At 60.7% G+C, this 49508-nt stretch carries 50 protein-coding genes (1 of these 50 only partly in view); 12 read left to right on the top strand and 38 right to left on the bottom strand.

What is annotated here, in order from left to right; all coding sequences use genetic code 11:
* Positions 1-645, bottom strand: partial view of a hypothetical protein gene (locus J7394_RS16620; protein WP_209254602.1) — the 5' portion only. It extends 369 nt beyond the left edge of the window; the window shows 645 of its 1014 coding nt (coding positions 1-645); its start codon is at positions 643-645; the stop codon falls past the left edge of the window.
* Positions 646-740: 95 nt separating this feature from the next.
* Between J7394_RS16620 and J7394_RS16625 the strand changes: the two genes are divergently transcribed.
* The 3 genes from J7394_RS16625 to J7394_RS16635 all read left to right on the top strand — a co-directional run bounded on the left by J7394_RS16625 (position 741) and on the right by J7394_RS16635 (position 3325).
* Entirely contained in the window at positions 741-1718 is a 978-nt protein-coding gene (locus J7394_RS16625; RefSeq protein WP_247748269.1) for a DMT family transporter, read from the top strand.
* Positions 1715-2377, top strand: a complete 663-nt coding sequence (locus J7394_RS16630) for a sulfotransferase family 2 domain-containing protein (RefSeq protein WP_209254604.1) — start codon at positions 1715-1717, stop codon at positions 2375-2377. Before J7394_RS16625 ends, J7394_RS16630 begins: the two co-directional genes overlap by 4 nt.
* A 162-nt stretch (positions 2378-2539) precedes the next feature.
* The gene (locus J7394_RS16635; protein WP_371812056.1) at positions 2540-3325 is read left to right on the top strand and encodes a Hint domain-containing protein; all 786 of its coding nucleotides are present in this window, start codon (positions 2540-2542) and stop codon (positions 3323-3325) included.
* A gap of 42 nt (positions 3326-3367) precedes the next feature.
* On the opposite strand, the gene J7394_RS16640 is transcribed toward J7394_RS16635, so the two are convergent.
* From J7394_RS16640 to J7394_RS16675, 8 genes are all read right to left on the bottom strand, one after another.
* Positions 3368-5569 (bottom strand): 3-hydroxyacyl-CoA dehydrogenase NAD-binding domain-containing protein, encoded by a 2202-nt coding sequence (locus tag J7394_RS16640; protein WP_209254606.1) that lies wholly within the window; start codon positions 5567-5569, stop codon positions 3368-3370.
* Positions 5562-6050, bottom strand: a complete 489-nt coding sequence (locus J7394_RS16645) for a cupin domain-containing protein (RefSeq protein ID WP_209254609.1) — start codon at positions 6048-6050, stop codon at positions 5562-5564. The genes J7394_RS16640 and J7394_RS16645 overlap by 8 nt, the downstream gene beginning before the upstream one ends.
* Entirely contained in the window at positions 6050-7261 is a 1212-nt protein-coding gene (locus tag J7394_RS16650; RefSeq protein WP_209254611.1) for an acetyl-CoA C-acetyltransferase, read from the bottom strand. Before J7394_RS16650 ends, J7394_RS16645 begins: the two co-directional genes overlap by 1 nt.
* Positions 7262-7272: 11 nt before the next feature.
* The gene (locus J7394_RS16655; RefSeq protein WP_209254613.1) at positions 7273-7911 is read right to left on the bottom strand and encodes a glutathione S-transferase family protein; all 639 of its coding nucleotides are present in this window, start codon (positions 7909-7911) and stop codon (positions 7273-7275) included.
* Positions 7912-7972: 61 nt separating this feature from the next.
* The gene (locus J7394_RS16660) at positions 7973-8185 is read right to left on the bottom strand and encodes a hypothetical protein (protein ID WP_209254615.1); all 213 of its coding nucleotides are present in this window, start codon (positions 8183-8185) and stop codon (positions 7973-7975) included.
* A gap of 55 nt (positions 8186-8240) precedes the next feature.
* Positions 8241-10022, bottom strand: a complete 1782-nt coding sequence (locus J7394_RS16665; protein WP_209254617.1) for an acyl-CoA dehydrogenase C-terminal domain-containing protein — start codon at positions 10020-10022, stop codon at positions 8241-8243.
* Between the two features lie 42 nt (positions 10023-10064).
* Positions 10065-10466, bottom strand: a complete 402-nt coding sequence (locus J7394_RS16670; RefSeq protein WP_170459194.1) for a MerR family DNA-binding transcriptional regulator — start codon at positions 10464-10466, stop codon at positions 10065-10067.
* A 255-nt stretch (positions 10467-10721) separates the two neighbouring features.
* Positions 10722-11090 carry a MerR family DNA-binding transcriptional regulator gene (locus tag J7394_RS16675; RefSeq protein ID WP_209254619.1) on the bottom strand — a complete coding sequence of 123 codons (369 nt, stop codon included), beginning with the start codon at positions 11088-11090 and terminating at the stop codon, positions 10722-10724.
* 111 nt (positions 11091-11201) lie between these two features.
* Here J7394_RS16675 and J7394_RS16680 point away from each other — a divergent pair, with 111 nt between their 5' ends.
* From J7394_RS16680 to J7394_RS16690, 3 genes are read left to right on the top strand one after another with little or no spacing between them, the layout of a single operon-like run.
* On the top strand, positions 11202-11621 hold the full coding sequence (locus J7394_RS16680; RefSeq protein ID WP_209254621.1) for a PaaI family thioesterase: 420 nt from the start codon (positions 11202-11204) through the stop codon (positions 11619-11621).
* A gap of 2 nt (positions 11622-11623) precedes the next feature.
* A complete protein-coding gene (locus J7394_RS16685) occupies positions 11624-12142 on the top strand; it encodes a PaaI family thioesterase (protein ID WP_209254623.1) in 519 nt (172 codons plus the stop codon).
* A gap of 2 nt (positions 12143-12144) precedes the next feature.
* Positions 12145-13461, top strand: a complete 1317-nt coding sequence (locus J7394_RS16690) for an MATE family efflux transporter (protein ID WP_209254625.1) — start codon at positions 12145-12147, stop codon at positions 13459-13461.
* On the opposite strand, the gene arsC is transcribed toward J7394_RS16690, so the two are convergent.
* Genes arsC through J7394_RS16710 form a run of 4 tightly spaced genes read right to left on the bottom strand, consistent with a single transcriptional unit; the run spans position 13458 to position 15617 of the window.
* A complete protein-coding gene (gene arsC / locus J7394_RS16695; RefSeq protein ID WP_209254627.1) occupies positions 13458-13799 on the bottom strand; it encodes an arsenate reductase (glutaredoxin) in 342 nt (113 codons plus the stop codon). The genes J7394_RS16690 and arsC overlap by 4 nt on opposite strands.
* On the bottom strand, positions 13796-14854 hold the full coding sequence (locus tag J7394_RS16700) for a quinone-dependent dihydroorotate dehydrogenase (RefSeq protein WP_209254629.1): 1059 nt from the start codon (positions 14852-14854) through the stop codon (positions 13796-13798). Before J7394_RS16700 ends, arsC begins: the two co-directional genes overlap by 4 nt.
* Positions 14851-15282, bottom strand: coding sequence for a DUF1330 domain-containing protein (locus tag J7394_RS16705; protein ID WP_209254636.1), 432 nt, complete (start codon positions 15280-15282; stop codon positions 14851-14853). The genes J7394_RS16700 and J7394_RS16705 overlap by 4 nt, the downstream gene beginning before the upstream one ends.
* Entirely contained in the window at positions 15279-15617 is a 339-nt protein-coding gene (locus J7394_RS16710) for a DUF952 domain-containing protein (RefSeq protein ID WP_170552716.1), read from the bottom strand. Before J7394_RS16710 ends, J7394_RS16705 begins: the two co-directional genes overlap by 4 nt.
* Positions 15618-15725: 108 nt before the next feature.
* Between J7394_RS16710 and J7394_RS16715 the strand changes: the two genes are divergently transcribed.
* The 3 genes from J7394_RS16715 (at position 15726) to mnmH (ending at position 19163) form a co-directional block, all read left to right on the top strand.
* Positions 15726-17309: a bifunctional UDP-sugar hydrolase/5'-nucleotidase gene (locus tag J7394_RS16715; RefSeq protein WP_209254640.1), complete on the top strand. Its 1584-nt coding sequence runs from the start codon at positions 15726-15728 to the stop codon at positions 17307-17309.
* 88 nt (positions 17310-17397) lie between these two features.
* Entirely contained in the window at positions 17398-18063 is a 666-nt protein-coding gene (locus tag J7394_RS16720; protein ID WP_209254642.1) for an SOS response-associated peptidase, read from the top strand.
* Between the two features lie 47 nt (positions 18064-18110).
* A complete protein-coding gene (mnmH, locus tag J7394_RS16725; protein ID WP_209254644.1) occupies positions 18111-19163 on the top strand; it encodes a tRNA 2-selenouridine(34) synthase MnmH in 1053 nt (350 codons plus the stop codon).
* Here the strand turns inward: mnmH and selD are convergent.
* Genes selD through J7394_RS16760 form a run of 7 tightly spaced genes read right to left on the bottom strand, consistent with a single transcriptional unit; the run spans position 19154 to position 27237 of the window.
* Complete coding sequence (gene selD, locus J7394_RS16730; protein ID WP_209254645.1) at positions 19154-21313, bottom strand: selenide, water dikinase SelD; 2160 nt, start codon at positions 21311-21313, stop codon at positions 19154-19156. The genes mnmH and selD overlap by 10 nt on opposite strands.
* A gap of 5 nt (positions 21314-21318) precedes the next feature.
* Entirely contained in the window at positions 21319-21705 is a 387-nt protein-coding gene (locus tag J7394_RS16735; protein WP_170374220.1) for a Na+/H+ antiporter subunit G, read from the bottom strand.
* Positions 21706-21712: 7 nt separating this feature from the next.
* Entirely contained in the window at positions 21713-21982 is a 270-nt protein-coding gene (locus J7394_RS16740) for a K+/H+ antiporter subunit F (protein ID WP_152457439.1), read from the bottom strand.
* Complete coding sequence (locus tag J7394_RS16745; RefSeq protein WP_170700840.1) at positions 21979-22476, bottom strand: Na+/H+ antiporter subunit E; 498 nt, start codon at positions 22474-22476, stop codon at positions 21979-21981. Before J7394_RS16745 ends, J7394_RS16740 begins: the two co-directional genes overlap by 4 nt.
* Positions 22476-24011: a monovalent cation/H+ antiporter subunit D gene (locus tag J7394_RS16750; protein ID WP_209254646.1), complete on the bottom strand. Its 1536-nt coding sequence runs from the start codon at positions 24009-24011 to the stop codon at positions 22476-22478. The genes J7394_RS16745 and J7394_RS16750 overlap by 1 nt, the downstream gene beginning before the upstream one ends.
* Complete coding sequence (locus J7394_RS16755) at positions 24008-24367, bottom strand: Na+/H+ antiporter subunit C (protein ID WP_170374216.1); 360 nt, start codon at positions 24365-24367, stop codon at positions 24008-24010. Before J7394_RS16755 ends, J7394_RS16750 begins: the two co-directional genes overlap by 4 nt.
* The gene (locus J7394_RS16760; RefSeq protein ID WP_209254647.1) at positions 24367-27237 is read right to left on the bottom strand and encodes a monovalent cation/H+ antiporter subunit A; all 2871 of its coding nucleotides are present in this window, start codon (positions 27235-27237) and stop codon (positions 24367-24369) included. The genes J7394_RS16755 and J7394_RS16760 overlap by 1 nt, the downstream gene beginning before the upstream one ends.
* 218 nt (positions 27238-27455) lie before the next feature.
* On the opposite strand from J7394_RS16760, the gene J7394_RS16765 reads away from it, so the two are divergent.
* Positions 27456-27926: a rhodanese-like domain-containing protein gene (locus tag J7394_RS16765; RefSeq protein WP_209254648.1), complete on the top strand. Its 471-nt coding sequence runs from the start codon at positions 27456-27458 to the stop codon at positions 27924-27926.
* Complete coding sequence (locus J7394_RS16770; RefSeq protein WP_209254649.1) at positions 27926-28750, top strand: PHB depolymerase family esterase; 825 nt, start codon at positions 27926-27928, stop codon at positions 28748-28750. The genes J7394_RS16765 and J7394_RS16770 overlap by 1 nt, the downstream gene beginning before the upstream one ends.
* Here J7394_RS16770 and mdoH read toward each other — a convergent pair whose 3' ends face one another.
* The 13 genes from mdoH to cbiE all read right to left on the bottom strand — a co-directional run bounded on the left by mdoH (position 28751) and on the right by cbiE (position 43456).
* Positions 28751-30619 carry a glucans biosynthesis glucosyltransferase MdoH gene (gene mdoH, locus J7394_RS16775; RefSeq protein ID WP_209254651.1) on the bottom strand — a complete coding sequence of 623 codons (1869 nt, stop codon included), beginning with the start codon at positions 30617-30619 and terminating at the stop codon, positions 28751-28753.
* Positions 30616-32115, bottom strand: a complete 1500-nt coding sequence (locus tag J7394_RS16780) for a glucan biosynthesis protein (protein WP_209254653.1) — start codon at positions 32113-32115, stop codon at positions 30616-30618. The genes mdoH and J7394_RS16780 overlap by 4 nt, the downstream gene beginning before the upstream one ends.
* A complete protein-coding gene (locus J7394_RS16785) occupies positions 32112-33332 on the bottom strand; it encodes an OpgC family protein (RefSeq protein WP_209254655.1) in 1221 nt (406 codons plus the stop codon). Before J7394_RS16785 ends, J7394_RS16780 begins: the two co-directional genes overlap by 4 nt.
* Before the next feature lie 28 nt (positions 33333-33360).
* A complete protein-coding gene (locus J7394_RS16790; protein ID WP_209254657.1) occupies positions 33361-34731 on the bottom strand; it encodes a tetratricopeptide repeat protein in 1371 nt (456 codons plus the stop codon).
* A gap of 179 nt (positions 34732-34910) precedes the next feature.
* Positions 34911-36095, bottom strand: coding sequence for a CaiB/BaiF CoA-transferase family protein (locus J7394_RS16795; protein ID WP_209254659.1), 1185 nt, complete (start codon positions 36093-36095; stop codon positions 34911-34913).
* Positions 36082-37701, bottom strand: a complete 1620-nt coding sequence (locus J7394_RS16800) for a thiamine pyrophosphate-binding protein (protein ID WP_209254661.1) — start codon at positions 37699-37701, stop codon at positions 36082-36084. The genes J7394_RS16795 and J7394_RS16800 overlap by 14 nt, the downstream gene beginning before the upstream one ends.
* Positions 37702-37782: 81 nt before the next feature.
* Positions 37783-38241 carry a DUF302 domain-containing protein gene (locus J7394_RS16805; RefSeq protein ID WP_209254663.1) on the bottom strand — a complete coding sequence of 153 codons (459 nt, stop codon included), beginning with the start codon at positions 38239-38241 and terminating at the stop codon, positions 37783-37785.
* 77 nt (positions 38242-38318) lie between these two features.
* On the bottom strand, positions 38319-39062 hold the full coding sequence (gene cobF, locus J7394_RS16810; protein WP_209254664.1) for a precorrin-6A synthase (deacetylating): 744 nt from the start codon (positions 39060-39062) through the stop codon (positions 38319-38321).
* Positions 39055-39783 carry a uroporphyrinogen-III C-methyltransferase gene (gene cobA / locus J7394_RS16815; RefSeq protein WP_209254665.1) on the bottom strand — a complete coding sequence of 243 codons (729 nt, stop codon included), beginning with the start codon at positions 39781-39783 and terminating at the stop codon, positions 39055-39057. The genes cobF and cobA overlap by 8 nt, the downstream gene beginning before the upstream one ends.
* Complete coding sequence (locus tag J7394_RS16820; protein WP_247748271.1) at positions 39780-41108, bottom strand: cobyrinate a,c-diamide synthase; 1329 nt, start codon at positions 41106-41108, stop codon at positions 39780-39782. The genes cobA and J7394_RS16820 overlap by 4 nt, the downstream gene beginning before the upstream one ends.
* Positions 41101-41895, bottom strand: coding sequence for a precorrin-4 C(11)-methyltransferase (gene cobM / locus J7394_RS16825; protein WP_209254666.1), 795 nt, complete (start codon positions 41893-41895; stop codon positions 41101-41103). The genes J7394_RS16820 and cobM overlap by 8 nt, the downstream gene beginning before the upstream one ends.
* On the bottom strand, positions 41892-42260 hold the full coding sequence (locus J7394_RS16830; RefSeq protein ID WP_209254667.1) for a cobalamin biosynthesis protein: 369 nt from the start codon (positions 42258-42260) through the stop codon (positions 41892-41894). The genes cobM and J7394_RS16830 overlap by 4 nt, the downstream gene beginning before the upstream one ends.
* Positions 42257-43456, bottom strand: coding sequence for a precorrin-6y C5,15-methyltransferase (decarboxylating) subunit CbiE (cbiE, locus tag J7394_RS16835; protein ID WP_209254668.1), 1200 nt, complete (start codon positions 43454-43456; stop codon positions 42257-42259). Before cbiE ends, J7394_RS16830 begins: the two co-directional genes overlap by 4 nt.
* Here cbiE and J7394_RS16840 point away from each other — a divergent pair.
* Positions 43455-44219, top strand: coding sequence for a cobalt-precorrin-6A reductase (locus J7394_RS16840; RefSeq protein ID WP_209254669.1), 765 nt, complete (start codon positions 43455-43457; stop codon positions 44217-44219). The genes cbiE and J7394_RS16840 overlap by 2 nt on opposite strands.
* On the opposite strand, the gene cobJ is transcribed toward J7394_RS16840, so the two are convergent.
* From cobJ to J7394_RS16865, 5 genes are all read right to left on the bottom strand, one after another.
* Positions 44192-44944 carry a precorrin-3B C(17)-methyltransferase gene (cobJ, locus tag J7394_RS16845; protein WP_209254670.1) on the bottom strand — a complete coding sequence of 251 codons (753 nt, stop codon included), beginning with the start codon at positions 44942-44944 and terminating at the stop codon, positions 44192-44194. The genes J7394_RS16840 and cobJ overlap by 28 nt on opposite strands.
* Positions 44941-45669, bottom strand: coding sequence for a precorrin-2 C(20)-methyltransferase (locus J7394_RS16850; protein ID WP_209254671.1), 729 nt, complete (start codon positions 45667-45669; stop codon positions 44941-44943). Before J7394_RS16850 ends, cobJ begins: the two co-directional genes overlap by 4 nt.
* Positions 45666-46295 (bottom strand): precorrin-8X methylmutase, encoded by a 630-nt coding sequence (locus J7394_RS16855; RefSeq protein ID WP_209254675.1) that lies wholly within the window; start codon positions 46293-46295, stop codon positions 45666-45668. Before J7394_RS16855 ends, J7394_RS16850 begins: the two co-directional genes overlap by 4 nt.
* Complete coding sequence (cobG, locus tag J7394_RS16860) at positions 46295-47434, bottom strand: precorrin-3B synthase (protein ID WP_209254677.1); 1140 nt, start codon at positions 47432-47434, stop codon at positions 46295-46297. Before cobG ends, J7394_RS16855 begins: the two co-directional genes overlap by 1 nt.
* Positions 47431-49508 (bottom strand): cobaltochelatase subunit CobN (locus tag J7394_RS16865; RefSeq protein WP_209254689.1); only part of this gene is annotated, 2078 nt, incomplete at its 5' end. The genes J7394_RS16865 and cobG, both read right to left, overlap by 4 nt.

Below are 49508 nucleotides of genomic sequence, written 5' to 3' on the forward strand. Positions count from 1 at the left end.
AGCTGGGTCTTCATGATCCTCGACCAAGGCCCGGTTCAACAAGACCGTCCCGCCCGGCAGGCTGAGGCTGTCCTGCACCCCGGCGGGCAGGATGATGATCTGCCGCACGCCCGTGCGCTTGGCCAGCCGATCCAAGGAGGTCTGCGCATCGCGTGAGGTACAGGCGCGTCCCGAAACCCGCTCGATTCGTTTCAGAATCTCGTCACCGATGTCCTGTCGTTTGACCTCGGGCACGACCGAGACCACGTGGTTTTGCAGGGCTCCGGGCAACCAAAGCAGCAACACCGCCAGAACAGCGGCGACGACGCCTGCAACGCTAAACCAGCGCAACCGACCGGGATGCGGGCGCGAGCGGTCGATGGCGCGTTGCAGCCGGTCGATAGCCTCGAGCATGGTCTTTTCGCTTTCGGCCAGTTCCAGCGTTTCATCCGGGTCGCCGTCAGGGTTGAAAATCGCAGGGAAACTGCCCGGATTCTGCCGCTCCAACGCGGCCAGAGACCAGTGCGTCAGCGCCCGGTCGTTGAAATCCGAGATCGTCAGGGTCGCCTCACCGATTGAGACCACAACCTCGCGCCGCTGTTCATCGGGCGAGGAGCGCCACAGACCGGTGGCTTCGATCCGCTGGTACTGTTTCAGGGCCGTCATCTGGATTGGGCTGCTCGTGTTTTTCTTTGCCAAAGCATAGCATGTGGAAATCACGGGGCGCAAACCTGTTGCGCAGGCTTTCAGAAATATGCTGGATGGCACAAGCGCTGTTGCGCGCATCCAACCCGAGGCAGGACATGCAGCCAGGCAAAGAAACACTCCCCTTTTTGGCCTCGGTGCTGATGGTCTCGGCAATGGCCATTCTTGGCGTGATCGACAATGTGGTGATCCTGCTGGCTGAAACCATCGGGCTGTGGCAGTTCCATCTCAGCCGTGCCGTTTTGATGTTGCCTCTGATCATCGGGCTGTCCCTGTTGGGTTTGGGAAGTCTGCGGCCAAAACGGCTGCGGTTTGTCTTGCTGCGCAGTGTTCTGATCGCGACGGGCATGCTGTTCTATTTCGCCTCGCTGGCGTTGATGCCGATTGCGCAGGCTTTGGCGGGTTTGTTCACCTCACCGATGTTCGTGCTGTTGATTTCTGCATTGGGTCTAAAGCAAGTCATCGGGCCATGGCGCATCGGCGCGGTCCTGTTGGGGTTCGTGGGCATCCTGTGCGTGTTGCAACCCAACCCGAACGAGTTTGATGTCAGGACCTTTCTGCCGGTTGTCGGAGGGTTCTTCTACGCGCTGAGCGTGATCGTCACGCGGACCTATTGCTCGGATGAAAGCACGGTCGCCCTTCTGGCAAACAACATGCTGGTTTTGGGTGTTGCCGGGGCCATCGGTTTAGTCGTTTTCACGGCCTTTCCCGCATCTGGACCCGACGGTCCCGAAGGCTTTGTGACCCGTGGTCTGGTCCTCGATATGCGCGCTGCCTTGCCATGGGTCGCAGTACAGGCAGTCGGATCGACCGTGGCTGTCTTCATGATGATCAAAGCCTATCAGGTCGGTGAGCCCTCATTCGTTGCAGTGTTCGAATATTCGATCATGATCTTCGGCCCTCTATTCGCCTGGGTCGCACTTGGACAGACGATCGGAGTGATGCAGATCTTTGGCATCGGACTGATCGCAACAGCCGGCGCGGTTCTGGGCTGGCGAGCCGGGCGCGCGGCCCCCGAGCAGGAGGTCGCATGATCATTTCTCGCGGTCGCCGCTATGTGTTTGTGCATATGCCCAAGACGGGGGGAACCTCACTGGCCTTGGCGCTGGAGCAGCGGGCCATGAAGAATGACATCCTGTTGGGAGACACGCCTAAGGCCCTGAAACGGCGGCGCCGCGCCAAGGAACTGACCGCGCGGGGGAGGCTGCACAAACACGCGACGCTTGCGGATATAGACGGGGTGTTGCCGGATGGTGAGCTTGAGGGGATGTTTGCCTTCACGCTGGTTCGCAACCCTTGGAATCGCATGGTCAGCTATTACCATTGGCTACGCTCTCAGAGCTTCGCGCATGAGGCCGTCACCCTGTCGCAGCAATTGGCGTTCGAGCCTTTTGTCCTGCACCCAACCATTCGTCGTTCGTTTCAGGACCATCCGGCGCGGCGCTACATGACCCGCGCGGATGGGGTTGAGCAGTGCCAGCTGTTCATACGGTTGGAACAGTTCGAACAGGACGCGCAGCCACTGTTTCGCCATCTGGGGTTTGAGGTGGAATTGCCCCATATCAACCCCTCGGACCGACAAGCAGACTATCGGGCATACTATTCCGACAGGTCCGCCCAATCCGTGGCAGAAGCCTGCGCAGAAGACATCGAGAGATTCGGCTACGCATTTGACGCAACGTCCGGCTTATAGTTTCCGGTTGGTCGATAAACCCACTCCTGCACTGCTTTCTGTCGCGAAAAGCCCCTCATTTTAACCCAAATTTGGCGTAAATACGGCCAAACTAAGACGGAAAACCGCTACTTCTGCTATCTCTTGAGATGTGAGTATTTGTGCCAAAAGGGGGTTCGGCACGTGTTGGAAGTAGTGAGTTTTTCGGATGTTTCCGAGTATCATGACGATGCGGATTTGCCAGTTGCGCTGGACGCAGTGTCATCGCGCAGAGGAGGGTTCCTGCACGGAACCAAAATCGCGACCACCAGTGGATGGAAGCTGATCGAACGTATCGCCGCTGGCGATTTGGTTCGAACGCTGGATCACGGTTTCAAGGAGGTCCGCAGGGTCTCGACCAGTTGGGTCAATATCCCGGCAGGTGAGAGGCGGTCGGCCCATCTACCCATCTTTGTGCCTGCGCGGGCGGCCTATAACGGGCGCGCGGTTTGGTTGATGCCGGAACAGGGCGTCGCGCTGGATCGCGGCAAACTGGACCTGACGGATCAAGGTGTAACAGTGTTGCCTGCGCGGGTATTGGACGGGGCCTGTCGGTTGACCTCGCAATCTCCGGGATCGTCGTTCGAGGTCACGACACTGTTTTTCGATCAGGACGAGGTGATCTATATCGAGGGTGGCTTGCAGGCCTATTGCCCTTCGGGACGCTTTAGTCGCACATCTGGTCAGGCAAAAGAGTATGCGATGGCCGACGAAGACGCTGCGACTGCGTTGGTCGGTGCGCTTGCTGCAAGTGGTGAGATTTCGGCTTTGGCGAACCCATTGGGCGCTTTGCCTGCTCCGATCCCGACGGATCCGATTTTCCCGATCCGCCCAGCGGCGGGTATTCGCAGGCCCGGGCGGCCGGGTCGACCAAATGCGCCGGTTCTGTTTCTCCGGCCTGAATGGCAAACCGCTCCGGCTGTTCAGTAAGGAAGACGCAGGCGCAAGGGGAGTTGCGCCTGCGTCGTTGTTTTAAGCGGCTTTGGCGTCCGGGTTGAACCGGCCGTAGAAGCTCTGACCTTTTTCAGCCATTTCACGCAGCAGGGGCGGGCAGGCGAAACGCTCGCCATAGGCCTCGGCCAACTGATCGCAACGCTCGGCTGCGTAGGGCGTGCCGATGATGTCCAGCCAGCTAAGCGGACCACCGGACCAAGGCGCAAAGCCCCAACCCAGGATCGCACCCACGTCGCCTTCACGGATATCTTCCAGAACGCCTTCTTCCAGAGCACGGACCGCTTCCAGAACCTGTGCGAACATCAGACGTTCCTGCACTTCGATCAGGTCAGGCTGCTCAGCGGCCAGAGGGTATTTGTCCTGCAGACCCTTCCAGTACTCGACGCGCTTGCCTTTCTCGTCATAGTCGAAGAAACCAGCATTGGCCTTGCGACCCAGACGGCCCTGTTCCTCCATCCAGAAGATCAGATCGTCCGAGGGGCTTTCGGGATAGGCATCGCCCATCGCCGCCTTGGTCGCGCGCGCAATCTTGGCACCCAGATCAATCGAAGTTTCGTCGGTCAACTGGATCGGTCCCACCGGGAAGCCCAGCTGACGCGCCGCGTTGTCGATCAGGATCGGGCTGACGCCCTCGGTGATCATGCGCGCGCCTTCGTTGATGTAGGGGATGATGCAGCGGTTGGCGTAGAAGAAGCGCGCATCGTTGACCACGATCGGCGTCTTGCGGATCTGGCGCACATAGTCCAGAGCCTTGGCGACGGCGCGATCACCAGTTTCCTTGCCTTTGATGATCTCGACCAGGAACATCTTCTCAACGGGTGAGAAGAAGTGGATGCCAATGAACTGCTCGGGCCGGACGGAGGCTTTTGCCAGATCGGTGATCGGGAGGGTCGAGGTGTTCGAGGCAAAGATGCAATCCTCGGGGATGATCGCCTCGACCTTCTTGGTCATATCGGCTTTGACGCCGGGGTCTTCGAAAACGGCCTCGATGATCAGATCGCAGCCTTTCAGATGCTCCAGATCAGGGGTGGCTGTGATGCGGGCTAGTAGGGCGTCCTTCTTTTCGGCCGTGGCTTTGCCGCGCTTGATGCCTTTGTCCATGTAGCTTTCGGAGTAAGCCTTGCCTTTGTCGGCGGCAGCCTGATCACGGTCGACCAGAACAACCTCCATCCCGGCCTGCGCCGAGACCAGAGCGATACCAGCGCCCATCATGCCAGCGCCCAGAACGCCGACCTTTTTAACGCGTTGATCGGCCACATCTTTGGGGCGGACCGCGCCTTTCTCCAACGCTTCCTTGTTCAGGAATAGCGAGCGGATCATGGCCGACGACGACGGGTTCATCAGGACGTTGGTGAACCAACGCGCTTCAATCTTCAGGGCGGTGTCAAAGTCGACTAGCGCACCTTCGTAGATCGAACTCAGCAGAGCCTTGGCCGCCGGGAAAGCACCCTGGGTCTTGCCGTGCACCATCGCGTTGGCGCCGACAAAGGTCATGAAGCCAGCAGGGTGGTAGGGCGCGCCGCCGGGCATTTTGTAGCCCTTCGCGTCCCAAGGCTTGACCAGATCGGCGTCCTTGGCGTTCAGAACCCATTCCTTGGCCGCGGCGACCGGATCGTCTGAAACATCGTCGATCAGCTGTGCGCCTTTGGCTTTCTTGGGGTCCATCATCTTGCCTTCCAGCAGGACCGGAGCGGCAGCCATCGCACCAACCATACGGCTAAAGCGCATGGTGCCACCACCACCGGGGAAGATGCCCAGCAGAATCTCGGGCAGGCCGATCTTGGCCTTGGCGTTCGAGGTCATGACGCGGTGATGACAGGCCAGCGCGATCTCGGTCCCGATGCCGGCGCATGTGCCGTTGATCGCACAGGCGATCGGTTTGCCGCCCTTCTTGGTCTTGGGGTCCATGCCCGCCAATTCCATCTTGCGCAGGATGTGGTGGCCGCCCATGACGAAGTCGAACAGCGCCTGCGCCGGTTCATCACCGGCCTCCTGACGGATGGTGGCGAGGGTATTCAGATCCATGCCACCCGCGAAGGAGCCCTCTTTGCCCGAGGTGATTACGATCCCTTTGATCTCATCATCGCTCAGGGCCTGATCGATCAGCTGGCTGACCTCCTGAAAGGCCTCGCGGGTCAGAACGTTCATGGATTTCCCCTGGGCATCCCAGGTCACAAAGGCGACGCCGTCTGCGTCTTTGGTCAGAGTGAAATCAGTCATTGTCATCTCCAATCTGGTCAGCCGTCAGCGGGCTGCCGTCTTTCCGGGTGAAAGAGAACCCGTTCTCATCATCCTTCACCATCATGTCTATGTCGCTGTAATAGCCGGTCTCGGTCGGGGTCCGCGTGCCCACCACCAGAAAGGTCGCGGGCGCATCGGTTTTGTTTACAAGGTGGTGGCCGTTGGCCTCACCTGCAGGCCAAGCGGCGCAGTCACCGGGCAGCATCTCATGCTCACCATCGTCGTCGATCAGCACGCATGTGCCGGACAGCATGATGGCAAACTCATCCTGCTGCATGTGATAGTGGCGCAACGAGGACATCCCCGAAGGTTCCAACCGCACGATGTTGACCCCGTATTGGGTCAGACCGCCCGCATCCCCGATCCGCTGAACGAAACGACCTGCAGTCGCCTCGGCCAGCTTGCCGGGATAAGACGATCCCCCCTGAAACGGGATCTGAGAGAGATCCAGCTTGGGCATCAGACCCGCTCGATAATGGTTGCCGCGCCCATGCCGGATGCCACACACAGGGTCGCCAGACCGGTTTCCTTGTCCTGACGTTCCAGCTCATCCAGCAGAGTGCCGATGATGATTGCACCGGTGGCACCCAGCGGGTGGCCCATCGCGATCGAGCCGCCGTTGACGTTGACCAGCTCGGGGTCGACATCAAACGCCTGCTGGAACCGCAGCACGACCGAGGCGAAGGCTTCGTTCACTTCGAACAAATCAAAGTCGGAAATCGCCATACCTGTGTCGGCCAGGATTTTCTGCGTCACTGGCACGGGGCCGGTCAGCATGATGGTCGGGTCCAGACCGATCTTGGCGGTGCCTTTGATACGGGCGCGCGGTTTCAGGCCGTGCTTTTCGCCGAACTCTTTGTTGCCGATCAGAACAGCGGCCGCGCCGTCCACGATGCCTGAGCTGTTGCCCGCGTGGTGGATGTGGTTGATCTTTTCCAGATGCGGGTACTTCAGTATCGCAACCTTGTCGAAGCCGGGCATCTGTTCGCCCATCATCTGGAAAGCAGGGTTCAGGCTACCCAGGCTCTGCATGTCGGTGCCGGGGCGCATGTATTCATCGCGGTCCAGAATGGTCAGGCCGTTCTGATCCTTGACCGAGATCACCGATTTCTCGAACCGGTTCTCTTCCCATGCCTGCGCTGCGCGGCGCTGCGACTCCATCGCCAGCTGGTCGGCCTGATCACGGCTGAAGCCATATTCGGTCGCGATGATGTCCGAAGAAATCCCCTGCGGAACAAAATAGGTGTCCATTGCCACCGAGGGATCAACGGCAATCGCCGCTCCGTCCGAGCCCATGGCCACGCGACCCATCATCTCGACACCACCAGCGATATAGCCATCGCCAGCTCCGCCTTTGACCTGGTTGGCGGCCAGGTTCACGGCCTCCATGCCCGAGGCGCAGAAGCGGTTGATCGACAGGCCGGGGATACGCTCATCCAGATCCGAGGCGAGAACCGCAGTCCGGGCCAGACAGCCGCCTTGCTCCATCACCTGCGTGGCGTTGCCCCAGATCACGTCTTCGACGGCGTGACCTTCCAGGTTATTACGCTCTTTCAGTGCGTTCAGGGCCACAGCCGACAGGCGCACCGAGGTTACCTCGTGCAGGCTGCCATCCTTGCGGCCCTTGCCGCGCGGGGTGCGCAGGGCGTCATAAATATAAGCTTCGGTCATGGGTCTTCTCCTTAAGCTCGATCCGACGGGTTGCCGGGCATCAGGTCATAGGGGTGTTTCCAGCCGGGCTGCTCGGAGAGGCGAGTCAGCCAGGCGTCGATATTGGGCCAGTCGGCACGGTCAAAGCCGAATGGTTCGGGATAGTAAAGGTAGCCGCAGCAGCTGAGATCAGCGTTGGTCACGCTGTCCCCAACAATCCAGCCGCGGCCCTCAAGGTGGTTGTTCAGAACATCGTAGGCCGCTTTTAGACGGCCTTGGTTGAAGGCAATCACATCGGCATTGCGGTGTTCTTCGGGCAGGAAGTTCATCAGAAACCGCGTCATACCGGCCATCGAGCTGAGTTTGTGGTTATCCCACAGCACCCAGCGAAAGATCTCGTAATTCTCTTCCCGCGTCTTGCCGCCGAACTTGCCCGATTTTTCGGTGACATAAGCCTGAATCGCACCAGATTGGGAGGTTTTGAAATCACCGTCGATCAGAAAAGGCGCTTCGCCCATTACGTTGACGTCCGAGCGGAACTCGGGGCTGCGGGTGACGCCTTTGAAGAAATCGACAAAGACCGGCTCCCACTCAAGGCCGGACATTTCCAGAGCCAAGGCGGCCTTGTACGAATTGCCGCTTTCACCGAAGCAGTGCAGTTTTATGGTCATGCGGTCGCCCCTCCCGTGGCGTTTTCTTGCATCGTCCGCCCAAGCTTTTCGGCCTTGGTGCCTAGCGCTTGCGTGCTTCCAACTCGGAATTGAAGAGACGCAACCGATGGGTCATGTTTTCCTCGTCAATGACGCTGTTGAAGTTCTCAAACAGAAAAGACAGCGCTTCGCCTTCATCCAACCCGGCCTCGCGGGCGAAGCCGCGGAGTTTGCGATAGCCGTCCTCGGTCATGGCGACCGGGAAACGGCGGGTCAAGCGAAAGCGTTTTGGCATTCTGTCTCCTCCGAATAGTCGGGCCCGAGCTGTACAGCCCGAGCCCAGACTATGATCAGAAGCTCGCCGCGTCCAAAGCCATCACCGTGTCAGCGCCGGTCTGAATGCGCGCCAGATGCATCGCTGTCGCGGGCAGGCGGCGGGCCATGTAGAACCGGCCGGTGTTGATCTTGGTCTCGTAGAACTCTTTGTCCGAGGCTCCACCGTCCAGCGCGTCTTGCGCGGCCTTCGCCATCTGCGCCCACATCAGGCCCAGGCAGACATGACCGAACATGTGCATGAAGTCATAAGACCCGGACAGAGCGTTGTTGGGGTTCTTCATGCCTTCTTGCATGAAGTACATGCCAGCGGCCTGCAGATCTTTGGACGCTGCTTTCAGTGGTTCGATGAAGGCTTTGTCATAGGCTTCGTTCTGGCCTGCGTTTTCCTTGCAGAAGGTTTTGACCATCTCGAAGAACGCCATGACGTGCTTGCCGCCATCCTGCGCCAGTTTACGGCCCACAAGGTCCAGCGCCTGAACGCCGTTAGCGCCTTCGTAGATCATCGCGATACGGGCATCGCGGGTGTATTGCGACATACCCCATTCTTCGATGTAGCCATGGCCGCCATAGACCTGCTGCGCCTGAACGGTCATGTCGTAACCTTCGTCCGTCAGGAAGCCCTTGATGACCGGTGTCAGCAAGGAGATCAGCCCATCGGCGTCCTTGTCACTCGAGCGGTGCGCTTTGTCGATCATGGTCGCGCCCCACAAGATGAACGCGCGCGCGCCCTCGGTGAAGCTTTTCTGATCCATCAGGTTGCGGCGGATGTCGGGGTGAACGATCAGCGGATCGGCGGGGCCATCCGGGTTCTTCGCGCCGGTCACATCGCGACCTTGCAGACGGTCCTTCGCGTATTCAACAGCGTTCTGATACGCGGCCTCGGCCTGCGCCAGACCCTGCATGCCCACACCCAGACGCGCTTCGTTCATCATGGTGAACATGGCGCGCATACCTTTATGCAGGTCGCCTAGCAGATAGCCGGTCGCCTCATCATAGTTCATGACGCAGGTCGAGTTGCCGTGGATGCCCATTTTCTCTTCGACCTTGCCGACCGAGACGCCGTTGCGTTCGCCCAGCGAGCCGTCTTCGTTGACCATGAACTTGGGTACGATGAACAGTGACACGCCCTTGATGCCCTCGGGGCCACTGGGGATTTTGGCCAGAACCAGATGGATGATATTGTCGGCCATGTCGTGATCACCGGCCGATATAAAGATCTTCTGGCCCGAGATTTTATAGCTGCCGTCGCCCTGAGGTTCCGCCTTGGTACGCATCAGACCCAGATCGGTACCGCAATGCGGTTCGGTCAGATTCATGGTGCCAGTCCATTCGCAGCTGATCATGTTCGGCAGGTATTTGTTCTTCTGCTCGTCCGAGCCGTGCGCCAGAATGGCCGAGGCCGCGCCGTGGGTCAGGCCCTGATACATCGTAAACGCCTGGTTCGCGCCCGAGAACATCTCGCCCACGGCCGTTCCAATCACGTAGGGCATGTTCTGGCCGCCATACTCTTCCGGCATGTCGAGGCCAGTCCAGCCGCCTTCTTTCATCTGCTCAAAGGCATCCTTGAAGCCTGTGGGTGTGTAAACGATACCGTTTTCCAAACGGCATCCTTCGGTGTCGCCGACAACATTCAGCGGGTGAAGAACATTGCTGGCAACCTTGCCAGCTTCTTCCAGAACGGCACCGGTGAATTCGGTCTCTAGTTCGGTGTAGCCCGGAATGTCAGACTCCGAGATTTTCAGGACATCATGCAGGATGAACTGCATATCTTTGGTTGGCGCGTTGTAGACGGGCATGTGAAGCTCCCTTAATTCATATGTCCGGAAGGCAGGGCGAAGTTATTCGGCCGCCTTCTTTTCCTGTTTCATCGAGGCGATAACTTTCTCGCCCCAGCGCAACTGCTCTTTCAGATCGTCGATAGCCTGTGTCAGCTCTTCACGGCGCGATTCCATATCGGCCAGACGTTCGCACGCGATTTCATAGGTGCGCGCCATCTGGGTCACCTGCTGGTCGCCCACGTGATACAGGTCCAGAAGCTGGCGAATTTCCTCAAGGCTGAAGCCAAACCGCTTGCCGCGCAGAATCAGCTTCAGCCGCGCGCGGTCGCGTTTGGTGAACAGACGCTTCTGACCCTCGCGGATCGGAAACAGAAGTTCCTTCGCCTCGTAGAACCGCAAGGTGCGGGGCGTGACATCATAGGTCTCGCACATTTCACGTATGGTCATCAGATCTTCGGTCATTCGTCATACTCTCGTCACTGGCGTCGTCCGAATAGAGTTGCGCAGTTGCTGGACGCTTTACAACATGTAGGTGACGTTTACGTAATCCAGACGCTGCGTCATTTCTAAGTTGACGTAACTTCCAGTCGCGTAATGACGGGTTTTGCGAAATTTTCTTTCCCTAGGGGCAAGCGAAATTCACCCTCGGATTGGCCTTAGGACGCGAGTCCAAGGTGTATTTCTTGGAGGCACCAGACCCCAAACGGGCAGGGTATTCTACTTTATGGACTTGGCCGTCTGGTCCCGCAACTGCTTGAGGGCATCCATCGCCTCGTCCAGCTGCGCGCGCTGCTGGCGCAGTTCGTCCATCTGGCGATCTGCCATTTCCACGAAGGTTGCCATCTGCGCTTCGTTGCCTTGATCTTCATAGATCAACAGCCACTGGCGAATCTCTTCCAAAGGAAACCCGAATTTCCTACCGCGCATGATCAGCGTCATGCGGGCGCATTCTCTCGGGCCATAGTACCGGGATCGCCCTTCACGATCGGGCTGCAACAGCTCGATATATTCGTAGTAACGCAGAGTGCGCGGAGTCACGTCGAACTCGGCGCACATCTCTTTGAATGACAAACGGTTGTCGGACATTCGGGGTCTCCTTGGCAGCAACCTAGGACGTCATTCGAACAAGCGCAACAGGTGGGCTTGCCCTTTGATCGGATGGCGGCTCATAAAGGGGCAAGACAACAGGATATGATCATGGTCGACAAAGCAAAGCTAGCCCGCCAGTTTATCGAAGCCATTCCGCATGCGCGCGCCATGGGCCTTCATCTTAGCCAGATCGGGGAAGGTGAGGCCGAGTTGACCATGCCTTACAACGAGGATCTGATCGGAGACCCGCGCACGGGCGTGATCCATGGCGGCGCGATTTCGACCATCCTGGATACCTGCTGCGGGGCCGCAGTCATGAGCCACCCGTCTTCGCCGGGCGGGACGGCGACGATTGATCTGCGCATTGACTATATGCGCGCCGCCACACCGGGGCAGAGCATCACCGCGCGGGCCAATTGCTATCATATCACCCGAAACGTCGCCTTCGTGCGGGCAACGGCGATGGATGACGATCTTGACCTTCCAGTGGCAACCGCCACAGGGTCCTTCACGGTTGATGGGAAGTAAACATGGCCCGCTCCCGTCCCGAACCCATGCAAGTGGTCAAACACCGGCGCGACGCCGCCTTGCGCGCCTTGGTCGATGGTGTGCCCTATATCCGGTTCCTCAATATCAGCTTCGATCGGCGCGGGGATGAACTGACTGGCGTGCTGAACTTTGACGAGAAACTGATCGGCAACCCGTTTCTTCCAGCCCTTCATGGCGGCGTGACCGCGGCGTTTCTTGAGGTCACAGCCGTCATCACGCTGAGCTGGGAGCACATGTTCTCGGACATCGAAAGTGGTGAAATTGATGCCGAGGCCATTGTCACGGATGAATCGATCCGCTTTCCCAAAACCATCGACTTTACGGTCGACTATTTGCGCTCGGGCCTGCCGCGAGACGCCTATGCGCGCGCCTTTGTGAACCGGGCTGGACGGCGTTACGCTTCCGTTCGGGTTGAGGCGTGGCAAGACAACCATGCCAAGCTGTTTGCGCAGGCGACCGGGCATTTCCTGATGCCGCAACAGCCCCGCGACAAGGGCTGAGCATGCAGGATGCCTCGGCACCCATAACTCACAAACGGGTGCTGAAGATCGCGGTTCCCATTGTATTGTCGAATGCGACAGTGCCGATCCTTGGCGCGGTGGATACGGGCGTTGTGGGGCAGATGGGGGCGGCTGCTCCGATTGGCGCGGTGGGCATGGGCGCGGTGATCCTGTCCGCGATCTACTGGATTTTCGGTTTTCTTCGCATGGGCACAACGGGCCTTGCCGCGCAGGCACGCGGGGCCGGAGAGAGCTCCGAGATGCGCGCCTTGCTCATTCGTGGGTTGATGCTCGGCGGGGCGGCGGGCCTCGTGTTTGTTCTTGCCCAGGTCGCGATCTTCAGTGGCGCGTTCTGGTTATCTCCTGCTAGCCCCGAGGTTGAAACACTCGCGCGCTCGTACCTTGAGATTCGGATCTGGGGCGCACCCGCGACCATTGCCCTCTATGCGATCACCGGCTGGCTGATCGCGGTCGAGCGGACACGGGGTGTGTTCCTTCTACAGATCTGGATGAACGGTCTGAACATCGTGCTGGACCTGTGGTTCGTTCTGGGGCTGGGCTGGGGCGTCGAAGGCGTGGCGATTGCGACCCTGATCGCGGAGTGGACAGGGTTGGCGCTGGGTCTGTGGCTGTGCCGGGACGGGTTTGCCGGGCAAATATGGCGCGACTGGCCGCGTATATTTGACCCCACCCGGCTGCGTCGGATGGTGCAGGTGAACGGAGACATAATGATCCGCTCGGTTCTGCTGACTGGCTCGTTCACCACCTTCCTGTTCGTCGGGTCCGATTTAGGAGACGTCAATCTGGCGGCCAATCAGGTGCTGTTGCAATTCCTGGAAATCACCGCTTTTGCGCTGGACGGATTCGCCTTTTCCGCCGAGGCGCTGGTTGGAGGCGCGGTTGGTGCGCGGGACCGATACCAAGTACGGCGCGCCTCGGTCATGGCGTCTCAGTGGGGCGTTGGTGGCGCGGTGCTTCTCAGCGCCGTTTTCTTCTTTGCAGGTCCCGCGCTGATTGATCTGATGTCCACCTCTCCCGAAGTACGCGAAGCGGGCCGCACATTCCTGTTCTGGGCGGCCTTGGCCCCGATCATCGGGGTCGCAAGCTGGATGTTCGACGGTATCTATATCGGAGCCACATGGACCCGCGACATGCGCAATGCGATGCTGCAATCAGTGGCAATCTATGTGGTCGCTTTGTTCATTCTGGTGCCCGCGTTCGGCAACCATGGCCTGTGGGCCGCGCTGATGGTTCTGAACCTTGCGCGCGGCGTGACGATGGGTTGGCGTTATCCGAAGCTTGAAGCTCAGGTGGCCTAGAGAAGCGCGAGTAGATTTTCAGGTGGGCGGCCAATTGCTGCTTTACCGTCCGAGATAGCCAGAGGGCGTTCGATCAGGATCGGGTTGGCCGCCATGGCTTGGATCAACTCCATGTCCGGCGCGTCCTTTGAAAGGCCCAGCTCCTTGAACCGCTTCTCGCCCGTGCGCATCATCTTGATGGCTGGCAGGTCCAGCAGGGATTGCGCAGCCTGCAACTCTTCGACCGAGGGGGCGTTCTCAAGGTATTTCCGAACCTCGATTTCAGCGCCGCGCTCCTCTAGCAAAGCCAATCCCATGCGGGATTTTGAACAACGCGGGTTGTGCCAATATTCGATCACAGCCAATCCTCTCGTTTGCTGCCCACAGCCTGTGCAACGGTGTCAAACCCATCGCGGGTCAATAAGTCATCAAGACCCTTTGCGATATCGGCGGCCAAGGACAGGCCGCCATAAACCATCGCGGTGTAAAATTGCACGGCCGAAGCGCCTGCGCAGATCTTGGCATAGGCCTGTTCTGCCGAGCTGACGCCGCCCACACCGATCAGAGGGATTTTCCCATCGGTCAGCTTGCTCAAGCGGGCCAGAACGCGGGTGGATTTCTCAAACAGTGGCGCACCGGACAGGCCGCCTTTTTCGTCCTTGTGCGGGCTGCGCAGCCCGTCGCGCGACAGGGTCGTGTTGGTGGCGATGACCGCATCCACGCCCGTTTCCGAGGCCACTTCGGCGATGTCCTGCAATTCATCCTCGGTCAAGTCAGGCGCGATTTTCAGGAAAATGGGCAGAGGGCGCGGCAGTGCATCGCGCGTCTCGATCACACCACTCAACAAAGCGCCAAGGGCCGCCTTGCCCTGAAGATCGCGCAGTTTTTCGGTGTTTGGGGAGGAGACATTGACCGTCGCGAAATCTAGATGCGCGGCGCAATGGGCCAGCACTTTGGCAAAGTCGCCGGGCCGGTCATCGCTGTCTTTGTTGGCCCCGAGGTTCAGGCCGATCACCGCATCCTTGGGACGGTTGGCCAGCCGTTTAGCCATTACCTCCATACCATCATTGTTGAAGCCGAAACGGTTGATGGCGGCTTTGTGTTCGGTCAGGCGGAACAGGCGGGGTTTTGGGTTGCCGGGTTGAGGGCGCGGGGTCACTGCTCCGACCTCGATGAAACCAAACCCTGAGCGGGACAGAGGGGCCAGAACCTCTCCGTTCTTATCGTACCCGGCGGCGAGGCCCACGGGGTTGGGCAGGCGCAACCCGGCCAGCTCGGTCCGAAGCCGCGGTGACGTCACCGGTCCGCGCGTCGGGGCAAGACCGGCCTTCAGGGCCTTGATCGACAGACCATGGGCTGTTTCAGGGTCCAAACGGTGTAGGGCGGCGAGGCCCAGTTTCTCGGTCAATTTCATCCGAAAGACGCGCCTCCTTGCGCGGTGCCGCAGCGGATCAGGCGGGAGGTTGCGACGGCGGCCTGACGGTGGACCACCGCAGACCGGTAAACCGGGTCTGTTACCATTTCAAGAAACGCGTGGGCAGTAGGATAGCGGGCAATGAACACTTCATCCCAAGCCTCGTCCTGCGGTCCGATCAATGTGGTCTGAAACGCCCCACGCCACAGGATCGACGCGCCGATCCTGGCGATGATCGGGGCGGTTTCAGCCCCATACTGGCGATAGGCTTCAGCGCCCGTCAGATCTTTATCTGCCAAAGCATGGCCAACCGGGTAGTCGGCCTTGGCGCGAAACCTGACAAGGTTCAGCATCTCGATAGGTTGATCCCGATCCAATGCCTTGAAGGCTTCGAACTGTTCACGATCGGGATCAATATAGGCGGTCATACCATCTCGCTCGGGAATTGGTGGGTTTGGCCATCGAAGGGCAGGGGGCGGGACCAAACCACATCGCTGAGCCGGATTTGGCGGTAGAGATGCGGAAACAAGGCCCCACCGCGCGACACTTCCCATTTCAAGTCGTCGCCCATGGCGTCAGCGTTGCAGCCAAGCAGTGTCAGACCTTCAACCCCAGCAAAGTGTTTGGCTGCGGTTTCAGCCGCCTGTTCGGCTGTCGAAAAGTGGACGAACCCGTCAACGATATCAATTGGCGCGCCATCAGTTGCGCCATTTGCCTGCAACGCGGCCCATTCCTCGGCCCGGAATATCTTGTAGATCAGCATGAGGGTCTGATGCCCCGCATGGCCCGCGGAATCAAGCCGGATTTCCCCCTTTGACTCTTCCGCCGCATCAGCGCACGATCCCGAAAAACAAAGACAGGGAGTTTCAACATGGTAAGCCGTCTATTGACGTCGGTCGCGATCCTCGGCCTGAGCGCAGGCATCGCCGCCGCCGACTACAAGCTGACCATTCTGCACACCAACGACATTCACAGCCGGATCGAGTCGATCAACAAATACGACTCCACTTGCGATGCCGAAGATGAAGCCGAAGGGAAGTGCTTTGGCGGCGTGGCGCGCCTGAAAACAGCCGTTGACGCCAAGCGCGCTGAACTGGCGGATGAGAATGTACTGTTGCTGGACGCAGGCGATCCGTTTCAGGGCTCACTGTTCTACACGACCTACAAAGGTGCTGCCGAGGCTGAGTTCATGGAAGCGATCGGTTATGACGTGATGGCCGTCGGCAACCACGAATTCGATGACGGCCCCGAAGGTCTGGCAGCCTTCATCGACGCGGTTAGCTTTCCCGTCATCTCGGGCAATCTGGACCTGTCGTCTTCGGCCGAGCTGAAGGACAAGGTGCAAAACCACGTAGTGCTTGAGGTGGGTGGCCAGAAGATCGGCATCATCTCGGCCCTTGCCACGGATACGGTGGACACGTCCAGCCCGGGCAAGGACGTCGTTTTTCAGGATGAGGTTGAAAGCCTGAAGGCGGATGTGGCCGCTTTGGAAGCCGAAGGTGTGGATATCATCATCGCGCTGAACCACGTGGGTCTGGCTCAGGATATCAAGATCGCCGAACAGGTGCCCGGCCTTGATCTGGTTGTTGGGGGGCACTCGCACACCCTGCTGTCCAACACGGACGAGGACGCGGCTGGTGCATACCCGGTGATGGTGGGCGATGTTCCGGTGGTCCAGGCCTACGCCTATTCGAAATATCTGGGCGAGATCACCCTGACCTTTGATGATGACGGCAATCTGATTTCGGCAGAGGGTGAGCCGATTCTGTTGGATGCCTCCGTCGCACCGGACGAGGGCATCGCGGCACGCGTCGCAGAAATGGGCGCCCCGATTGAAGAGATGAAAGGCCGCGTCGTAGCCAGCTCAGCTGCAACAATCGAAGGCTCGCGTGATGTCTGCCGTGTGCAGGAATGCGAGATGGGCAATCTGGTTGCAGATGCCATGCTGGACCGCGTTGCGGATCAAGGCGCTCAGATCGCGATTGCGAATGCGGGCGGTCTGCGTGCCTCGATCGACGAAGGCGAGGTCACCATGGGCGAAGTCCTGACGGTCCTGCCGTTCCAGAACACCCTGTCGACCTTTGAGATCAACGGGCAGGGCGTGATCGACGCGCTGGAAAATGGCGTAAGCCAGGTTGAAGAGGTCAAGGGCCGGTTCCCGCAGGTCGCAGGCCTGACCTTTACCTGGGACCCCTCAGCCGCCCCGAATGAAGGGCGCATCACCGAGGTGATGGTCGCCGATGGTGACGGTTTCGTGCCGATTGATCCCTCGGCCACGTATCTGGTGGTGACCAATAACTACGTGCGCAACGGCGGTGACGGCTACAGCGTCTTCGAAGGAGACGACAAGAATGCCTATGACTTCGGCCCGGATCTGGCGGATGTGACGGCCGAATATCTGGCAGAAAACGCGCCGTACCAGCCTTATCTGGATGGTCGTATCAAGCAGAAGTAAGATCTGAAAAGCCGTACACGTTTGGGTGCGGCTTTTTCTTTTGGCTGAAATCGCATCCCGCAACGATCCGGGATTGGACAACGGACTGATGTGCGGACGGTTTGCAATCACTTTGCCCAATGACGCGATGGCGCAGCTGTTTGCCGCGCGCCCTGCCAATGCCTTGCCTGAGGTACCCAACTATAACGTCTGCCCGACCAATCCGGTGCATGTCGTTCGTGCAGGAGACTCTGGTCGTCGGCTGGATGCGTTGCGTTGGGGCTTTCTGCCCCATTGGTACAAGGCCGAAAATGCAGGCCCCTTGTTGATCAACGCACGGGCCGAGACTCTGGCCGAAAAACCCGCTTTTCGCGACGCCTGCCGATCGCGGCGCTGCCTGATCGTGGCGACAGGGTTCTATGAATGGACCAAGTCCCAGCAGGGCACGCGCCTGCCGTGGTACATCCACCGTAAGGACGGCGCGCCCATCGCCTTTGCGGGTGTCTGGCAGGATTGGGGGCCGGAAGAGGCGCGGCAATCCACCTGTGCAATCGTGACGACTCAGACGAACCAGAACCTGTCGGCCATTCATCACCGGATGCCTTTGATTTTAGAGCCCGACGGTTGGTCCCTTTGGTTGGGAGAGGCGGGCAAAGGTGCGGCGCGGTTGATGCAACCGGGTGCCGAAGACGTGCTGGAGTTTCATCGTGTCGACCCCGCCGTGAACTCCAACCGGGCGTCTGGCCCGGACCTGATCGAAGTCATCGAGGACTAGCTGCGAATGCGTTCCCCTTGCTTGCGACTAAAAGACGGGTGCTTGGTATGGCACTGAAATTTAAAGATTTACCGCAGCTCTACGCGCATGGGTTTGATACGGTCATCGACGTCCGCAGCCCGGCAGAGTTCGCCGAAGACCACCTGCCGGGGGCGATCAATCTGCCGGTTCTGGACAATGAAGAACGCGCGCGGGTCGGTACGATCTACAAACAGCAAAGCCCTTTTCTCGCGCGAAAGCTAGGGGCGGCGCTGGTGTTTCGCAATGCGGCCAACCATATCGAGCATCGCCTCAGCCATCATAAGGGGAACTGGCGGCCCTTGGTCTATTGCTGGCGCGGCGGGCAACGCTCGGGCTCGTTTACATGGACGTTGCAGCAGATCGGCTGGCAGGCGGATGTCGTCGATGGAGGGTATCGGACCTATCGCCGGCTGGTGAAGGAGTACCTGTACGACCAGCCGCTGCCCTTCCAACTGATCGCGCTGGACGGCTTCACCGGCACCGCCAAAACCGAGTTGTTGCACCATCTGGATCGCCGTGGCGTGCAAGTGGTTGATCTGGAGGGGCTTGCCAACCATCGCGGCTCACTGCTGGGGGAAAGGCCAGGTGGGCAGCCCAGTCAGAAGGCTTTTGAATCCGCCCTGTCAGCCGCCTTTTGCGCCCTGGACCCATCTCGCCCCGTGGTGGTCGAGGCGGAGTCGTCGAAAATAGGCGATCGTATCCTGCCGCCCAGCGTCTGGACCGCGATGTGCGCCGCGCCGCGTATTCATATCGACGCGCCTTTGTCTGCCCGGTCGGCTTACCTGACGCGGGCGTATGACGACATCCTGTCGGATACCGAGCGCCTTCGGGATCGCCTGTCTCCACTGCGATCTCATCGCGGGCATGAGGTCGTGGACGGGTGGTTGAACCTCATGTCGTCGGGCGACAAACAGGCTTTGACGCGTGCGTTGATGGAGCAGCACTATGATCCGGCCTACGCCAAATCCCAGCGACAACACCCGGCCAAGACTTTGGCGCGGATTGAGATCGCACGGTTGGATGGCAATGGCCTGAAGGGCGCGGCGGATCGCATCAAAAACACGCTGGATCAGCTTTGAAGGTTCAACCCCGGAGTGTCGGTCAAATGCCCGATCCGCGCAGCCGGGTAACCCGCCGCGCGCAGATCCTCTAGCAATTTGTCGGCGATCTCGGGTGCTACCGCAGCCAGCAGCCCACCCGCTGTTTGCGGGTCGAACAACAGCGCCGCTTTGCCGTCAATGGGCAGCTCAGGCGCGATTGAGCGGTTATCTGCAAATAGGGTCGATTGGATGCCGGCGTCGCTCAGATCGATGGCTCCGGGCATCACGGGGACGGCCTCAAGATCAAGCACCGCACCGCAATCTGATGCCTTGCACAACCCGTTCAAGTGCGCGGCCAAGCCGAACCCGGTGACGTCGGTCATCGCGTGGGCCTCACCTAGAATGCGCGACGCTGCGCCTTGCGGTTGGGTCATCATCTCATAGGCTTGCGCGACCGTTGCGCCCTCGGCTCGTCCGGACATTTCGGCAGCCATCACAACGCCGCTGCCGATGGTTTTGGTTAGGATCAACACATCGCCGGGCCTGCCACCGGCCAGAGTGATCGGGTCTTTGTCGCAAAGCCCTGTCACCGTGAAGCCAATCGTCATCTCATCGCCCATTGAGCTGTGGCCGCCGACGATCTCGGCCCCGGCGTCTCGCATGACGTCGCTGGCCGTGTGCATGATCTCGGAAAGTGTCCGTTCCTGTAAGTCAGAAGACATGCGGGGCAGAATGAGAGTGGCCGTTGCTGCCTGCGGCGCGGCCCCCATAGCCCAAATGTCCCCCAACGCGTGCACGGCAGCGATACGGGTCATCAGGACCGGGTCATCGGTGACACTGCGCAGGTGGTCCGTGGTCATGACCTGCCGCGCAGTCCCGGTTGTCAGCAGCGCGGCGTCATCGCCCGGCAGCGCCGTCACGTCTTGACGCAATGGCCCAGGCAGCGCGGACAGCGCGCCGCGCAGCGCGCCACGCCCGAGTTTCGCCCCACAGCCGCCGCACATGGGTTTGTCACCAAGGGTTTCGGCCATACCGGCGGCACGGGCGCGCGGGAGGGGTGGGGTCGCCATGGCAGGCAGATCGCAGAACTTGTTCATGAAGCTCTGGTCAATATGGTCCTTCCAACGCCACATCAGGGCACCGCTGAACGACGTGCCCAGACGCTCGGCCAATGCAGACTGGTCGCCCAATGAGATCAGCTTCAGGTAATCCTTCTGCGGGACATAGCGCTGCATAGTCCCAGCCCCCAGCGCCGCGCGCAGGTTGTTGAACAACACCGGGGCCTCGCGCACCGCGTAGACGCCTGCTTTGGGGCGCGGGTTCTCGGTCAGGTGCGCGCAGTCTCCGGCGGCAAAGATAGCGGGGTCGCTGGATTGCAGGTGGCCGTTCACGCGGATGAAACCTTCGTACAGGTCCAGCCCGGTGTGCTGGATCCAGCTATAGGGTCTCGCCCCCGCTGCGCCGGTCACAAACTCGGCAGGGATCTGGCGGCCATCGTCCAGTGCGACATGATCTGCGGTGATCTCTTTGATCGAGACTCCTTCGAGCACGTCGATGCCAAGATCGGCCATAGCCTTGCGGATCGTCGCTGCGGCCTTGGGACCGGTCGCTGTCAGGGCCGAGGCATTGTCGATCAGTGTGACTTGCGCGGGCCTGCCTTTGGTTTTCAGCGCATGGGCCATGGCCATCGCCAGTTCGACACCAGCAACGCCACCGCCGATCACGGCCACCGAGGCAGGGCCGGTGTTGTCCAAATATGCAGACCAACGCGCTGCGAAAGGCCCCAGAGGTTTGGCCGGTACGGCATGGTCCGCGAAACCGGGCAGGGCGGGCATGTCCGAGGTGATCCCGACATTGACCGAAGCGACATCGAATGCCACCGGAGGCCGCCCCGGCACATGCACACGGCGCTGGGCGGTGTCGATCCCCTCAACCGCGCCCAGAATGACCCGCGCGCCCGCGAAACGGGCCAGACGGACCAAATCAATGTCCAGATCAGAGCGGGAGTAGTGACCGGCGACAAAGCCGGGCAGCATCCCGGAATAGGGCGCAGTCGGGCCGGGGTTGATCACCGTTACGCGCGCGCCGGGCAGAGGGTTCATGCCCCATTTGCGCAGCAGTAAAGCGTGGGTATGACCTCCGCCAATCAAAACCAGATCACGGGTCAGGGGCAGCGGAGGGTTATGCATCAGGGTCAGTTCGTGCTGTGATCAGGGACGTCTTCGACCTGCTCGACCGCGTGGGTGGCCCAAAGCTCATCCTCGCCCGCATCCGGCAGATCCTGTGGCTTTTCATGACGATGAATGTGCCATTTGGCAATGAACAGGGCCGTGATCGGGGCCGTCAGGAACAAAAACAGCGTGATCAGCAGCTCATGCATCGACAGTTTGCCCTCAAGCAACACGGAATGTGCAATCGAGGCCAGTAGCACGCCGCCCACACCCAGCGTTGTCGCTTTGGTCGGCGCGTGCAGGCGCGACATGGGGTCTTTCAGCTTGATCATTCCAAACGACCCAACGAAGCCGAAGATACCCGACATGATCAGGAAGGCGGCAATCAGCAATTCGACGAGAAATGTCATGTCGCCCTCACTCGATAATGTTGCCGCGCAGCATGAAGCGCGCATAGGCTACGGTTGAAACAAAACCCAGCATGGCGATGATCATGGCAGCCTCAAAGAAGATCTCGGTGCCTTGATCCAGCCCGTACAGGATCATAAGTGCGATGGTGTTGATCACCATCGTGTCCAGCGCCAGAACGCGGGTGCCGACACCATCGGCGGTGATGATCCGCCAGAGGCACATCATGATTGCGGCTCCGAAGCAGGCGAAGGCGAAGTAGATCGCATAATCAATCATTCGAAAATCTCCTTCAGGCGGCGTTCGTAGCGCTGTTTGATCTGATCTCGCACCGCCTCCGGGTCGGGCGCGTCGAGGCAATGGACCAGCAGGTTGTGCCCTTGCGCCGACAGATCGCAGCTGACGGTACCCGGCGTCATGGTGATTGTCCCGGCCAGTACGGTTATTGCCTCGGGCGTGCGCAGTTCAAGCGGGACGCAGATCCAGTTTGGTTGGCGAGCGTCGTCGCGTTTGAACAGGATGATCCGGGCGACGGTGATATTGGCGACAACGATATCCCAAAGGACCACCAGCATGTACTCGGCCACCATGGGCCAATTGCGCAGTTTGGGGCGGTCAGGCCAGTAGGGTTGGGTGATAAAGGGAATGATGATCCCCAGAATCAAACCAAAAACGAGCGAGTTCAACGACCCGTTATTGGCAAGCAGAACCCAGACCAGTGTCAGCAGAAAGCTCAGGTGAGGGTGCGGGAATATACGATGTAGCAGCTTGATCATTCTGCCTCTCCCAATACGGCCGAGATGTAGTCTTCGGGCGTGAACAGTTGCTCGGCGGTTTTGCTGGTGTATTCGAGAGCGGGCCCTGCAAACAAGGTCAGCAGGATCAGACCGCCGACCAGACCGAAGACCGCTGTAAATGCCAGTCCTGGGTGCGGTTCCGGGGAGGGTTGAGGCTCGGCGTCTTCCCCCTCGGGCTGAGGGTTATGGTCCGCGTCGTGGCTTTTCCAGAAGATCAACGTCCCGGCCCGTGCGAGACCCACGATTGTGACAAAGGACCCGATCAGGATGACCGCCCAGACAGAGGTTGCGTCGGGTGCATCCCGGGCCGCATCCAGAACCAGCAGCTTGCCGATAAAGCCGGACAGCGGAGGCATCCCGGCCATGGCAATCGCCCCCACAAAGAACAGCGCTGAGATCAATCCGGTCTGCGCCATTGGCTTCGTGGGTGCGATGGCGCCACCGCGGCGTTCCATCACCAGATCGGCGACAAGGAACAACAGGGCCGTCGCAAGCGTCGAGTGGAACACATAGTAAAGCGCGGCTGCACTGGCATCCGGCGTGAACAGCGAAATGGCAATCAGCAGCGTCCCCATTGAGGCGATGGCACAGAAGGCCACCATCCGCGCGATATGTTGCGAACCGAGGATGCCGATGGCCCCGACGGCAAGGGTGACCAGCGCAGCAGGTTGCAGCCAATTGCCAACCAGCCCTTGAGTTGCCTCGACCTCAGGCCCGAAGGCCAGAGTGTACATGCGGATGATCGAATACGCCCCAACCTTGGTCATGATCGCGAACAAGGCCGCTACGGGGAGGGGCGCGTTGGCGTAGCTGGCCGGTAGCCAGAAATGCAACGGCAGAACGGCGGCCTTGATACAGAACACCAACAACAGCAACACGGCGCCAACCCGCAGCAGCGCGGTATCCTCAGGCGGTATCTCGGCCACACGCAGAGCGATATCGGCCATGTTGAGCGTGCCGGTCACACCGTAGAGCGTGCCCAGGGCGAACAGGAACAGGGTCGACCCCAACAGATTATAGGCCACGTATTGCACGCCAGCCTTCAGCCTGACCGCTCCACCGCCATGGGTCATCAGACCGTAGGAGGCGATCAGCAGGACCTCGAAGAACACAAACAGGTTGAAGGCGTCGCCGGTCAGGAAGGCCCCGCACACGCCCATAAGCTGGAAGTGGAACAGGGCGTGAAAATGCTTGCCACGCTCATCCCAACCCGAACCGATGGCGTAGAGCACAATGGGCAGGGCCAGTAGGGCGGTCAGCAGAACCATCATGGCTGAAAGCCGGTCCAGTACCATGACAATCCCGAAGGGGGCGGGCCAGTTGCCCAGTTCATAGACCTGAATGTCGCCTCCCGCGGCCTGCGCGGTGATGGTCAGGGCAATGCCCAGAAGGGCAACAACCCCCGCGACCGAGAAGATGCGCTGCAGGTCGAGGTGATAGCGCAGGACCATGATGATGAATGGGGCCAGGATCGCAGGAAGGACGATCGGCGCAACGATCCAATGGTTCATGCGTCTTCTCCCGGCGCGTCCACGCTGTCATGCGGGCTCATATCGATATGGTCATCCTTCGAGGACAGATAGGCCGAGAGCGAGATCATCACGATCACCGCCGTCATCCCGAACGAGATCACGATGGCCGTCAGCACCAGCGCCTGCGGCAGCGGATCGGTATAGGGAACGTCTTCGTATTTGTTCAGAACGGCAGGCGAATTCAGCGCCAGACGTCCGGTTGCGAACAGGAACACGTTCACCGCGTAGGTGATCAGCGACAGGCCAAGAATGACCGGGAATGTTCGGCGGCGCAGGATCAGGAAAATCCCGGCGGCGGTCAGAATACCTACGGCAGAGGCAACGAGCGCTTCCATCAGGCCTGCTCCTTCTCTTGTTCTTCTTCCGGCGGAGCATCCCGCAGCGGGTTGATATCCATCGGGAACTCCTGCGCCATGCCCGGCTGCCATGCAAAGCGGGACAGGCTATCCAGCGCCAGCATCACCGCGCCCAGAACAGCGAGGAAGACACCGGTGTCGAACAACATTGCGGTGGCCCATTCGAACTCTTCCAGGGGGGGCCAGTTGATGTAGCCGAAATCGCTGGTCAGGAAGGGGCGTTCATTGAACCAAGCGCCCAGACCGGTAGCGGCGGCGATCAGCACGCCCCATCCGATGGTGCCGTGATAGTAGAACCTCTGCCGTTCGATCGCCCAAGTATAGCCACTGGCCATGTATTGCATCAGATAGGCGATGGCGACGATCAAGCCTGCGATGAAGCCTCCTCCGGGCTGATTGTGGCCACGGAAGAAGATGTAGGCACCAACCATCAGGGCAATCGGCATCATCACGCGGGTCACGACGACCATCATCAACGGATGGGAGTCGCCCGATTGCGGCCAATGCGGCTTGCGATTCAACAGGTAGCCCCGGACATTGCTGCTCAGGACTGCTTCGGTCAGGGCAAAGATGATTAGCGCCGCGATGCCCAGAACGATGATCTCGCCAAAAGTATCAAAGCCCCTGAAATCCACGAGGATGACGTTCACCACGTTGGTGCCGCCGCCGCCTTTGTACGAGTTGGCAAGGTGGAATTCGGAAATCGTCGGGAAGGCAAAATCACGCAGCATGATGGCGTAGACCAGAGCACCGGTCCCAAGCCCGGCCACAACCGAGATAGCAGCATCCCGCCAGCGCCGCGCAGCGGTGCTGTCCCATGGGGTCTCGGTCGGCAGGAAGTTCAGCGACAGCAGCAACAGGATCATCGTCACCACCTCGACCGAGATCTGGGTCAGTGCCAGATCCGGAGCCGAGAGGTAGTTGAACGCAACCGAAACGATCAGCCCGACTACACCGATCAGAACCAACGATAGCAAACGGTTACGGTGGAACCACATGATGCCCAGCGTTGCGCCCACCAGACAGATCCAGCCGACGATCGGAATGATCTGCGCAGGCAGCGGCACGCGGGTTTCAACTCCGATCGTCCCGGTGGAATAGGCGTAATAGCCAAGCCCGACAGTAAAGGCGACAAAGACGATCGCATACCGGCTGAGGACACCGTTGTGCAGCTCATCTGTTATCCACTGACTGAGGCGGGTGAAGGCGTGGATCACGGCCTCGAAAATCACCTTGGCCTCGGGGCGTTTTCGGCTGTTCCAGATCTGTTCGCCACGGCTGTATCGGCTGACTAGAAAAAGCCCGCCCAAAGTTGCAACTACTGACATGAACAGGGCTGGCGTAAAGCCGTGCCACAGTTTCAGGGAATAGTAGGGCAGTTTTTCTCCGCCGATTACAGCGCTGGAGACGATGGCGACCAACGGACCGACGATCGCGGCAGAGTTTAGGCCAATCAATATAACCAGAACGACAAGAAACGCTGGCGCGAGCCAAAGTCCGACAGGCGGATCATGTGGTTTGGCTGGATAGTCATAGCGCTGGCGGCCCAAAAAGACATGGCCTACAAAACGGAACGAATACGCCGCTGAGAAGACGGCCGCCACAAGTGCCAGTATCGGGACAATGCCATATAGATGCAGCCATTGGGTGTGAACGGTCTCTTCCAGCATCATCTCTTTTGACAGGAACCCGTTCAGCGGAGGCAGGCCAGCCATGGACAAAGCTGCGATGGTGCCGATGGTGAAGGTGATCGGCATCAGATGACGCAAGCCGCCCAGCCGTTTAACATCGCGCGTTCCGGTTTCGTGGTCTACAATGCCTGCGGTCATGAACAGCGCGGCTTTGAACGTCGCGTGGTTGATGATGTGGAACACGGCGGCCACGGCTGCAAACTTGGTGCCAAAGCCCAGCAGCATCGTGATCAGGCCCAGATGTGACACGGTTGAGAACGCTAGTAGAGCCTTCAGATCGTCCTTGAACAGGGCGATCACGGCGCCGAGTAGCATGGTCACCAAACCGGTTGTTGCGACGATATAGAACCATGCCTCCGTCCCCGCCAAAACCGGCCACATTCGCGCCATCAGGAACAGCCCGGCCTTCACCATGGTGGCCGAGTGCAGATAGGCGGAAACCGGCGTCGGGGCGGCCATGGCGTGAGGCAGCCAGAAATGGAACGGGAACTGCGCCGATTTGGTGAAACAGCCCAGCAGGATCAGGATCAGCGCGGGCAGATAGTAGGGCGAGGCCTGGATCAGCTCTTTGTTCTGCAAAATCACGCTGAGGTCATAGGATCCGACGATATTTCCCAAAATCAGCATCCCGGCAATCATCGCCAAGCCACCGCCTCCGGTGACAGCCAGTGCCATGCGCGCGCCTTGTCGGCCTTCGGGCAGGTGTTTCCAATAGCCGATCAGGAGGAATGAGCTGAGCGAGGTCAGCTCCCAGAAAATGAGCAAAAGCAGGATATTATCGGACAGAACAATCCCAACCATCGCGCCCTGGAACAGCAACAGATAGGTGTAGAACTGCCCCATCGGATCTTCACGCGACAGGTAGAACCGCGCATAAAGGATGATTAGCAGGCCGATACCGAGGATCAGAAGGGCAAACAGAAAACCCAGCCCGTCCAACATGAAATTCGCGTTCAAGCCCAGCCCCGGTATCCAGTCGAACCGCGCTGTCACGACATCGCCACGCATCACGCTTGGGATATGGATCAGCAACCCCATCAGGGCGAGGAAAGTGGTCAACCCTGCGGCCGAGGCGGCTGCATTTCGTCCCGCCCGTATCAGGAGGGCTGGGAAAACAGCTCCGAGGAAGGGAAGGGCCGCGATGAGGAATAGGGACAAGTGCGATACTCCGGTCTGGGCGGTCAATATGACAGATTTTCTAGGATAATTTAATGATTGTCCAAAAATTGCAAGGTTTTGACAGATGTTAAAAGGTGTATATCGATCCTATCTTTATGCGTGATAATGACGCGAACTTGATCCCGCTGCCGGAATTCCCCGGCGCGCGGTTGCAAGCCTTGTGATAGAACCAAGCCATGAGCGCAGGAGAACGCCATATGGCAGACGGGAAAAGCCGAACGCGACGGTGGGTATTGATGGGCGGGGCAGGCGCAATTGCCGCAGGATTTGCCGTTCGTGAATACCGTTTGATCCCGCAGGATTACGCGGGCGGCCAACTGGAAGTGACGCAGGCGCATCAGAAAGCCGTCGCCGGAGATGTGTTGCTGGTGGACATCCGCACACCTCGGGAATGGAGGGCCACAGGCGTCGGACAAGGGGCGCAGCCTCTGGACATGCGGCGCGAGGATTTCATTCCGGCCCTTGTGCAAATGGCTGGCGGTGACAAGTCCGCCCCTGTGGCGCTGATCTGCGCGCGTGGTGTCCGTTCGGCACGGTTGAGCAATCAACTGACCGCAGCCGGGTTTACCAATATCATTGACGTGCCGGAGGGTATGTTGGGCTCGGCCGCCGGGCCGGGCTGGGTGCGGGCCGGTCTGCCGGTTGAGACCTTTGTCGAGGGCGAGTGATGAAACACAAATACTGGCTATCTTTCTGTCTGACTGCTGCGGCGCAACCAACCTTGGCCGATTGTGGCCCGGATGAAGGTACCTGCGAGATCGCCTCGGGCGCGTATCACATCGAGCTGCCCGAAGCTGACAACCCGCCTCTGGTCGTGTTTCTGCATGGCTACGGAGGCAGCGGCTCAGGAACCATGAACAATCGCAGCATGGTCGAGCCTCTTCTGGCGCGCGGCTATGCGGTGATGGCACCGGAGGGGTTGGAGCGGCCGGACCGGGGCGGCATTCAAAGCTGGAACTTCTATCCCGGCTTTGGTGAACGTGACGAAACGGCCTTTCTCAGCGAAGCGGTGGATGATGCTGCGGAACGGTTTGGCATTGACGGCGAACGCGTTGTTCTAGGAGGGTTTTCCGCCGGCGGCTTCATGGTGAACTACCTCGCCTGCGATGCGCCCGAGACCTTCTCGGCCTATGTCCCCGTCTCAGGTGGCTTCTGGCGTCCGCATCCCGAATCCTGCGCCGGACCGATTCGCATGTTTCACACCCATGGCTGGATCGACAATGTCGTTCCGCTCGAGGGGCGTTTGCTGGGCGGTGGCCGTTTCCATCAAGGCGATATCTTTGCCGGGCTTGAGATCTGGCGCGAGGCAAATGGCTGTGTTGATACCAAGCCCAGCGGGTTCTCGACCACGGGCCAGTTCATGCGGCGCAACTGGATGGGATGTGCCGAGGGCAGCGCGCTGGAGTTCGCGCTGTTCCCTGGCGGTCATACCGTGCCCAGCGGTTGGGCGGATATGATGCTGGACTGGTACGAAGGGTTGCCCGGCGGTTGATTATTCCGCCGGAGTCATGCTGCCCTTGCCTTCGATCAGGCGCTTCAACTCATTCCGATGACGACGGGCCGAGCGGGTGATGGCGGGCTCAGCAAAATCCTCGCGCATACCGACCATGCGGCGGGCGGTACCAGCCGACACACCGCTGAGCGCCGACAGCGGTATCGCCAGTGCAAGGCTGATCGCAATCGGGGCCAGCCAGACTGAGACTAGCCCGGCCAAAATACCAACGCTAAGTGCTATGCCACTGACGGTTTCCAGCGCGTGGCACAGGACCAGCGTCCGCAAGGAATAGCTGCCCCCGTCACGCGCCTGCGGGGACCAGCCTTTCTGGATGCCCAATGCAGTGCGGAACACAGCGATCATCTGCTGCACCATAAGGATCGGCGCGTAGAGGATCGAAAGGATGACCTCGAACAGGAACGAGGTGAAGAACCGCCGCCAGCCGCCGAAATCGGAATAGCGCACTCCGCTGAGGGGGAGGGCGGCCACACCCAGAACCTTGGGGGCAAGCAGCATCGCATACATGACCAGAATGATCAGCACATGGCGTGTCTCAGACATCTCTGGCCATTGCGGGAACAGGGGGTTGTCGGGGCTGAAATAGTGTAGGACCGAGGCGTCCTCACCCTGACCAATCAACGCCCACATCAGCAACAGCGCAAACCACAAGGGCGACATCAGGTATCCGACCGCCCCATGGAACATATGAAACCGCGACACGGACCGGAACCCGCGCGAGCCCAGCAGTTTCAGATGTTGCAGGTTCCCCTGACACCAGCGACGGTCCCGCATGGCGTGGTCAATGAGGGTGGGGGGCGTTTCCTCGTATGAACCCCGAATGCGCGGCAGGAACCGAACGGCCCACCCGGCACGGCGCAGCAGACCGGCCTCGACAAAGTCGTGACTCATGATCAGCTTTTCCTGCCCGTTGAACGTGCGCAGCTTGGGCAGTCCGGCACAGGTAGCAAAAGCCTTGGTGCGGATGATCGCGTTGTGGCCCCAATAGTTGCCCTCTTGCCCACACCAGCGGGCCAGACCTTCGGCGAAGGCGATACCGTAGACGCCATTGGCGAATTGCTGCATCCGGGCAAAGACCGACTGAGCACCAATGAGTTGCGGGTAGCTTTGAATCAAGCCCGCGCCGGGATCACGCGCCAGAGAATCCGTCAGCCGAGCAATCGCGCGGCCTGTCATCAGACTGTCAGCATCCAGCACCAGCATCGCGTCCCAATCCGCGCCCCAGCGGCTAACCCAATCGGCGATATTGCCAACCTTGCGGTCAGTATTCTGTTCGCGACGGCGGTAGTAGAGCTTCAGGTCGGGGGCTAGCGTGGTGCGCAGTGCCTCGATACTGGCTTGTTCTTGCGCGGCAATGTCCGGGTCGCGGGTGTCAGAGAGGATGAACATTGCATATTCATGCTGCCCACCTCGGGCGCGCAGTTCTTCCAGCATGGTGCGGGCGTTGCCCAACACGAACCACGGCACCTCATTGTAGGTCGGCATCAGCAGGGCAACCCGCAGCGGTTGCGCTCGGTCTTGTCGGATCGGGCGCTCTTGTCGGGACAAAGAGATCATACCCAGCAGCACGGTGCAGACCGTGAAGGAGATCCAGAAGAAGTTGAACGAGATCAGGGCCAGCAGGATGGCTTCGACAAGGTTGATGCCTTCGGACCCGAACCAGTCGCTCATGACCCATAGCAAACCCAGCGTTGCCGCCATTGCGGGCGAAAACGCCAGTGCGCGCCAGAATCCGGCCGATGGGCGGGCACCCGCAGGTACCTGCGCATCACGGAAACCATTGCGGAAATCCTGCGCGGGCATTGCCAGCGGTGCCTCGGGTGGCATGATATGCAGGTCGCGGCTCATGCGGTCCAACGGTATAGCCAGACTTCGGAGGCGGGTTGCTTGCCGACCAGAAGCTGCGCGCGCAGCTCGACATGGTCGCGGTCCCCCGGCTGGAACGAAAACGCCAGACGCAGACCACCGGTATCCGGGTTACGCTGCAACACACCGTCCGAGGTTTCCGCATGAGGTGAATTCGCGAAAATGCTGACCGCCTCCAGATCGTCAAACAGAGGGCTGGGCTCAAAGTCGATCACGGCCAGACGGCCTTCGCCAAAGGTGTTCTCACCCATCGCCGTGTTGATGACCCGTGGCATCGGCGTACGCTGAGGTTCCTCGCCCCAGATCAGGCGATAGCTCAGGTCAACCTGGCTGCCTGCGGCATAGGGTTCGGCGGGTCGCCAGTAGGCTACGATATTGTCATAGATCTCCTGATCGGCAGGGATCTCGACCAGCGTCACCGTGCCCTTGCCCCAATCGGAGCCGGGCTCGACCCACAAGCTGGGACGCTTATGATAGTTCGCCTCAAGATCCGCATAGTCCGAGAACTCGCGCTTGCGCTGCATCAGGCCAAAGCCCTGCGGGTTCATGTCCACGAAAGACGAGATTTGCAAACGGGTCGGGTTCGCCAAGGGACGCCAGATCACCTCACCCGCGCCGTTGCGGATCAGCAGCCCGTCGCTGTCATGGACAGCGGGGCGGAAATCGTCAAACTGGCTGTGATTGGTCTGATCGAACAGGAACATCGAGGTGCCGGGCGCGATACCCACATGCGGCAGTTCTTCGCGAGGGAAGAGGGTGGCCTCGATATCCATAATGCAATCTGCGCCGGCGGTGACGTTGAAGCGGTAGGCACCGGTCACGCTAGGGCTGTCCATCAGGGCGTGAACAACCATATTGCGCTGACCGGGTTCGGGACGTTCCAGCCAGAAGCGGATGAACTCGGGGAACTCCTCGCCATCCGGGTCGCCGGTTTTCAAGGCCAGACCGCGCGCGGACAGGCCGTAGACCTCGTGCAGACCAATGGCGCGGAAATAGCTGGCACCCTGCCAGACGCAGAACTCATCGGTTTTGCCGGGGCGGTGCATTTCCGTGCGCAGCCGCAGGCCCGAGAACCCAAGCGTTTCGTTGATTGGAAGGGTCGGAACCTCTTCGGCCTTGTCGAACATCTCAAGGTCGAAAGCGACCGGCTTGGCCATCCCGTTCTCGACAGTCGTGACCTTGACCGTGCGCGGGAAATACAGGCCGGGGGTGAAGAAATCGACGTTGAAGGGGGTCTCGGTCTCGTACCAAAGCGCGCGGTCCAGCCGGAACCGGATCGAGCGGTATTGCGTATAAGTCAGGTCCTGCCATTCCTGCGGCACCATCTCTCGCTCGGCAAAGGGGCGGCTGGCCAGTTCTCGGGCCAGTTCGACCACGTCGTTGCGGTCGAACGGAACCTCTGACCCCGAGGCAAAGGTGGCCGGCGCGAGAAACAGCGCAGAGGTCGAGGCCAGAAATGCGCGGCGAGTCAGATTCATTTCTTTGATTTCCATGGTTGGGATTTGAACCAGGCGGCCAGATAGGCCACCCCGATGATCATGGCAAAGCCAATCATGTTGGCGAGAAAGACACTGGCAACATCCCGCTCGGTCTGATCCAGCGCGACCCCGATCAGGCGGGCCGCGGCCATTGAAAAGACAAAGACCGCCAGGGATTGCTGTCCCACTTTGGTGATCAGTTTCAGTACCACCTGCCAGATGCGCGCGCCGACAGAATGCCCGGTGGCGATCAGACGGTGACCATGCTCACCGGCAACGACCCAGCCCAGATAGGCCAGTGACAGGAAGTGGATGTAGCGGAACAGGCCGAATTCGGTTTTTCCACGCAGTTCTTTGGTCAGAGGCCAAATCTCGCGGATTTGTTCGGCCAGACCGGGGGCTGCGGATTGAACCCACAGGAAAACCTTCCACGACCCGAAGGGCGCGGACAGAACCAGAAATGCAATGGCCGCCCAGATCAGTGCTTTTGATACCGGAGGCGCCGGAAGCCAGCCGCGCATAAAGGCGAACCCGGTGAAGAACAGCAGCTGCCAACCGAACGGGTTGAAGAACCATTGACGGTCCGACCAAGGCTCAGCCGGAAGGGCCAGCGCGCCGGTCTGTGCCACAAGCCAGATTGCGACCGACACAGCCGCCATCAGCCAAAAGCTGACGCGGTAGAGGGCCATGTAGAGCGGCATCATCGCCAGAACGACCAGATACATCGGCAGGATGTCGAAGTAGTTGGGCACATAGGTCAGGGTGAAAATCCCGACCATTTGCGGCAGCGGATCATTGAAGAAATGCTGCAGGTTCAGCGATGAGACATAGCTTTTTTCGAACAGGCCGGAATTGTCCAGCGCAGCCATGCTCATGGCGACAAAGAAGAACAGACAGATATGCGCCCAATAGACCTGCCAGATGCGGAACGCCACGCGGGCCGTCCCCATCCACCAGCCCTTGCGCAGGAAGGCACCGCCGAATGCAATGGCCGAGGCCATGCCCGAGCAGAACACAAATATCTCGGTCGCGTCCGAGAACCCGAAACGGGCCGGGATCCATTTGGCCCATGGATCGTTCGGAATATGGGCGATCAGGATGATGAACATCGCGATACCGCGATAGAAATCCAATCGCGGGTCGCGCACACGGGCAGCGGGCGCTGCGGCCGAGGCCGCAACAGGCGCAAAATCAGAAGCGGGCGAAACAGTCGCCATACGTTTTCTGTCCTTCTTGGTCTTTTTGTTATTCAGCCGGAACGCTTTGAGCGTCGCCGTTGTCGCGGGCCGCGCTGATCAGGGCGCGGCGCGCGAGTGCGTAATTGTCCTCGCCTCCGGCGCGTTTGGCACGGCGGTCATCCAGAATGCGCTCGACTGCATCCAGGCGCCCGGCGCGCAGGCCGGAATCAATTGTGATGCGCTCGAATACATCACGTTGGGCGTGACTGCCACCGGCCAACTGCATGCCAGCGCGGGCGGTTGAGAGGAAATCAAACGCCGCGCCGTAGAGACCGTCCCCAAAGGCCTCAAGCCCCTTGGCGGCAGCAATGCCGGGGTCGGACATGCGGATCGGCGTGTCGCCTTGGTTGCGCTGGGCGTCTTTCTGGATGCGCTGCAGCATCTTGGCCGTGGCGTCCGAGCGGTTGTCGCCGGTCAGCGCCAGCAGATAGTGCAGGTCGGCGAAAATCAGGCAGCCATCTTCGGTCCGGGCGGCGCTGAGATCGGCCAGCTCCTCCCACCGGTTGCCGACATCAATGCCTTCAAGCTCCATCCGGGACAGCAGCGAGGTTGCGTTCGAGATATCGCGATAATCGTCGGTCTTGTCCTTGCGAATATGCTGGTCATAGAGGTCAATGACCTGATCGACCTGACCCAGATCCAGATGCATCAGCGCCTTGTGCCACCAGACGTGATAGCGGAAGTTGTTGCAATGGGCCCAGGCGTCCTCGCGGCCCGCCAGCCAATCCAGGCCTAGCTGCGCATTGCCCGTCATCTCGTGAACATGGGCGACCGCGTGCAGACCCCAGGCATCGTCGGACACCATCCACAGGGCCTGACGACCAGCAATCTCGGCCTTTTCGTAGGATCCGGTCTCTTCCAGCGCGAAAGAATGACAGCCCAGCAGATAGCCACGGCCCGCATGATCCGGCTCATAGGCAGGCATGACGCGTTCGATCGAGCGCCGCATGCCCTCTGCATCGCCAAGCACAAACCGGGTCGCATGGCTGAGCTTCATTGCCAGCGAGTCGGTCGGATGGGCGCGCAGCACCTCTTCGAATTTCTGCACGGCCTGCGAGGGCAGGTCCGCCAGATAGAGGGACAGGGCCTCAACAAATAGCTGCTCGCGTGGCGAGACGGGCTGGCGTTTCATCGCCTCAGTAGCGGCGCTCAGCGCGTCGACGGCGACGGGCAGCATCTCGCGCCGGCCCAGAAGAACCATGAACAGGCCCTTGACCGCGTGGCCCAGAGCGAAGTCGGGCTCTAGCTCCAACACTTTTCCCAAATGCTGAGGGGTAATCGCCGCATGCGCCATGAACCCAAGCAGAACACCGTCCCATGCCTCGACGGCCGCCGGGTGGGTCAGAGTGTTCATCTGTCCAAAAACGTCTTGTTTCATACTTGGGTCCAATCTGGTTGCGGTATTTGACACTGTTCGATTTACCAGAGTCTGCGACGGCGTCGTATCAGTATCGACCCTGCTCTCGAATTGGTGAAATCGCGTGTGTGAAAAAAATGAAAAAAACCGCCGATTCAAGGGCATGTTTCAGCAAGTTGCCGCCGAAACATGCAAGTGTTTCAATCTTCGAACGGGTTTTCAGCGCTTAAAATATCATCAGTATCGGCGCCGAAGACCGGAGGTGCATGCCGATATGTTACAGGCGTGCGCGACAGGTTGAGCGGATTGCCGATCAGATTCACCTCTCCCGGTTGGGCCTGCATGGCGATCTTCATCTGCCGCGCGGCGACCTGATCGGTGTCAAACACCTGATCCACCGTTTGCACCGGGCCGACGGGCACCTTAAGGGCCTCAAGCTCGGAAATCACAGTCGTCGTCGGATGCTGTTTCATCGCCGGGCGCAGGATCGCGTTCAGTGCGTCACGGTGCTCCAGTCGCGCCGGATTGGTGGCAAAACGGTCGTCGTCGGCAAGATCGGTGTGGCCGATGAATTCGCAGAACCTGCGGAACTGGCTGTCATTCCCAACGGCCAAAATCACGTGGCCATCTGCTGTCTCATACACCTCATATGGGACAATATTGGGATGTCCGTTGCCGCGTCGCTGAGGTGCCTGGCCCGAGGTCAGGTAGTTTGTGCCCTCATTGATCAACCATGAGATCTGGGCATCCACCAACGCAAGGTCGATCTGTTGCCCTTCACCAGTTAGGTCGCGGTGGCGCAGCGCGGCCAAAATGCCGACGGTTGCGTACATGCCGCACATCACATCGGCGATGCCCACGCCCACCTTCATTGGCGCGCCCTCGGGGTCGCCTGTCAGGGACATGATCCCACCATACCCTTGCGCCATCAGGTCATAACCAGGTTTGCTGGAGTTGGGGCCTGTCTGCCCGTAGCCGGAAATCGAGCAATAGACGAGGCCGGGAAGATCCTGCGACAAGCTATTGTAATCCAGCCCGTATTTCGCCAGCCCGCCGGGTTTGAAATTCTCGATCAGGATATCAGCATGCGAGGCCAGCCGCTTGATCTCTGCTTGTCCTTCAGGCGTTGCAATGTCGATGGCAACGGATTTCTTGTTCCGGTTGGCCGACATAAAATAGGCGCTCAGGTCGGAACGGTTGCCCGCTTCATCCTCAACATACGGAGGACCCCATTGCCGCGTATCATCTCCACCGGTCGAGGGGTTTTCGATCTTGATAACACTCGCGCCCAGATCGCCCAGCAGTTGGGTGCAGGTCGGTCCGGCCAGAATGCGCGACAGGTCCAGAACCTTTACGCCTTTCAGCGGCCCATTAGATTCGGCCATCATATCCTCCACGCTCGATCTCGGCAGCGATGACGGTAAAGCGGTCGGCTTTGACCGCCTCAACCAGTGCTGCACGCAGTTCTGCGCGGTTGCGGACCGTGTGTCCATAGCCTCCGAACGCGCGGCCCATGGCAGCGAAATCGTGGCGGTCGAAATCGACCCCGTTGTTACCCATCTGCCGTTGGCGTTGTTTCAACTCGATCAGGGCGAGGGAGGCGTCGACAAAGACGAGAAAGATCGGGTTGCCGCCCATTTCGGCGGCGGTCGACAACTCTCCGGCTACCATCAGGAACCCGGCATCGCCCGAAAAGCTGATCACCGGTCGGTTCGGTTCTGCCAGTTTCAGCCCGATCGCCATTGGAACAGCGCAGCCCATGGTGCAAAGGGCTGAGGACTGGATCAGCCCGCGTGGCTCCGAACACTCCCACATCTGGCTGAGGAGAATGCGGTGCGCGCCGCTATCCGCGGTTGCCAAAGTATTCGCGGGTAGGGCGGCACGGGTTTCGGCGATCACGCCAGCTGGCCCCCAATCGTCATTCTGTGGGAAGGCGTCCGCCAAAGCGGCTTTGACCTTCGCGGGTTCTCCGGCTGGCCAGGTGGCGCGGGCGGGGTTGCCTTTGGCGATGGCTTCGAGGGTCTGGCCAGTATCGGCGACAAGGTTTAGACCGGCCTGATGCATGTAGTGATCATTGACCACGGCCGAGATGTCGATCACGCGCGTTTCCTCGGGATCCCAGATCTCACGCCAGCCGGGGCGCATTTCGATAGGGTCATAGCCCAGACAGAGAACCAGATCGGCCTGTTCTACCAGCGGGATAAGGTGTTTGTCTGCCAGAGGGGACAAGCCAGCGCCGCCCAGACACAAAGGATGATCTTCGGGCACCACGCCCTTTGCTTTGTAGGTCGTGACGAAGGGGATGCTGAAATGCTCCAGAAACGCCTGAACCACGCTGCGTGAATCGTCATAGAGGACATCCAGCCCGATGATCGCAATCGGACGCTCGGCCTCGGCCACCCAGCGACGGGCTTTGGACAGGCAATCGCCTTCGGGGGCTACTGCGGCCACTTTTGCCAGACGGCGGCGTTTCGTCGATGAGACGCGGGTATCCGCGACCGAGATCGGCACGTCGATATGCACCGGGCCCGGGCGGGGTTGATTGGCCAGCGACACCGCCTTGTCGGCGATGATGTCCGCGCCCTCGGCGGTGAGGGTAAAGGTCCCTTTGGTGATGGAGCGATAGACTTGGCTGTGGTCCATGACCTGATGGGTGTAGGTCAGCGCCTCATCCGCGTCGACACAGCCGGTCAGCACGACCATGGGCACCCGGTCTTGCAGCGCGTTGGCAACCACGTTGATCCCGTTCATCGCGCCGGGACCAAGAGTTGCAACCAGTATCGCAGGCGCGCCGTCGCGGTGATGGACGGCTTCGGCCATGAACCCGGCTGCGTTCTCGTGTTTGGTCAGATGAAAGGTGATGCCGGCCCGTTCGAGGGCGTCCACCAGCGTCAGAACCTCGCCGCCCGGCATGCCGAACGCATGGCGGCACCCTGCCTCATACAATCGTTGAGCCAGTAGATCCGCCGCGCGGGGAGAGAGGTCCTGCATCAGTCATGCTCCGAGAAAAAGATATGTGACAGCAAATGTCTGACACACCGGCAAGAGGCAAGCGGGTTCACATCAGTGTGACTATTTGACGGCTGTTTCTGCGATGGATTGAAACTTTTGGTCTAGTTCTGCGGCAATATCGGACAGGGCCTGACCGCCCTGATCCGCGTAAGGTTCAAACACAAAGCTGGGGGTTTTGTAGGACAAACGCGCGGTGCCGTCGTCATTTTCGGTGACATACAGGCGAATCGGAGCCTCGATCATCGCTGCGGTCGAGGTTTCGAGTACCCGCACCGCATAGTCGTTGTTGAACACGCCGATCACACGATTGCCCGGAATGGTGATCCCACGGGCCGCCGCCGCTTTGGTCGGCCCGGCCTGAGTGACCACGATCAGCCCGTGCTCCTTGACGGCGGCCTTGGTGTCGGCCACCAGCGCGTCATAGGATTTCCCCGTGTCATGAACCGCCCATCCCGGCAGCGCCTGATCCGCAAGGGCAGGCGAGGCCAGCAAGTAGATTGCAGCGCAAATGGCTCTCATCACAGGGTCTCCGTCTTGTTGGTGTCCAACTAGAGCAGGTTTTGCCTGTGTGTACATTCACATTTGCGTATGCGTCTTCAGGTCGAGCGCTTTTGCAGCAGGTAGATATCCATGATCCAACCATGATCCGCCCGGGCCTGCGCACGGGTGGTCAAAATGGTCTCGGCCACCTCATCCAGCGGGCCGTGGATCAGGATTTCTTCCTTCATGCCGACATAGGCGCCCCACCAGATATCGAACGCCTCCATATCCAGAGCTTGAAACGAACACTCGCCGTCCAGCATCACGGCAACCTTGGTGGCGTCCGAGGGCCAGCCTTCGTCGCGGATGCGTCGGCCAGTGGTTACCACATAGGGCGCGCCGATATCGTTGATGGGAATGGCATGGGCTGCTGTCAGCGCCTGTAGCGCGGTGATCCCCGGCAGCACGCGTTTACGCGGTTGTGGGTCCAGTCGAGAGGCAATCCGCAGGGAGCTGTCGTAAAGCGAGGGATCCCCCCAGATCAATAGGGCGATCTTCGAGGCCTCAGGATGCGCCGCCATCGCCTCTTGCCAGCGCAGGGCAATAGCATCATGCCACTCGTCGACACCTTGCAGATATCCGTCGTCCGATCGGCGCTTGGGGATGTCAAAATATGCGATCTGCGGAGGGGTCTCAGTGACCTTGGCGATGATCTCCTCCCGAAGCCCGGCCAGATCGGCTTTGTTTTCACCCTTGCGCGGGATCAGGATCAGATCCGCCTCGCGGAGTGCCTGCGCGCCTTGCAGGGTCACGTGATCGGGATTGCCGGTGCCTATGCCGATCAGGGACAGCTCATACATCCTCGAACTCCGCCAAGGGACCGTAGAGGATCAGGGCAGGGGCCGTTCCGATCTCGGATTTCAGCGTTTCGGCCAGCGCGCCAATGGTCGAACGGTGCAGCTTCTGATCCGGCGTGGAAACGGATTCGGCCATCAGTGCAGGCGTATCCAGCGGCAGGCCGTTGGCGTGTAGGGCCTCGACCAGCAGCGGAAACGTCCGTTTGCCCATGAACACAACGGTGGTCGCCGCCGCATCCGCCAAAGCGGTCAGGTTCAGATCGGGGGGCAGCTGCCCGCTGACATCATGGCCAGTGACGAACTGCACCCGCCGGGCCGTCAGCCTGCGGGTAAGTGGAATACCGGCAGCGGCAGCGGCTGCGATGGCTGAGGGGATGCCGGGGATGATCTCATAGTCGATCCCGGCAGCACGCAGGGCGACGATCTCTTCCTCAAGCCGTCCGAACATGCCGCCATCGCCGGATTTCAACCGCACGACACGCTGTCCGGTCTGTGCGTATTCCACCAGCAGCCGGCTGACATGATCCTGTTTGGGCGAGGGCCGCCCGGCCCGTTTGCCGACGCCCACAAGATCGGCATCCGGTTGCGCGTGGCTCAGAATGGGCCCGCTGCTCAGATCGTCGAACAGCACGGCGTCGGCCTTCTGCATCCGGTCCACGGCCTTCAGGGTCAGCAATTCCGGGTCTCCTGGACCGGACCCAATGAATGAAACAAACCCACTCATGCCGAGGCCTCGGCGATCAGGTGAAAGAACGTACCGGTGACGTTGCCACGGCGCGATCCGGTCTGCGGGCCTTCATCCCCTTCGGCATCGAACACACGCGCCAGCGGTGCATCAGGTTGTTCGATGATCGAGGAATAGTGGAACTCATGCCCCCGCAGCGATGCACCTTGCGCAAACCCCGGCATCGGTGCCAGCAGTTCAGCCCGGCGATACCCGAGATTGAATTTGCGCTTCTGGTACGAGGTCTGCAGTCCCAGCAATCCGGCCATCTTGTGCGGCACGCCTTCTTTGTCGATCAAAACCTCACCAAGGGCCATGTAACCACCGCATTCCCCATGCACTGGCTTGGTCTCCGCGTGTTTCCGCAAACCGGTCAGGAACGTATCAGCCGCGGCCAGAGTACCTGCGTGCAGCTCCGGATACCCACCCGGCAACCAAACCAGATGGGCATCATCAGACGGGGCTTCATTGGCCAATGGCGAAAACGGCAGGATCTCAGCCCCCGCCGCACGCCAGCCTTCCAACAGATGCGGGTAGGTGAACGAAAACGCCGCATCCCGGGCCAGCGCGATTCGTTGCGCCGGAGGCTGCGGCAGCGCGGCTGACGATGGCCCTTTGGGGCCTGAGGAAGCCGCCAGCTTGATTGCCTCAAGGTCCACATGCTCCCGCAGGAATGCGGCATAGCCGACAATGGCACTTTCCAGATCGGGATGCTCAATCGCTTGGATCAGTCCCAGATGACGTTCCGGCAGGGTCAGGTCTCCGCGACGGGGCAATACGCCCAGAACCGGCAGGCCTGCACGTTCCATACCCAAGCGTGTTAACCGCTCATGTCGAGGGCTGGCGCAGCGGTTCAGGATCACTCCGGCAAAAGGCAGGTCAGGGTTGTACATCTTGAACCCTAGAGCAGTCGCCGCTGCCGATTGGGCCTGACCGCCCACGTCCAACACCAATACAACTGGCCAGCCCATGCGTTGCGCGGTTTCGGCGCTCGATCCGTGGCCCAGCTCGCCGGGTTTGGCGACGCCATCGAACAGACCCATCGAGCCTTCGGCCACCACGATATCCGCCCCTTCGGCCTGATCCGAGATCGCGCTAAGCAGCCCGTCGCCCATCGCCCAGCTGTCCAGATTGAACGAGGCTCGCCCTGCAGCCGCGCGGTGAAACGCCGGGTCGATATAGTCGGGGCCGCTCTTGAATGGCTGTACGATTAGGCCATCCTCGGCCAGCGCCCGCAACAGGCCCAGCATCACGGTGGTTTTGCCGGTCCCCGAAGAGGGCGCGGAGATCAGAATGCCCGGAGGGTTTGTCATCGAGTCATTCATCCTCGGGGCTCCAGCTTGACCATGGGCTGTCCGCGCTCTGTGGGCGGTAGCGGCGGTCGTAGTCTTTTGAATACAGACAGCTCTCGTCGAACCCTTCACCCGCCAGCGCAGGCCCGACCATGATCAGCGCGGTGCGCGAAATGCTCTCATCCAACGCGTCTTTGAGGGTGGCAAGTGTCGCGCGGATGATCCGCTCATCCGGCCAGCTAGCCCGGTAGACGACCGCTACGGGGCAGTCCGCGCCATAGGCAGGGCTCAGATCGGCAATCACCTTGTCCAGGTTGCCGATCGACAAATGAATGGCCAATGTCGCGCCGGTGCGGGCGAAGTTCTCCAACGTTTCGCCTTCGGGCATAGAGGACGCACGGCCCGGGGTCCGCGTCAAAACCACCGATTGCGCCAGGCCGGGCAAGGTCAATTCTGTGCCCAAAGACGCCGCAGCCGCCGCGAAGGAGGGCACGCCCGGGGTAACGCTGACGGGGATGCCCATCTCTTTCAGACGGCGGATTTGTTCACCCATCGCCGACCAGACCGACAGATCACCCGAATGCAGACGCGCGACGTCCAGGCCGGCCTGATGCGCCGCATTGATCTCGGCCATGATCTGATCCAAATCCATAGGCGCGGTGTTGATGATCTTCGCGCCTTCGGGGCAGTAGCCAAGAATCTCTTCGGGCACCAAAGATCCCGCATAAAGGCAAACGGGGCATGACGCGATGATATCGCGCCCGCGCAGGGTCAGCAGATCGGCAGCGCCCGGTCCGGCGCCAATGAAATGAACGGTCATGTATGTCCTCCGATGGCAATGGCGCATGTCGCCAGCCGGTCGTCCGAGATATGTCTGGGTGAAAGAAGCCGCGCGCCATTCCCGGCGGCGGCCAATGCGGATGCTTCTGCCACGCTGCCAGTGCCATAGGTGGCGCGGCTGCGGTTCGAGCATGTCAGGGTGCGTTGCCCGGCCAGATCGGCTGCGGCAACGAAAAGCAAGGGTAGCGCAAGGCCTTCTGCGAAACTGGCCAGAGCCAGGTGACCCTCTTTGTCGGCGACGGTTGCCAAGGCTTGAACGTCATGATCAGCGGCGGCGGCGTTATAAGCCGCGCGCAGGCTGTCCACTGTTGCGCTCGATGAAAAACCAAGGCCTGCGACGATCATAGCGTCACACTCCATTGCACGACCGGATAGGCCGATTTCCATCCGCGCCGAGGGCCGAGCGGTGCCGAGTGCGCAAGCTCAATCCGCAAAAGATCTCCGCCCAATTCTTCGTGCCAGCGGGCCAACAGCGCCTCGCTTTCCAGTGTAACGGCATTGGCGACCAAACGTGTGCCCGCGGGAAGGGCATCGCGGAGCCACGCCAAGAGATCGGCGCTGAGACCGCCTCCGATGAACACAACATCGGGCAGAGGCAGATCCGACAGCACATCCGGCGCCGTGCCATGAATAACGTTCAACCGATCTTGCCCCAAAGCATCGGCATTGCGTCGAATGCGTTCGGCACGATCGGCACGCGGTTCTATGGTTGTGGCTGTCAAGGCCGGATCACACATCAGCCATTCAATGCTGATCGACCCGGTGCCGCCACCAATATCCCACAGATGCTCACCGCGTTGTGGGGCCAACGCCGACAGGGTCAACGCGCGGATGGGGCGTTTGGTAATCTGGCCGTCGGTCTCGAAAATCTCGTCGGGTTTGCCCGAGGCCTTGGGGAAAACGCGCCCTTCGCCCGCAACCTCCAGCCCGACGCAGACCGGGTGATCGAACGTGCCCAGAAGCGCCTCGGTCAACGAGACCGAGCGCGCGCGTTCACGCGGGCCGCCCAATGCCTCCATCACGTGCAGTTGGGTATCGGCGAATCCCGTCTCGGTTAAATAGGTCGCAAGCTCAGCAACAGCTGCACCATTGCGCAACAGGATGATCGCCCGCAGCCCCGGAGACAGGTGCGGTCGCAAACGCGTCAGAGGAGCGGCGTGCAGGCCAAAGGTCTGGGTGCCTTCCAACGGCCACCCCAAACGCGCGGCGGCCAGCGAAAAGGTCGATTGGCCGGGTCGCGCTGTCCACTCGGCGGCCTCGAAATTGCGTGCAATCACCGAACCCGCGCCGAACCAGAAGGGATCGCCCGAGGCCAGAACCACCGTCGCACGGCCCCTAAGCCCGGTCAGGATCGGCAGACCGTCGGAGAATGGCACCGGCCATTCGATCCGTTCGGCCCCAGTTTCGGGCACCAGAGACAGATGGCGAGGCGGGCCCATGATGACCTCGGCCCGATCCAGCACTTGACGGTTTGCGGGCGACAGGCCATCAAGCCCATCTTCACCCAGGCCCAGAACGGTTAGCCACGGAGCATCAGACATGACGAACCTCCTGAGACCCAATGTGCTTATTCTGGGCGGCACGACCGAGGCGAACGCGTTGGCTAAAGCCGTTTCCGAACAGGGGCTTGCGGCGATATACTCCTACGCAGGACGGGTCGAGAAACCGCGCCCGCAGCCTTTGCCGGTTCGGGTCGGCGGGTTTGGCGGCGTGCAGGGTCTGGTTACTTACATCCGCGACAACGGGATCAGCCACGTGATTGACGCGACCCATCCTTTCGCCTCGCAGATGAGCCGAAACGCGATTGAGGCCTGCCGTGAGGCGCAAACGCCATTGGCCGCGCTGACGCGACCCGCTTGGCGCGCGCAGTCCGATGACGACTGGCGACACGTTCCCGATATCCCCGCGGCAGTTGATGCGTTGAACGTCGAGGCGAAGCGCGTGTTCCTTGCGGTTGGTCGGATGCATCTTGAGGACTTCTCGACCCAGCCCCAGCATCGCTATTTGCTGCGACTGGTGGATGCGCCCGAAGAGCTGCCCTTGCCGAATGCCGAAGTGGTCGTCGCTCGCGGGCCGTTTGCCGAGGCTGACGACCGCGCGTTGATGCAGAGGTACGAGACGCAGTTGGTTGTGTCCAAGAACGCAGGCGGCACCGGCGCGCGGGCCAAGCTGGACGCGGCGCGGGCGCTGGGCCTGCCAGTGCTGATGATCGACCGACCGGTCCTGCCAGAGCGGACCGAGCTGTCGACGATTGCACAGGTTCTGGACTGGCTGGCTCATTCCGGGGTGAACCTCGGGGTGTAGACGATCGGCGCGCCGTCGCGTTCGATCACGCGGGTGCGGGATGATCCGACGATCACCACGGTCTGCATATCTGCCATGTCAGGCGTGGCCTCGGCCAGAGTGGAAATCCGGATCGCCTCGTCCTCGCGCGACACGGCACGCGCGAACAGGATCAGACGTTCAGGCTCACATTCCTCACGTAGGATTTCCAGCGTCTTTACAAACCCTTCTGGCCGCGTCTTCGAACGCGGATTGTAAAAAGCCATCGAGAAATCCGCCTGCGCCGCCAGACGCAGCCGCTTTTCGATCAGCGACCAGGGCTTGAGGTTGTCACTCAGGTTGATGGCGCAGAAATCATGCCCCATAGGCGCGCCTGCACGGGCAGACGCGGCCAGCATTGCAGTGATCCCCGGCAGTACATCAATCTGAATGTTGCGCCATTCTTCAGGGCCGTTCTCCAGCGCTTCGAACACCGCAGCGGCCATCGCAAAGACACCCGGGTCACCCGAGGACACAACGACCACGCGTTTCCCCTCAGCCGCCATCTGCAGCGCGTGTTGCGAGCGATCGATCTCAACCCGGTTGTCACTGGCGTGCAGCGTCAAGCCGGGGCGTTCGGCCACGCGCGCGACATAGGGGATGTAGCCGACCACATCACTCGCCTCGGCCAGTGCAGCGGAGACCTCGGGCGTGACCAAGGCTTCGTTTCCCGGCCCGAGTCCTGCGATCTTGACCCAGCCGCTCATGGCCGCCGCCCCTGACCGTGCACCAGGATGATCGAGAAATAGGGGGTGATCCCTTCGCAGTTTTCGGACAATTTGCAGACGCGCTGGTTCGGCATTTGCGCGTATTCCACGATCCACGCGCGATCATACATCCCAGCGGTCTTGAGCGCGCGCTTCACCTTGTCGATATTGCGCCCGATCTTCATCACGACCAGTGCGTCGGTCTGCGCCATACGCTCGGCCAGAACCTCCTCGGGCAGGGTCGCGGCAAGAACGGTCAGGATATCATCGCCCCATGTGATCGGATCGCCTGTTGCAGTCCAAGCGCCGGACATGCCGGTAATGGCCGGGACGACTTCGACCGGGGCGATATCGCGAAGGCGGGTATAGAGATGCATGAACGAGCCGTAGAAAAACGGGTCACCCTCGCAGAGAACAACGACGTCTTCGCCCTTCTCAGCAAGGGCTTTCAGATGGTGCGCGCAGTCCTCGTAGAACGCCGCCAACAACTCATTGTAGCGCGGATCGTTCAGAGGGATCTCGGTTGTGACAGGGTATTCCATCGGGAATTCCACCGCGCCTTCCGGGATCATACCGTTGACGATGTTACGTGCCTGACCGCTACGGCCGGGCTTGCGGAAAAACGCAACGTGGCGGGCATTGCGCAGCAGGCGATCGGCCCGCACGCTCATCAGGTCGGGGTCACCGGGGCCGAGGCCAACGCCATATATCTTGCCGACGCTCATTCGGCGCGGCTCGCGATGGCGTTGATGGCGGCGACGGTGATGGCGCTGCCGCCCAGACGGCCTTTGACGATGCAGGACGGCACCGGCTGTGCCTCCCACAGGGCGTCCTTGGATTCGACCGCGCCGACAAAGCCAACAGGGCAACCGATGATGGCGGCGGGGCGCGGGCAGTTGGGGTCTTCCAGCATGTTCAGCAGGTGAAACAGAGCCGTCGGCGCATTGCCGATAGCGACCACAGCGCCCTCAAGATGCGGGCGCCACAGCTCAAGCGCCGCAGCAGAGCGTGTGTTGCTCATTTCAGCGGCCAGAGGGCGCACGCGCTCGTCGTGCAGCGTGCAGATCACCTCATTCTCGGCGGGTAGGCGGAACCGGGTCACGCCTTCGCTGACCATGCGCGCGTCACACAGGATCGGCGCGCCGTTTTCCAGCGCGGTACGCGCGGAGGATACAAAACCCGGCGAGAAATGGACGAACTCTTCCAGCCCGACCATGCCAGCCGCGTGGATCATCCGAACGGCGACCTGCTCTTCATCGGCGTCGAACCGGGCCAGTTCGGCCTCGGACCGGATGGTGGCAAAGCTCTCCTTGTAGATCGCCGCGCCGTCGGTTTCGTATGTGTAGGGCATCAGGTGAAGTCCATCGTCATCAGTGTTTCGGGGCGTAGCCCGCGCAGGATTGGCTCATCCCCCGCGCGGCCCTGTTTGACAAGATCAAATCGTCCGTTCTGGCCGACTAAAGTCACATCCGCGGGGCCCATCCGAGCGCACCCTTTGGAACACCCAGAGACATGAAGGGTGCCGGGTACAAGTGGGGCCAATTCGCGCGCGATATCGCGGGTTTCCGCTTGCGCCTGCGGGCAGAACGGCGCGCCGGGGCAGGCGTCAGTGGTCATAAGCGGGTCGGTGCCGTCCCTGACAAAACCCGGTGCAGGTATCGCCGCCCCGCCTTCCAGCAGGATCAGTCGCCAAGGGGTGACACGCAGGGCAGAGGCACCGCTGTTGCGGATCAGCGCGTGGAGCTCATTTGCGGGCAATTGCCCAAAGGCTGCACCGTAGAGGCTGCCCAGATCGCAAGCCCTCGGTTGCAACGACGCGCCAATTGGTCCGGGGTCGCGGCCCTGCCATTCCGCAGGCAGACCAAAAGCCGCCACGGCCCGGGCCATGCGGCGGGTGTCTGGTGTGAAGAGCTCGGCAAACCATGTGGCCAGAGCAATCAGGTGATTAATAGCCTCTGCCTCCGAGACGACACGTCCTGTCTGAGCCCCATCTGCGCGCAGGATCAGCCCATCGGCGGAACGCTCCACCCGGATATCGGCCGAGTCCGCCGCCAGCAAGCGCTCCGGTCCCGTGTCGATGGCAAAGCCGAACTTGGCCGGTAGCGCGGGCAGCTCACTCAGACGGTCGATCAATTCCTGAGTCAGCCGCGCGGTCAAATCGCCCGGCTGGTAGAGCGGTGAGACCAGAATGTTACGCCGGGCTTCGATACCTGGCTCCGCGTCCAGCAGTTCAAGCGCGGACAGCTCGGACAGCAAAGATTGATGATCGGCTTCCCGCACACCGCGCAACTGCAGATTCGCACGGTTGGTCAGGTCGATTGTGCCGTTGCCAAACTGCTGGGCCAGTTCACACAGGCCAAGCGCTTGTGGTGCAGTTAGCCGCGCCAGCCGAGGGCGCACGCGCACCACCAGCCCATCCCCTGACATCATCGGTCGGTGGGCGCCGGGGCACCAACCTTGGACGACTGGTTTTGGGGCGGGTGCGCTCATCCCAGCCCCTCCAGATCCGCCCGGATCGAGTTGCGCCTTGTGTTCCACAACCCTGCATCCAGCAGCGCGCGGAACCGGTTCTGCATGGCCTGATGGGCCTGCGGATTGGTCTGCTGCAAGAAGGCATCCACATCTTCATCGCCCAGCGTGGCATCGTGGTAGAGGTCGAACAGATGAGGCGCAACGGTACCCGAGAGATGCGCGAATGAGGCCATGTGATCCAAAGTCGCCGCGATCTCGGCCGCGCCCCGGAAGCCGTGCCGCTGCATCCCGGCGATCCAGTCCGGATTGGCAGCGCGGGCGTGGACGACGCGGCTGATCTCTTCCGGCAAAGTGCGCGCGCGTGGGTTTTCGGGGTTGGTATTGTCCAGATGATACAGCTGCGCGGTGCCACCCGTGGCCTTCTTGGCGGCGGCAAAACCGGCCTCATGCGTGGCGTAGTCGTTGGCTAGCAACAAGTCTGTTTCGGTCAGGTCCTGCAGGTGAACAAAACTGTCGGCATGCGCCACGCGTTCGGTGATGCCCGCCTTGTCTTGAACGATATTTTCGCCCTCCAGCGCGAAGGAGCTGGCCTCAAGCCATGCCTCACCTGCCTGCGCGCGGGCCTCGTCGGTATAGACCTCGGACAGTTGGGTCATGTTGACGCCATAGCTGCCAGGCGCGGGGCCGAACACGCGGGCCGACGGGGCTTGACCGGCATAAGGGTTCCAGTCGGTCGCCTCATCCCGCGCCGCTAACGCGCGGATCGCCTGACCGTAAAGCGCCGAGAGGGTTGGGAAGACGTCCCGGAACAGGCCCGAGACGCGCAGCGTCACGTCCAAGCGTGGGCGGCTGAGGTCGGTGATCGGCAGCACCTCGATCCCCGAGACCCTTTCGGAGCCTTTGTCCCAGGCCGGTTTCACGCCCAGCAGGTGCAGCGCCATGGCAAATTCCTCGCCTGCAGTGCGCATGGTGGCCGAGCCCCACAGATCGACGATCAGCCCCTTGGGATAGTCGCCTTCTTCCTGAAGGTGGCGGCGGACCAGTTCCTCGGCCAGTTTGACGCCTTGGGTATAGGCCGCCCTCGTCGGCACCGAGCGGGGGTCGGTGGTATAGAGGTTCCGCCCGGTCGGCAGAACATCCGAGCGACCGCGATAGGGGGAACCGGACGGCCCGGCCTCGATCCGCTTCCCGGCCAGCGCGTCGATCAGAGCGCTGCGTTCTGCATGGGCAGAGGGCGCAGGGTCGAAAGTACCGGATACCTCAGGCGCGCGGCCAAAGATATGCAGCCCGTCGCCGAACTGGCTTTCTTTGATATCGCAGACAAAGCGGTCGATGCGGGTGATCGCCTCTGCAGTGCAAGTGGCCTGATCGAGGCCTAGATCGCTCTCCAACCCGATGGCCTGTGCCTCGTCGCGGATATCTTCCTGCAGGCGGTCGCGGCGTTTGGGGTCGAGGCCATCCGCATTCGAGAACTCATCCAACAGCGATTCCAGCCGAACCATGCGATCCGGGGTACCGCTTTCCTTCATCGGAGGCGGGATATGGCCCAGCGTTACGGCTCCGATCCGGCGCTTGGCTTGTGCGGCCTCACCCGGGTCGTTGACGATGAAAGGGTAGATCACTGGCAGGTCGCGGATCAGCGCCTCGGGCCAGCAATTCGCCGACAAGGCAACGGATTTGCCCGGAAGCCATTCCAGAGTGCCATGCGCGCCGATATGGATCAAAGCGTCTGCGCCCAGCCCTTTGCGGAGCCACAGATAGAAGGCGACATAGCTGTGACGCGGGGTGCGAGACAGGTCGTGATAGTCGTCATCGCGCAGCTCGGGCGTACCGCGTTCGGGTTGGAGTGCAACTAGCGCGTTGCCGCGACGCAAGGCGGTGAAGTGGAACGCGCCTTCAGTAAAAACCGGGTCGTCTTCGGGCTTACCCCAAACGGTTTGCAGATCGGTGCGCAGTTGCTCGGGCAATTCCGCCAAAGCGGTCAGATAGTCTTGCAGCGGCCACGAAAGGCGGGCGTCCGGCAGTTCGGATGCGAGGTCTTCACCCGTTTCCCGGGGCGGCAGCCCCGGATCCCGCCCGACCCGCCCCCCAG

Source organism: Ruegeria sp. R13_0, from assembly GCF_017743995.1.
Lineage (GTDB): Bacteria > Pseudomonadota > Alphaproteobacteria > Rhodobacterales > Rhodobacteraceae > Ruegeria.

What these genes read in the sequence shown, in the direction of transcription:
- J7394_RS16700 (WP_209254629.1), bottom strand. Translation starts at nt 14,854, where the DNA reads ATGAAATTGACCGAGAAACTGGGCCTCGCCGCCCTACACCGTTTGGAC.
- mnmH (WP_209254644.1), top strand. Translation starts at nt 18,111, where the DNA reads ATGGCACTGAAATTTAAAGATTTACCGCAGCTCTACGCGCATGGGTTT.
- J7394_RS16705 (WP_209254636.1), bottom strand. Translation starts at nt 15,282, where the DNA reads ATGACCGCCTATATTGATCCCGATCGTGAACAGTTCGAAGCCTTCAAG.
- J7394_RS16680 (WP_209254621.1), top strand. Translation starts at nt 11,202, where the DNA reads ATGGTCGACAAAGCAAAGCTAGCCCGCCAGTTTATCGAAGCCATTCCG.
- cobG (WP_209254677.1), bottom strand. Translation starts at nt 47,434, where the DNA reads ATGAGCGCACCCGCCCCAAAACCAGTCGTCCAAGGTTGGTGCCCCGGC.
- cobA (WP_209254665.1), bottom strand. Translation starts at nt 39,783, where the DNA reads ATGAGTGGGTTTGTTTCATTCATTGGGTCCGGTCCAGGAGACCCGGAA.
- J7394_RS16750 (WP_209254646.1), bottom strand. Translation starts at nt 24,011, where the DNA reads ATGAACCATTGGATCGTTGCGCCGATCGTCCTTCCTGCGATCCTGGCC.
- J7394_RS16820 (WP_247748271.1), bottom strand. Translation starts at nt 41,108, where the DNA reads ATGAATGACTCGATGACAAACCCTCCGGGCATTCTGATCTCCGCGCCC.
- J7394_RS16830 (WP_209254667.1), bottom strand. Translation starts at nt 42,260, where the DNA reads ATGATCGTCGCAGGCCTTGGTTTTTCATCGAGCGCAACAGTGGACAGC.
- J7394_RS16685 (WP_209254623.1), top strand. Translation starts at nt 11,624, where the DNA reads ATGGCCCGCTCCCGTCCCGAACCCATGCAAGTGGTCAAACACCGGCGC.
- J7394_RS16755 (WP_170374216.1), bottom strand. Translation starts at nt 24,367, where the DNA reads ATGGAAGCGCTCGTTGCCTCTGCCGTAGGTATTCTGACCGCCGCCGGG.
- J7394_RS16790 (WP_209254657.1), bottom strand. Translation starts at nt 34,731, where the DNA reads ATGAAACAAGACGTTTTTGGACAGATGAACACTCTGACCCACCCGGCG.
- J7394_RS16735 (WP_170374220.1), bottom strand. Translation starts at nt 21,705, where the DNA reads ATGACATTTCTCGTCGAATTGCTGATTGCCGCCTTCCTGATCATGTCG.
- J7394_RS16640 (WP_209254606.1), bottom strand. Translation starts at nt 5,569, where the DNA reads ATGACTGATTTCACTCTGACCAAAGACGCAGACGGCGTCGCCTTTGTG.
- J7394_RS16785 (WP_209254655.1), bottom strand. Translation starts at nt 33,332, where the DNA reads ATGGCGACTGTTTCGCCCGCTTCTGATTTTGCGCCTGTTGCGGCCTCG.
- cobJ (WP_209254670.1), bottom strand. Translation starts at nt 44,944, where the DNA reads ATGAGCGGCTGGGTCAAGATCGCAGGACTCGGGCCGGGAAACGAAGCC.
- J7394_RS16765 (WP_209254648.1), top strand. Translation starts at nt 27,456, where the DNA reads ATGGCAGACGGGAAAAGCCGAACGCGACGGTGGGTATTGATGGGCGGG.
- J7394_RS16840 (WP_209254669.1), top strand. Translation starts at nt 43,455, where the DNA reads ATGACGAACCTCCTGAGACCCAATGTGCTTATTCTGGGCGGCACGACC.
- mdoH (WP_209254651.1), bottom strand. Translation starts at nt 30,619, where the DNA reads ATGAGCCGCGACCTGCATATCATGCCACCCGAGGCACCGCTGGCAATG.
- selD (WP_209254645.1), bottom strand. Translation starts at nt 21,313, where the DNA reads ATGCATAACCCTCCGCTGCCCCTGACCCGTGATCTGGTTTTGATTGGC.
- J7394_RS16670 (WP_170459194.1), bottom strand. Translation starts at nt 10,466, where the DNA reads ATGACCGAAGATCTGATGACCATACGTGAAATGTGCGAGACCTATGAT.
- J7394_RS16770 (WP_209254649.1), top strand. Translation starts at nt 27,926, where the DNA reads ATGAAACACAAATACTGGCTATCTTTCTGTCTGACTGCTGCGGCGCAA.
- J7394_RS16780 (WP_209254653.1), bottom strand. Translation starts at nt 32,115, where the DNA reads ATGAATCTGACTCGCCGCGCATTTCTGGCCTCGACCTCTGCGCTGTTT.
- J7394_RS16710 (WP_170552716.1), bottom strand. Translation starts at nt 15,617, where the DNA reads ATGCTGATCTACAAGATATTCCGGGCCGAGGAATGGGCCGCGTTGCAG.
- J7394_RS16660 (WP_209254615.1), bottom strand. Translation starts at nt 8,185, where the DNA reads ATGCCAAAACGCTTTCGCTTGACCCGCCGTTTCCCGGTCGCCATGACC.
- J7394_RS16630 (WP_209254604.1), top strand. Translation starts at nt 1,715, where the DNA reads ATGATCATTTCTCGCGGTCGCCGCTATGTGTTTGTGCATATGCCCAAG.
- cobM (WP_209254666.1), bottom strand. Translation starts at nt 41,895, where the DNA reads ATGACCGTTCATTTCATTGGCGCCGGACCGGGCGCTGCCGATCTGCTG.
- J7394_RS16675 (WP_209254619.1), bottom strand. Translation starts at nt 11,090, where the DNA reads ATGTCCGACAACCGTTTGTCATTCAAAGAGATGTGCGCCGAGTTCGAC.
- J7394_RS16665 (WP_209254617.1), bottom strand. Translation starts at nt 10,022, where the DNA reads ATGCCCGTCTACAACGCGCCAACCAAAGATATGCAGTTCATCCTGCAT.
- J7394_RS16800 (WP_209254661.1), bottom strand. Translation starts at nt 37,701, where the DNA reads ATGCAGGACCTCTCTCCCCGCGCGGCGGATCTACTGGCTCAACGATTG.
- J7394_RS16645 (WP_209254609.1), bottom strand. Translation starts at nt 6,050, where the DNA reads ATGCCCAAGCTGGATCTCTCTCAGATCCCGTTTCAGGGGGGATCGTCT.
- J7394_RS16855 (WP_209254675.1), bottom strand. Translation starts at nt 46,295, where the DNA reads ATGCCCTACACATACGAAACCGACGGCGCGGCGATCTACAAGGAGAGC.
- J7394_RS16655 (WP_209254613.1), bottom strand. Translation starts at nt 7,911, where the DNA reads ATGACCATAAAACTGCACTGCTTCGGTGAAAGCGGCAATTCGTACAAG.
- J7394_RS16805 (WP_209254663.1), bottom strand. Translation starts at nt 38,241, where the DNA reads ATGAGAGCCATTTGCGCTGCAATCTACTTGCTGGCCTCGCCTGCCCTT.
- J7394_RS16650 (WP_209254611.1), bottom strand. Translation starts at nt 7,261, where the DNA reads ATGACCGAAGCTTATATTTATGACGCCCTGCGCACCCCGCGCGGCAAG.
- J7394_RS16795 (WP_209254659.1), bottom strand. Translation starts at nt 36,095, where the DNA reads ATGGCCGAATCTAATGGGCCGCTGAAAGGCGTAAAGGTTCTGGACCTG.
- J7394_RS16715 (WP_209254640.1), top strand. Translation starts at nt 15,726, where the DNA reads ATGGTAAGCCGTCTATTGACGTCGGTCGCGATCCTCGGCCTGAGCGCA.
- cobF (WP_209254664.1), bottom strand. Translation starts at nt 39,062, where the DNA reads ATGTATGAGCTGTCCCTGATCGGCATAGGCACCGGCAATCCCGATCAC.
- J7394_RS16850 (WP_209254671.1), bottom strand. Translation starts at nt 45,669, where the DNA reads ATGAGCGTCGGCAAGATATATGGCGTTGGCCTCGGCCCCGGTGACCCC.
- J7394_RS16625 (WP_247748269.1), top strand. Translation starts at nt 741, where the DNA reads ATGGCACAAGCGCTGTTGCGCGCATCCAACCCGAGGCAGGACATGCAG.
- J7394_RS16720 (WP_209254642.1), top strand. Translation starts at nt 17,398, where the DNA reads ATGTGCGGACGGTTTGCAATCACTTTGCCCAATGACGCGATGGCGCAG.
- J7394_RS16740 (WP_152457439.1), bottom strand. Translation starts at nt 21,982, where the DNA reads ATGATTGATTATGCGATCTACTTCGCCTTCGCCTGCTTCGGAGCCGCA.
- J7394_RS16690 (WP_209254625.1), top strand. Translation starts at nt 12,145, where the DNA reads ATGCAGGATGCCTCGGCACCCATAACTCACAAACGGGTGCTGAAGATC.
- cbiE (WP_209254668.1), bottom strand. Translation starts at nt 43,456, where the DNA reads ATGTCTGATGCTCCGTGGCTAACCGTTCTGGGCCTGGGTGAAGATGGG.